The sequence below is a fragment of the Corynebacterium sp. CCUG 71335 genome (genome assembly GCF_024454075.1).
Lineage (GTDB): Bacteria > Actinomycetota > Actinomycetes > Mycobacteriales > Mycobacteriaceae > Corynebacterium > Corynebacterium genitalium.
Genome location: NZ_JAGPYY010000015.1, coordinates 1 through 57,334, shown reverse-complemented (window position 1 = coordinate 57,334; position 57,334 = coordinate 1). Strand labels below are relative to the sequence as shown.

General features: G+C 62.0%; 49 protein-coding genes, 1 tRNA gene and 1 pseudogene. 21 read left to right on the top strand and 30 right to left on the bottom strand.

Features of this window, described 5'->3' with window-relative positions; genetic code table 11:
• Window positions 1-80: 80 nt before the first annotated feature.
• The 3 genes from KBX19_RS10345 to KBX19_RS10335 all read right to left on the bottom strand — a co-directional run bounded on the left by KBX19_RS10345 (window position 81) and on the right by KBX19_RS10335 (window position 2,848).
• Window positions 81-239, bottom strand: a complete 159-nt coding sequence (locus KBX19_RS10345; protein ID WP_255998853.1) for a hypothetical protein — start codon at window positions 237-239, stop codon at window positions 81-83.
• A gap of 589 nt (window positions 240-828) precedes the next feature.
• A complete protein-coding gene (locus KBX19_RS10340; protein WP_255998851.1) occupies window positions 829-2,361 on the bottom strand; it encodes an aldehyde dehydrogenase family protein in 1,533 nt (510 codons plus the stop codon).
• A gap of 58 nt (window positions 2,362-2,419) precedes the next feature.
• Entirely contained in the window at window positions 2,420-2,848 is a 429-nt protein-coding gene (locus KBX19_RS10335) for a hypothetical protein (protein ID WP_255996129.1), read from the bottom strand.
• 178 nt (window positions 2,849-3,026) lie between these two features.
• Between KBX19_RS10335 and KBX19_RS10330 the strand changes: the two genes are divergently transcribed.
• Window positions 3,027-3,944 (top strand): hypothetical protein, encoded by a 918-nt coding sequence (locus tag KBX19_RS10330; protein ID WP_255998849.1) that lies wholly within the window; start codon window positions 3,027-3,029, stop codon window positions 3,942-3,944.
• A gap of 130 nt (window positions 3,945-4,074) precedes the next feature.
• Here KBX19_RS10330 and clpB read toward each other — a convergent pair whose 3' ends face one another.
• On the bottom strand, window positions 4,075-6,717 hold the full coding sequence (clpB, locus tag KBX19_RS10325; protein WP_255998846.1) for an ATP-dependent chaperone ClpB: 2,643 nt from the start codon (window positions 6,715-6,717) through the stop codon (window positions 4,075-4,077).
• A 436-nt stretch (window positions 6,718-7,153) separates the two neighbouring features.
• Here clpB and KBX19_RS10320 point away from each other — a divergent pair, with 436 nt between their 5' ends.
• Entirely contained in the window at window positions 7,154-7,642 is a 489-nt protein-coding gene (locus KBX19_RS10320) for a YafY family protein (protein WP_255998844.1), read from the top strand.
• Here KBX19_RS10320 and KBX19_RS10315 read toward each other — a convergent pair.
• Window positions 7,639-9,027 (bottom strand): annotated as a pseudogene (locus KBX19_RS10315) (sodium/glutamate symporter). The gene KBX19_RS10320 and the pseudogene KBX19_RS10315 sit on opposite strands and share 4 nt — an antisense overlap.
• 73 nt (window positions 9,028-9,100) lie before the next feature.
• On the opposite strand from KBX19_RS10315, the gene KBX19_RS10310 reads away from it, so the two are divergent.
• Window positions 9,101-10,021, top strand: a complete 921-nt coding sequence (locus KBX19_RS10310; RefSeq protein ID WP_255995138.1) for a hypothetical protein — start codon at window positions 9,101-9,103, stop codon at window positions 10,019-10,021.
• Here the strand turns inward: KBX19_RS10310 and KBX19_RS10305 are convergent.
• On the bottom strand, window positions 10,018-10,809 hold the full coding sequence (locus tag KBX19_RS10305; RefSeq protein ID WP_255998843.1) for a carbon-nitrogen hydrolase family protein: 792 nt from the start codon (window positions 10,807-10,809) through the stop codon (window positions 10,018-10,020). The genes KBX19_RS10310 and KBX19_RS10305 overlap by 4 nt on opposite strands.
• A 90-nt stretch (window positions 10,810-10,899) precedes the next feature.
• Between KBX19_RS10305 and KBX19_RS10300 the strand changes: the two genes are divergently transcribed.
• Genes KBX19_RS10300 through KBX19_RS10290 form a run of 3 tightly spaced genes read left to right on the top strand, consistent with a single transcriptional unit; the run spans window position 10,900 to window position 14,117 of the window.
• Complete coding sequence (locus KBX19_RS10300; protein WP_040423475.1) at window positions 10,900-11,130, top strand: hypothetical protein; 231 nt, start codon at window positions 10,900-10,902, stop codon at window positions 11,128-11,130.
• Window positions 11,131-12,318 carry an alpha/beta hydrolase gene (locus tag KBX19_RS10295; protein WP_005288278.1) on the top strand — a complete coding sequence of 396 codons (1,188 nt, stop codon included), beginning with the start codon at window positions 11,131-11,133 and terminating at the stop codon, window positions 12,316-12,318.
• Window positions 12,319-12,365: 47 nt separating this feature from the next.
• Entirely contained in the window at window positions 12,366-14,117 is a 1,752-nt protein-coding gene (locus tag KBX19_RS10290; protein ID WP_005288276.1) for a pyruvate dehydrogenase, read from the top strand.
• A gap of 605 nt (window positions 14,118-14,722) precedes the next feature.
• Here the strand turns inward: KBX19_RS10290 and KBX19_RS10285 are convergent.
• The 4 genes from KBX19_RS10285 to dnaK all read right to left on the bottom strand — a co-directional run bounded on the left by KBX19_RS10285 (window position 14,723) and on the right by dnaK (window position 19,098).
• Window positions 14,723-15,124, bottom strand: a complete 402-nt coding sequence (locus KBX19_RS10285) for a heat shock protein transcriptional repressor HspR (RefSeq protein ID WP_255998860.1) — start codon at window positions 15,122-15,124, stop codon at window positions 14,723-14,725.
• Window positions 15,125-15,148: 24 nt separating this feature from the next.
• Complete coding sequence (gene dnaJ, locus KBX19_RS10280) at window positions 15,149-16,348, bottom strand: molecular chaperone DnaJ (RefSeq protein ID WP_255998833.1); 1,200 nt, start codon at window positions 16,346-16,348, stop codon at window positions 15,149-15,151.
• Window positions 16,349-16,482: 134 nt separating this feature from the next.
• Window positions 16,483-17,223, bottom strand: a complete 741-nt coding sequence (gene grpE / locus KBX19_RS10275; RefSeq protein ID WP_255998831.1) for a nucleotide exchange factor GrpE — start codon at window positions 17,221-17,223, stop codon at window positions 16,483-16,485.
• Window positions 17,224-17,232: 9 nt separating this feature from the next.
• Window positions 17,233-19,098 carry a molecular chaperone DnaK gene (gene dnaK, locus KBX19_RS10270; RefSeq protein WP_005288264.1) on the bottom strand — a complete coding sequence of 622 codons (1,866 nt, stop codon included), beginning with the start codon at window positions 19,096-19,098 and terminating at the stop codon, window positions 17,233-17,235.
• A gap of 294 nt (window positions 19,099-19,392) precedes the next feature.
• On the opposite strand from dnaK, the gene KBX19_RS10265 reads away from it, so the two are divergent.
• From KBX19_RS10265 to KBX19_RS10255, 3 genes are all read left to right on the top strand, one after another.
• Window positions 19,393-20,913, top strand: coding sequence for an AI-2E family transporter (locus KBX19_RS10265; RefSeq protein ID WP_005288260.1), 1,521 nt, complete (start codon window positions 19,393-19,395; stop codon window positions 20,911-20,913).
• Between the two features lie 68 nt (window positions 20,914-20,981).
• Complete coding sequence (locus KBX19_RS10260) at window positions 20,982-21,506, top strand: type 1 glutamine amidotransferase domain-containing protein (RefSeq protein ID WP_255998828.1); 525 nt, start codon at window positions 20,982-20,984, stop codon at window positions 21,504-21,506.
• Entirely contained in the window at window positions 21,503-22,564 is a 1,062-nt protein-coding gene (locus KBX19_RS10255; protein ID WP_255998826.1) for a biotin/lipoate A/B protein ligase family protein, read from the top strand. The genes KBX19_RS10260 and KBX19_RS10255 overlap by 4 nt, the downstream gene beginning before the upstream one ends.
• A 15-nt stretch (window positions 22,565-22,579) precedes the next feature.
• On the opposite strand, the gene KBX19_RS10250 is transcribed toward KBX19_RS10255, so the two are convergent.
• From KBX19_RS10250 to KBX19_RS10240, 3 genes are all read right to left on the bottom strand, one after another.
• Complete coding sequence (locus KBX19_RS10250) at window positions 22,580-23,257, bottom strand: GPP34 family phosphoprotein (RefSeq protein WP_005288251.1); 678 nt, start codon at window positions 23,255-23,257, stop codon at window positions 22,580-22,582.
• Between the two features lie 83 nt (window positions 23,258-23,340).
• Window positions 23,341-23,829, bottom strand: coding sequence for a MarR family winged helix-turn-helix transcriptional regulator (locus tag KBX19_RS10245; protein ID WP_005288248.1), 489 nt, complete (start codon window positions 23,827-23,829; stop codon window positions 23,341-23,343).
• A 21-nt stretch (window positions 23,830-23,850) separates the two neighbouring features.
• A complete protein-coding gene (locus tag KBX19_RS10240) occupies window positions 23,851-24,270 on the bottom strand; it encodes a hypothetical protein (RefSeq protein ID WP_005288245.1) in 420 nt (139 codons plus the stop codon).
• Window positions 24,271-24,444: 174 nt separating this feature from the next.
• On the opposite strand from KBX19_RS10240, the gene ribB reads away from it, so the two are divergent.
• Genes ribB through KBX19_RS10225 form a run of 3 tightly spaced genes read left to right on the top strand, consistent with a single transcriptional unit; the run spans window position 24,445 to window position 28,540 of the window.
• Complete coding sequence (ribB, locus tag KBX19_RS10235; protein ID WP_005288240.1) at window positions 24,445-25,197, top strand: 3,4-dihydroxy-2-butanone-4-phosphate synthase; 753 nt, start codon at window positions 24,445-24,447, stop codon at window positions 25,195-25,197.
• Window positions 25,194-26,435 carry a lysophospholipid acyltransferase family protein gene (locus KBX19_RS10230; protein WP_255998825.1) on the top strand — a complete coding sequence of 414 codons (1,242 nt, stop codon included), beginning with the start codon at window positions 25,194-25,196 and terminating at the stop codon, window positions 26,433-26,435. Before ribB ends, KBX19_RS10230 begins: the two co-directional genes overlap by 4 nt.
• Window positions 26,436-26,437: 2 nt before the next feature.
• On the top strand, window positions 26,438-28,540 hold the full coding sequence (locus KBX19_RS10225; protein WP_255998822.1) for an MMPL family transporter: 2,103 nt from the start codon (window positions 26,438-26,440) through the stop codon (window positions 28,538-28,540).
• 111 nt (window positions 28,541-28,651) lie between these two features.
• On the opposite strand, the gene KBX19_RS10220 is transcribed toward KBX19_RS10225, so the two are convergent.
• From KBX19_RS10220 to KBX19_RS10180, 9 genes are all read right to left on the bottom strand, one after another.
• Complete coding sequence (locus KBX19_RS10220) at window positions 28,652-29,332, bottom strand: GPP34 family phosphoprotein (protein ID WP_255998821.1); 681 nt, start codon at window positions 29,330-29,332, stop codon at window positions 28,652-28,654.
• Between the two features lie 279 nt (window positions 29,333-29,611).
• A complete protein-coding gene (locus KBX19_RS10215; RefSeq protein ID WP_005288227.1) occupies window positions 29,612-30,067 on the bottom strand; it encodes a GPP34 family phosphoprotein in 456 nt (151 codons plus the stop codon).
• Window positions 30,068-30,302: 235 nt separating this feature from the next.
• Window positions 30,303-31,256: a sulfite exporter TauE/SafE family protein gene (locus KBX19_RS10210; RefSeq protein ID WP_255998857.1), complete on the bottom strand. Its 954-nt coding sequence runs from the start codon at window positions 31,254-31,256 to the stop codon at window positions 30,303-30,305.
• 31 nt (window positions 31,257-31,287) lie between these two features.
• Entirely contained in the window at window positions 31,288-32,004 is a 717-nt protein-coding gene (locus KBX19_RS10205) for a sirohydrochlorin chelatase (protein ID WP_255998818.1), read from the bottom strand.
• Window positions 32,005-32,020: 16 nt separating this feature from the next.
• Window positions 32,021-33,340 (bottom strand): sulfate adenylyltransferase subunit 1, encoded by a 1,320-nt coding sequence (locus tag KBX19_RS10200; RefSeq protein WP_255998817.1) that lies wholly within the window; start codon window positions 33,338-33,340, stop codon window positions 32,021-32,023.
• Window positions 33,340-34,242, bottom strand: a complete 903-nt coding sequence (gene cysD, locus KBX19_RS10195) for a sulfate adenylyltransferase subunit CysD (RefSeq protein WP_255998814.1) — start codon at window positions 34,240-34,242, stop codon at window positions 33,340-33,342. The genes KBX19_RS10200 and cysD overlap by 1 nt, the downstream gene beginning before the upstream one ends.
• Entirely contained in the window at window positions 34,235-35,011 is a 777-nt protein-coding gene (locus KBX19_RS10190) for a phosphoadenylyl-sulfate reductase (RefSeq protein ID WP_370687022.1), read from the bottom strand. Before KBX19_RS10190 ends, cysD begins: the two co-directional genes overlap by 8 nt.
• The gene (locus KBX19_RS10185; protein WP_005288214.1) at window positions 35,011-35,268 is read right to left on the bottom strand and encodes a hypothetical protein; all 258 of its coding nucleotides are present in this window, start codon (window positions 35,266-35,268) and stop codon (window positions 35,011-35,013) included. The genes KBX19_RS10190 and KBX19_RS10185 overlap by 1 nt, the downstream gene beginning before the upstream one ends.
• The gene (locus tag KBX19_RS10180; RefSeq protein WP_255998812.1) at window positions 35,265-36,947 is read right to left on the bottom strand and encodes a nitrite/sulfite reductase; all 1,683 of its coding nucleotides are present in this window, start codon (window positions 36,945-36,947) and stop codon (window positions 35,265-35,267) included. The genes KBX19_RS10185 and KBX19_RS10180 overlap by 4 nt, the downstream gene beginning before the upstream one ends.
• A gap of 223 nt (window positions 36,948-37,170) precedes the next feature.
• Here KBX19_RS10180 and KBX19_RS10175 point away from each other — a divergent pair, with 223 nt between their 5' ends.
• Window positions 37,171-37,800 carry a hypothetical protein gene (locus tag KBX19_RS10175; RefSeq protein WP_255998809.1) on the top strand — a complete coding sequence of 210 codons (630 nt, stop codon included), beginning with the start codon at window positions 37,171-37,173 and terminating at the stop codon, window positions 37,798-37,800.
• A 248-nt stretch (window positions 37,801-38,048) separates the two neighbouring features.
• On the opposite strand, the gene KBX19_RS10170 is transcribed toward KBX19_RS10175, so the two are convergent.
• Together KBX19_RS10170 and KBX19_RS10165 are read right to left on the bottom strand one after the other, a co-directional pair.
• On the bottom strand, window positions 38,049-38,447 hold the full coding sequence (locus tag KBX19_RS10170; protein WP_005288206.1) for a type II toxin-antitoxin system VapC family toxin: 399 nt from the start codon (window positions 38,445-38,447) through the stop codon (window positions 38,049-38,051).
• Between the two features lie 6 nt (window positions 38,448-38,453).
• Window positions 38,454-38,720 carry an antitoxin gene (locus KBX19_RS10165; protein ID WP_255998806.1) on the bottom strand — a complete coding sequence of 89 codons (267 nt, stop codon included), beginning with the start codon at window positions 38,718-38,720 and terminating at the stop codon, window positions 38,454-38,456.
• Between the two features lie 110 nt (window positions 38,721-38,830).
• On the opposite strand from KBX19_RS10165, the gene KBX19_RS10160 reads away from it, so the two are divergent.
• The 5 genes from KBX19_RS10160 to KBX19_RS10140 all read left to right on the top strand — a co-directional run bounded on the left by KBX19_RS10160 (window position 38,831) and on the right by KBX19_RS10140 (window position 45,196).
• Window positions 38,831-40,555 carry an ABC transporter ATP-binding protein gene (locus KBX19_RS10160; RefSeq protein ID WP_255998803.1) on the top strand — a complete coding sequence of 575 codons (1,725 nt, stop codon included), beginning with the start codon at window positions 38,831-38,833 and terminating at the stop codon, window positions 40,553-40,555.
• Entirely contained in the window at window positions 40,552-42,366 is a 1,815-nt protein-coding gene (locus KBX19_RS10155) for an ABC transporter ATP-binding protein (protein ID WP_255998801.1), read from the top strand. The genes KBX19_RS10160 and KBX19_RS10155 overlap by 4 nt, the downstream gene beginning before the upstream one ends.
• Before the next feature lie 95 nt (window positions 42,367-42,461).
• Window positions 42,462-43,808 (top strand): Na/Pi symporter, encoded by a 1,347-nt coding sequence (locus tag KBX19_RS10150; protein ID WP_255998799.1) that lies wholly within the window; start codon window positions 42,462-42,464, stop codon window positions 43,806-43,808.
• A 10-nt stretch (window positions 43,809-43,818) separates the two neighbouring features.
• Window positions 43,819-44,196, top strand: coding sequence for a hypothetical protein (locus KBX19_RS10145; RefSeq protein WP_005288192.1), 378 nt, complete (start codon window positions 43,819-43,821; stop codon window positions 44,194-44,196).
• On the top strand, window positions 44,189-45,196 hold the full coding sequence (locus tag KBX19_RS10140; protein WP_255998797.1) for a substrate-binding domain-containing protein: 1,008 nt from the start codon (window positions 44,189-44,191) through the stop codon (window positions 45,194-45,196). The genes KBX19_RS10145 and KBX19_RS10140 overlap by 8 nt, the downstream gene beginning before the upstream one ends.
• Window positions 45,197-45,325: 129 nt before the next feature.
• Here KBX19_RS10140 and KBX19_RS10135 read toward each other — a convergent pair whose 3' ends face one another.
• Both KBX19_RS10135 and KBX19_RS10130 read right to left on the bottom strand, forming a co-directional pair.
• On the bottom strand, window positions 45,326-46,273 hold the full coding sequence (locus tag KBX19_RS10135) for a hypothetical protein (RefSeq protein ID WP_255998794.1): 948 nt from the start codon (window positions 46,271-46,273) through the stop codon (window positions 45,326-45,328).
• Between the two features lie 99 nt (window positions 46,274-46,372).
• Window positions 46,373-47,707 (bottom strand): hypothetical protein, encoded by a 1,335-nt coding sequence (locus KBX19_RS10130; protein WP_255998861.1) that lies wholly within the window; start codon window positions 47,705-47,707, stop codon window positions 46,373-46,375.
• 154 nt (window positions 47,708-47,861) lie between these two features.
• Here KBX19_RS10130 and KBX19_RS10125 point away from each other — a divergent pair, with 154 nt between their 5' ends.
• Together KBX19_RS10125 and KBX19_RS10120 are read left to right on the top strand one after the other, a co-directional pair.
• Window positions 47,862-48,503 (top strand): DUF1707 domain-containing protein, encoded by a 642-nt coding sequence (locus KBX19_RS10125; RefSeq protein ID WP_198002214.1) that lies wholly within the window; start codon window positions 47,862-47,864, stop codon window positions 48,501-48,503.
• A gap of 32 nt (window positions 48,504-48,535) precedes the next feature.
• Window positions 48,536-49,804 (top strand): pyridoxal phosphate-dependent aminotransferase, encoded by a 1,269-nt coding sequence (locus KBX19_RS10120; protein ID WP_255998793.1) that lies wholly within the window; start codon window positions 48,536-48,538, stop codon window positions 49,802-49,804.
• A gap of 60 nt (window positions 49,805-49,864) precedes the next feature.
• On the opposite strand, the gene KBX19_RS10115 is transcribed toward KBX19_RS10120, so the two are convergent.
• The 4 genes from KBX19_RS10115 to dcd all read right to left on the bottom strand — a co-directional run bounded on the left by KBX19_RS10115 (window position 49,865) and on the right by dcd (window position 57,083).
• Complete coding sequence (locus KBX19_RS10115; RefSeq protein ID WP_255998791.1) at window positions 49,865-53,305, bottom strand: hypothetical protein; 3,441 nt, start codon at window positions 53,303-53,305, stop codon at window positions 49,865-49,867.
• 114 nt (window positions 53,306-53,419) lie between these two features.
• The gene (locus tag KBX19_RS10110) at window positions 53,420-54,757 is read right to left on the bottom strand and encodes a UDP-glucose/GDP-mannose dehydrogenase family protein (RefSeq protein ID WP_255998790.1); all 1,338 of its coding nucleotides are present in this window, start codon (window positions 54,755-54,757) and stop codon (window positions 53,420-53,422) included.
• Window positions 54,758-54,846: 89 nt separating this feature from the next.
• Window positions 54,847-55,515 (bottom strand): hypothetical protein, encoded by a 669-nt coding sequence (locus KBX19_RS10105; protein WP_255998788.1) that lies wholly within the window; start codon window positions 55,513-55,515, stop codon window positions 54,847-54,849.
• Between the two features lie 1,004 nt (window positions 55,516-56,519).
• The gene (gene dcd / locus KBX19_RS10100; protein ID WP_255995112.1) at window positions 56,520-57,083 is read right to left on the bottom strand and encodes a dCTP deaminase; all 564 of its coding nucleotides are present in this window, start codon (window positions 57,081-57,083) and stop codon (window positions 56,520-56,522) included.
• Window positions 57,084-57,182: 99 nt separating this feature from the next.
• Between dcd and KBX19_RS10095 the strand changes: the two genes are divergently transcribed.
• A tRNA-Gly gene (locus tag KBX19_RS10095) sits at window positions 57,183-57,256 on the top strand.
• The last annotated feature ends 78 nt before the right edge of the window (window positions 57,257-57,334 follow it).

Here is a 57,334-nt window from a genome sequence, read left to right as displayed (position 1 = left end):
CTCGTCACTGAACTTCCTAGGCATGATCCAATCCTCCTCTAGAAACGATCGGAACTAAACCCAGGACACTTCACGTCGCATCAGAGCTTTACGACGCCGCCGACGCCCTCCGCACCGTCAGCTCCCGCACCCGCAGCCGTGGCGACGACATCACCGACCACAGCTCCGACCTGACTTCCCAAGGCTTCAACGGGACCGCCGCCGACGCGGGGAAGGCACTGCTCCGGGGGTTTGGACACAGCCTTTTCGGCCCGTCTTTGAAGTTGGATGAGGTTGCGGAGATTCTCTGGCAGGCCGCGATGTCTCAAGAAAATATAGAGCGGATGATAGAAACGGCACTCAAGACACCGCTACTTCTGGGGACCGAGTTGTACCTCACCAAGCTTCTAGCCGAGCTCCGGCTGTACTCCCTCATCCTGGATTTCGGATGCTCTGAGTCGATCAATGCAACATGCATGGCCGACTACGAGCCGGATATCGAGAGGTTAGCGCATAACCTGGATAAAACCCCGCAACAAATCCACGATGAGCTCTACGCGAAAGCACCTGACCACGTGAAGCAAATCGTCGACGAGACGGGTGCCATGCTCCTCGAAGGAGGCCCGGGAGGATACACAGTGATGGTCGGTCCGAGTGGTCAGGGCGTGCCGACCAACCCCGCGTCCATCTCAATCCTCTCTCCCGGCGTTGGCTCAGGTGACCCGAACAAGCTGGCAGGACTCGTATCCCAAGCGCAAGACGTGGCCGACCACAACACATTGAGAAACGGCGAAGGCCAAGCAGCGGTGATGTGGCTGGGATACTCCCGGTCAAGCCCGCGCTCCGGGATTAGAACAGCCCGGTGGGCTTCTCGGAGTAGGACACGAGCAGATTCTTCGTCTGCTGGTAGTGGTCGAGCATCATCAGGTGGTTCTCACGGCCAATGCCGGACTGCTTGTAGCCACCGAACGCCGCGTGCGCCGGGTAGGTGTGGTACTGGTTCACCCACACACGGCCTGCCTGAATAGCGCGGCCAGCGCGATAAGCGGTGTTTCCGTCGCGCGACCAGACACCGGCACCGAGACCGTAGATGGTGTCATTTGCGACGCTGATGGCCTGGTCGAAGTCCTTGAAGGTCGCCACCGACAGCACCGGGCCGAAGATTTCCTCCTGGAAGATCTTCATCGAGTTGTCACCCTTGAACACCGTTGGCTCAATGTAGAAGCCGCCGCTTAGACCGCCCATGCTGGTCACATCGGTGTTCACCTTGCCGCCGATCAAGGTTTCCGCGCCCTCCTGCGGCGCCATCTCGAGGTAGCCGGTGATCTTGTCCATTTGCTCCTGGGACGCCTGCGCACCCATTTGGGTCTCGGTGTCCAGTGGGTTACCGGTCTTGATCTGGCGCACGCGCTCGATTCCGAGCTCCAAAAACTCCTCGGCGATGGACTCTTGCACCAACGCACGCGACGGACAGGTACACACTTCACCCTGGTTGAGGGCGAACATTGCAAAGCCCTCGATGGCCTTAGCGCGGAATTCGTCATCATGGGCGAGCACGTCCTCGAAGAAGATCGACGGGGACTTGCCGCCAAGCTCGAGCGTCACCGGGATGATCCTCTCCGCGACCGACTTGTTGATCAGCTTGCCGACGTCCGTCGAACCAGTGAACGCGATCTTTGCGATCCGGTCAGAACCGGTCAGCGCGACACCGGCCTCATCGCCGAAGCCGTTAACAATGTTGACCACGCCGTCTGGAATGAGATCACCGATGATGTTCATCAGGTAAAGAATCGATGCTGGGGTCTGTTCCGCCGGCTTCATCACCACGGCATTGCCCGCCGCCAGCGCTGGGGCGAGCTTCCACACGGCCATGAGGATCGGAAAGTTCCACGGAATGATCTGACCGACAACGCCCAGCGGCTCGTGGAAGTGGTAGGCCACAGAGTCGTCGTCAAGCTGCGAAAGGCGACCCTCCTGCGCGCGGATGGCAGCCCCAAAGTAGCGGAAGTGATCGATGGCCAGCGGAATGTCAGCGGCAAGAGTCTCGCGCACAGCCTTGCCATTTTCCCACGTCTCGGCGACCGCGATTTCCTCGAGGTGCTCCTCCATGCGGTCCGCGATGCGGTTGAGGATCAATGCGCGCTCCGCCGCAGAAGTTTTGCCCCATTCCGGCGCAGCCTTGTGCGCCGCATCAAGCGCTCGGTCAATGTCTGCCTGCGTGCCTCGTGCGACTTGGCAGAACACCTCACCCGTGACCGGAGTGGAGTTGTCGAAGTACTCACCGTCCGCCGGAGCAACCCACTGACCGCCGATGTAGTGGTCATAGCGCTTCTCGAAGTTAACGATCGAGCCCTCAGAACCCGGGTTAGCGTACACAGTCATGGTCTAGTCCTTTCTAAAACGAGCTGAATATTTTGTGCTCCAAAATATACGAAAGAGTTTAACGGTTGAACGCCTCGTCCACCACCGGACGCAGAGCGAAACCAATCAGGCCTGTGATCAGGAACAGCAGGGCAACGCCAGCTGCCAGCAGGCCGCCGACTCCGGCAACGGAGAGGGAGGAGCCTGCGGGGACGGAGCTGGACTCGCTTTCCTTACCGGCGCAGGCGCCCATGGACTTGGTGTAGGTGACGATGGGAGCGGCCACCTCCGGTCCATTTTCAAGAAGCTTCGTCTTGGCAATGTCGACGAATGCGTCAAGACCGCCGCCTCCGATCACTGAACCAGCAACAGCGCCAATCACACCCTTCAGATCCAAGCCGAGCAGCTTTCCGTTTTCCTCTGCCTGAGCCGGCGTCAGTTCGAAGGTGCCCCCTTCCCTCTTATCAGCCTTGATCTGATCCATCTTCGGGGTCTTGGAGGCATTCATGAATGCGATGTAACGGTAATAATCCGACTGCTCAAAGCGGAAAAGACACCAGGCCAACCGCCCGGCCAGCCCAAGACAGCCCGGCAAGCGAACCGGCCCCATGTGGATAACCCGCCGAATTCCACAGCCAAACGGGCCCGTAGGTGCGCCGCCCGGTGCGATAAGTCAGGCTGGGTGCATGAATTCGGGGGATGAACTGATCAATCTGCGGCGTCACAAAGCGGGCAGCCCGGTGTGGGCAGCCATCGAAACCGGCCACATGGTCAAACTGGCGCCGACCCAGGCCGTCCGCAGCGACTACTTCCGTTCGCTGGTGCCGCATGAGAGGGCCCGACTCGTCGCCATCGCCACTGGCCGGGGCGTGCCGAAATCCATCGCAATCGGACGCACCGCCGCGCGCATCCACGGCATGTGGGTGGTTACGCGATCGAAAGAAACCGCCGAACTGACCCGCGGCGCTCACCCCTGCACGACCATGCCAGAGGGTCAACGTTGTCGGCGCATGAAGCTGCGCCCTGAAGAGATCACGCTTATCGACGGCGCCCGCACCCTCACCCCATTCCGCACCGCCGCCGACATTGCCGCTACGTATGGGCTGGTGGAAGGCCTGGTGGCTATGTCTTGGTTGAAGTACAGCGGGTGGGGAATTGGGAGGTTGCGTCGAGAAGCGGAAAGGCTTGGGCCGGTTAAAGGGATCGCGACAATTCGACAGTGCATCGAGTTGAGCAGTCCGCGCGCGCTGTCTCCGTTTGAGCCGTATGCGCAGGGGCTGTTCGTCGAAGCCGGAATTGAAGGCATCCGGATGCACCCGCGGCTGCCTCTTCCCGGTGGGCGGTACATCGAGCCCGACCTGATGATCGGTGACCGCGTGGCCGTGGAAATCGACGGGGATGCGAAGTACGACGGCGTCACCTACGGATCCCTCGACGACATCAGCCGCGGCGAACTGAAACGGCAGAAACTGCTGATCAACACGGGCCTGGAAGTTGTGCGGTTTTCGCCGCGGGAGCTGTTAACGAACCCCGAGTACTGCATCGAGACCTTGCGCGGCGCGATCGAGCGGGCCAGCCGCCGCCCAAGCCAACCCGGCAAATAGCTAGAACCAGACAGCTAGATTGCCCGGTTCTCGGCCCGAAACGGAGCTTTCTAGTCGTCTGGTTCTAGTCAATCGGAATGGTGGGGGGCGCGGTGGGGTCGAGGTGGGGACTGTCGGGCCTGCCGCAGCGCTAGTTGGCGTCTGCGGCGTCGGCGCCGGCGTGCGCGGCTCCGTCGCCAGCACCCTCACCAGCGTCAGCGGCCTCGCCGGCACCGCCAGCACCAGCACCGCGGGTGACGGTCAGCGTGTCCGCGTCCGGGCCGACCTCAACGAGCACGGCGTCACCGTCGCGGATCTCTCCGGCCAGTACCTCGCGGGCCAGCTTGTCGCCGATCTCCTTCTGGATCAGGCGGCGCAATGGGCGGGCGCCGTAGGCGGGGTCGTAGCCGCGGTCGGCGAGCCAGCGCTTGGCGGCGTCGGAGACGTCGAGTGCAAGCCTGCGTTCCGCGAGCCGCGACGCGAGCGAACGCAGCTGGATGTCCACAATGCCGACCAGCTGGTCCTGCGTCAGCGGATCGAACACGACCACGTCGTCGAGGCGGTTGATGAACTCCGGCTTGAACGCCCGCTTCACAGCCTCCATGATCTCGTCCCGCGAACCACCGGCACCCAGGTTGGAGGTGAGGATGATGACGGTGTTGCGGAAGTCGACGGTGCGGCCTTGGCCGTCGGTAAGCCTGCCTTCGTCAAGGACCTGCAGGAGGACGTCGAAGACGTCCGGGTGGGCTTTCTCGACTTCGTCGAAAAGCACGAGCGAGTACGGGCGACGGCGCACGGCTTCGGTGAGCTGGCCGCCGGCGTCGAAGCCGACGTATCCCGGAGGCGCACCGACGAGGCGCGCGACGGAGTGCTTCTCGCCGTATTCGGACATGTCGATGCGGATCATGGCGGATTCGTCGTCGAAGAGGAACTCCGCGAGCGACTTGGCCAGCTCCGTCTTACCCACACCCGTCGGGCCGAGGAAGAGGAAGGAACCGATTGGGCGGTTCGGGTCGGCGATCCCGGCGCGCGAACGGCGCACAGCATCCGACACCGCGTTGACCGCCTCGTGCTGCCCGACGACGCGCCCGCCGAGCACGCTTTCCATGTGCAGCAGCTTCTCGGTCTCGCCTTCCATCATCTTGCCGGCGGGAATGCCCGTCCAGCTGGACACAACGTCCGCGATGACATCCGGCGTGACTTCTTCCGTCAGCATGGTCTTCGCGCTTGCCGACGCCTCCGCCGCCTCCACCTGCGCCTCCAACTCCGGGATGCGACCGTATCGCAGCTCCGACACCTTGGCGAAGTCACCGTCACGTTCAGCGATCTCGGACTGGTTGCGCAGATCTTCCAGCTCTTCCTTGGCGTGCTGGACCTTGTCGATTTCGGACTTCTCGTTCTCCCAGCGGGCCTTCATCTCGCCGAGTTTCTCGCGCTGGTCGGCGAGTTCCTGACGCAGGGCGTCGAGACGCTCGCGCGAAGCTGCGTCGGACTCCTTTTCCAGTGCGATCTCCTCAATCTCGAGACGGCGGACGACGCGCTCAAGCTCATCGATCTCCTGCGGGGAGGAGTCGATCTCCATGCGCAGGCGGGAGCCGGCCTCGTCGACCAGGTCGATAGCCTTGTCCGGAAGGAAGCGGTTGGTGATGTATCGGTCCGACAGCGACGCCGCCGCGACCAGTGCCGAGTCCTGGATGCGGACACCGTGATGCACCTCGTAGCGGTCCTTCAGGCCGCGGAGGATACCGATGGTGTCTTCCACACTCGGCTCGCCGACGTACACCTGCTGGAAGCGGCGCTCCAGGGCGGCGTCTTTTTCGATGTACTTGCGGTACTCGTCAAGGGTGGTCGCACCGACCAGGCGCAGCTCGCCGCGGGCCAGCATCGGCTTGATCATGTTGCCGGCATCCATCGAGCCCTCACCGGTCGCGCCAGCGCCGACGATGGTGTGCAGCTCGTCGATGAAGGTGATGATCTCCCCGTCGGAGGACTTGATCTCATCCAGCACAGCCTTCAGGCGCTCCTCGAACTCGCCGCGGAACTTCGCGCCGGCCACCATCGAGCCCAAGTCCAAGCTGATCAGCGTCTTGCCCTTCAGAGATTCCGGCACGTCGCCCGCGACGATGCGGCGGGCCAGGCCCTCCACGATCGCGGTCTTACCGACGCCCGGCTCACCAATCAGCACCGGATTGTTCTTCGTCCGGCGGCTAAGCACTTGGACCACACGGCGGATCTCGCTATCGCGCCCGATGACCGGGTCGATCTTGCCCTCGCGGGCGCGCGCCGTCAGGTCGGTCGAGTACTTCTCCAGCGCCTGGAATTGTCCCTCCGGGTCCTGCGTGGTCACCTTCTGGTGCCCGCGTACCGACGGAAACGCCCCCTTAATGGTCTCGTACGTCGCACCCCGCTTCTTCAGCAGGTCAGCGGCTTCATCCGAACCGCGTGCAATGCCGGCGAGGAGGACTTCGGTGGAGACGTATTCGTCGCCAAGCTCGCTGGCGAGTTCCTGCGCAGTGTTCAGCGCGTTGAGGCCGTCGCGGTTGAAGTTCGGGTTGGCCATGTTCTGGCCTTCCGCCTTCGGGTAGCCGTCCACGATGGCGGCGGCCTCTTTCACCACGGTCTGCGGGTCAACACCGGTTGCCTTCAGCACCGGCGCGGCGATGCCCTCCTCCTGGGAGAGGATGGCCTGCAGCAAGTGCGCCGGACGAATGTCCGGGTTGCCGTTGGCAGAAGCCGTCTGCAGAGCCTGCTGGAGAGCTTCCTGTGTCTTTGTAGTGGGGTTGAATGAGCTCACGAGGGGCTCCTTTCTGAATGCTTTTGTTCTAAATTCCTAACTCCACGCTAGGTGGTCGCTCACTTCAACGCCCGCAAGGTTGAGTCTGTTCCACTCAAGGCGAAAAAGCTTGACGACGCCCCGCGCCCTCTGGCCCTTTCCGCCTACATGCGGACATGTGCGCTCCTGCCGATGCGGTCACCGATGTCCTAGTTGCGACCGTTTTTCGGGTTCTAGCAGGAGTTTCGTACGGGCGAGAACTAGGGCTTTTATGCCCTGGTTCTAGCAGCACCAAAATCGCTGCTCAAGACATAAAAACACCAACGATGCGGTCAGTCATGCCCACAACCGCTGGCGAGCACATATCCACCAAACTAACCTAACGGCAGATTCATCGCGGCAACCACGGCCGTGGGGCTGTGTGGATCGTGGGAGACAAAAGAGGGGGAAACAGGCCATGACAAACAAGGCCGAAGCGAAGGACGTTGGATCGATCTTTGAAGGTCGCCCCAAGTGCCCACCGTTTCTACGAGGCGCGATGTTGCTCGCGCTTTTGCAAACCAGGCAAACATTCACAGGTAGCGAGCTTGCGGAGCGGATCGGTGTCAACGATCGCACGCTGCGCAGGTACATCGGAGAACTCGGCGCGTTGGGATTCGAGGTCGAGGGCCGCCCCGGATTCTACGGCGGGTACCAGCTCAAGAGCGTCGATGCTATCCCTCCCCTCATCTTCAGCGAGGATGAAATGGAAACGATCCTGGCAGGTCTTGCCTACATCAGGTACCCGGAGGACGAATATGCCGAACGGGCTAATGACCTCGAAGAGCGCATCAGGAAGCTTCTCCCCGAAGCGTTCCTCGAGTCGCTGCGGATGCCCCTCCTCAAAAAGTACGGAGAGGGTTATCAGATGAGGGTGGGGGCGAAAGCGTCGAAAAGCGGGGGTTAGATCGCGTTCTTAATCCGTGTGCTGCCTGAACCGCCGGACCCCGCGCCCGATTGATCGTCGGCGTATTTCTTCGCGGGGGCCCATTTGAGGACGAAGCTCATGACCAGAATGCCCGCGGCGATCGCGGTGGCGACCCACCCGAACGCCCCGGTGAAGGAGGCGATGACTGCGATCGGCGCGAGAATGGTCATGCCGATTTCGAAGGGGCCGAACCCGACGTAGGCCACGCCGTATTCATTCAAGGTGCCGGACCTCAGCTTCGGGTCGACCATCTTGAGCAGGGCGATACCTGTGGCCACGGCGGCAGTTGCCCAGCCCCAGCCGAAGAGGCCGCGCTCGATCCAGTGCTCGCCGAAGTAGAGCGGTGCCATGACCAGCAGGTAGAACAGGCAAAACGCCACACCGAGAACGAAAAGCAGGACAAGCGCCTGCCAGTAGTCCGCCAGCGCTGCGGGCACGATGGAGGCGATACCGAACGCGATCATGTAGTCGGTCGCAGCACCGGAGATCGCGCTGACGGTGTCTTTGTCCAGGTAGTTCGGGCGGCGCACCAAGCGCAGACCAAGGCGGCCAATCAAGCCGATGACGAACGACAGGGCGAACAAGGGAATGGAGACGTTGGGCCATTGGGCCTTGATTGCGTCGTTGAGCACCTAGGCAATGAGCACGGTGAACACGATGAATCCGGCGTGCAACGCGAGCGGCTCGATCGACGACGGGTTGGTCGTGGCTTTACCGATGGATGGGCGCTCATCTTCGTTCTCGATGTAGCCGGAGCGGAGGTCTTCCGGCAGTTCGCCCTGCAGCTCGGTCGTCTTGCCGGCGCGAATGCCCCAGTTGGCCACGATGACACCACCGACGATGGCGACAAGCGTACCCACAGTCGCGGCGGTGAAACCGAGCGAGGATGCGCCTTCCACACCGATGTCCTCCAGCGAGGACCCCACAGCCGCCGCAGTACCAAAGCCGCCGACGAAACCGACCGGCAGCATCATGCCGAACCAGTCTTCAGTGCCGAACATCGGCTTGAACAGGTAGAGGCCGAGCAGCACGAACAGGCCCCACTGGAACATGAACATGGTGGTGGAAAACGCCCACATGTTGCGCGCGCCCTTGGCCACGGACCCGCCGAGGTCCATCGAGTACGCCATCGACGCGAACACGACGGCGATGAGGATAGTGGTGTAGGTGCCGACGTTCTCGGAGAAGTTGATCCACCCGAGCACCTCCGGCCCAAGAACCAGTCCGAGCAAACCGGCTGTGATCGGGGCCGGCAGCAGCAGCTGCTGGAGCATGCGGATTCGCTGGCGCAGGACGTTGCCGACGATAAGAAGGAGGGAAATCCATCCGACGTCAAGCAGCATGTCGTAAGGTGTGAATTCCATGTGCCGGACCTTTCACGAATTGTGCTATCCCGGTTAGCTTAGCGTGCAGCCCGGACATACTAGTGTTTGTTGCATGGCCGAGCTTGATCACATGGCACGGGAAGAGCTGGACGCCCAGCTCACGCAGGTGCCTGAAGCACGCACGCTTATCGACGTTTTATTCACCCCCTCCCCCACACCCTCCGTCGAAGACACTGCCTTGGACCGGCGGCGCCTCGGTGTTACCCCGGAGGATTACGAGGCATTGGCCGACGAGATGGAGCAAGCCCTCTCCCGCGCGCTGGCGCTGGCAGGGCAGCTTCCGGGACGGATGACAGAGGCCGACGAGCGCGAGCTGCTCGACCGCGCCCGCGGCAGGTTGATCGGCATGGCAGCGGTGGCCCGCCGGGCGGATGTGGACGGCATTCCGCCGGCGACGGCCGCGGAGGTCACGGGCGTGTTGCCCCTATTCATCCCGCCGGAGATCAACGGCTCGGGCATGCCGGGCTGCGCTGTCTATCTTGAGGCTCCTGCCCCGGTCGATTACCTTTCCGGCCAGTCGCTACCAGTCCTGCGGCCGAACGCTGGCCCAGCGGTGAGCGGGGCAGCTGATGCTCTTCAGCAGCAGTGGGAGGAACTCGTTCCCGCCGTTCCTCCGAACGATTACGGTCAGCTCGTCTTCTTCCTGCTTCCGAATCTCCGGGACGGCGGCCAAGCTGGCCCGATTCGCGTGCCGGGCATCGGCGAGTACTGGACTTTCGGCGAGCCGCGCGGCGACGCCATAGACCTCACCCTGCCCGCCGGCGCGTTAGGTGTGACCTTCACCGTCGACGGCACGGGCGAGAGGTTGCCGGGGGCGCGTGCGGCGGTGTTTGAGCTGGTGGGGAGGATGGCTGAGGACGTCGAAAAGCAGCAGATGAGTGTCAATCTGCTTGTCGACGCCATCGGTGCCAACGAGCCCGGCATCCGCTCCCTCGCAGAAAAGACGGACTGGCTCAGCCTGACACTGTTTTAAAGGAGCGGCAGCGCTTCCTGCTGCTTGGCGGCCTCGTCGGGGTCGATGTCGACGACGATGACCTCGGGCTCGTATCCGCCCTCCGCAAGGATGCGGCCGTCGGGTGCGACCGCCATCGAGTGCCCCACGCCGGTCGGCCCGGAATTTTTTCCTGCTTCGGCGGAACCACCCGGCCGGGCCTGGTCTGGGGCCATGATGAATACCCCTGCATCCAGTGCACGGGCCCGGGAAAGAATGTTCCACTGCTCGACCTTATTTTCGCCGTCGGCCCAGCTGGTGGGCACGACGATGACCTTGGCGCCTTCGCGGGCGAGCTGCTTGAACTGCTCGGGGTAGCGGATGTCGAAGCAAATGGCCACGCCCACCGTCACGCCCTCATGGGTGAAGGTGTGCAGGTCGGTGCCGGGGCGGACAGTTTTGGACTCTTGGTACTGCGCGGTGTCGAAGGTGTGGATCTTGTCGTACCCCTCATGCAGCCCGTTTCCGGTGATCAGCGCGGTGTTGTAGACGCGGTTGATCTCGCCCTGGCTGTCGGCGGGGCGGAACATGCCGGCGACGATGGTGACGCCGAGCTCGCGAGCAAGCTCGCGCAACCCCGTCGCAAACGGCCCGTCAAGCTCCTCGGCCTGCGTGTCCAGGCGACCGGAGTCGAACGCCTGCGAAGTCGCCTCCGGGCAGACGATGAGTGTCGCACCTTTGTCCGCCGCTTCGCGGATCTTTTCGGACGCCAGCCGGAGGTTGTCCGCCTTGTCGTCGGAAGTGGTGATTTGCACGAGTCCGATACGCATGCGCCCCAGCGTATGTGTAATTCTCGCCGAATTCCACAGGCAAAACGGGGCCTTGTTGCACCTAGTTTGCGGATGGTTTTGGCTAGGGCCATGAGCTACATCGAAACGCCACGTAACCTCCCCTACCTGTCCGAATGGTCCGCACCCACGATGGACGGACTGGCCACTCCCAGCCTCACCGCGACCGCACTCGCCCGCGCGCATGACTCCCTCCAGGCCGCGCTGCGCCGCCGCGACGAGGCCCTCCACGCCCACGACGGCGAACTGCACAGCTTCGTCGCCGACGCCGTCCACGTCGACGACACGGTCTTCGGAGGATAAATGCTGGTCACATCAGAACTCACCGCCGCCGCGTCCAGCTTGCGGTCCGCGCGCACGAGCGCCCTATCGCGTATCGACGACACCTCCCACCACCTCACCTCCCTCTCCTCCACCGGCTTCGCCGGACCGGCCGCCGACGCCGGCCTGGGCCGCCTGGCTGATCTCGGGCGCGCCTTCGATGGGCCCGCCGAGCAGATGAATACTGTGGCCGGGATCTTGGAGGATGCCGCCACAGCGCAGGCCGCCCTCGACCTCGCGAACGAGGCCCTGCGGACAGCGATCGTTCCGCCTCCCGCCATGGCGGCCCACCGCGCCGCCGTCGTTAGCCTCGCCCTGGCCGCCCGGATGCTCGACCAGGCCTGCGCCTCCGCGATCTCCGGGGCGTGTCTCTTAGAGCACGAAGCTGACCTGGACCGTCTGGCTTTCCATCCCGGGGAGTCGCTGAACGATATCAGCGCGCGGAACATGGGCACCGCCCCCGCATCCGTCCGGGAAGCAATCGAGGATGCGGACGGCCTTCTCCTTGAAGCAGGCCCCGGCGGGTACACCGTCATGGTCGGGCCGCGGAGCGATGTTGGCGACGGCGGCGCGGGGGACCTCATTGACCCCAGCTCCGTGACCACCATGGTCTCGGGCGTGTCCTCCGGAACCCCGGAGAAGCTTCCCCGCGCTCTCGAGGAAGCCCAGAACGTGGCCGACGCGACCGGCGGCGCCGTCATCGTCTGGCAGGGGTACGCCCCGCCGCCGGACGTTCCCTCCGGAATTGACCCGTCAGCCGCGCGCGCCGGAGCCGACGACCTGGCCATGTTCCAGATGGCTATCGACGAACGCTTCCCCGACGCCCACAAGATCGTCATCGGCCACAGCTACGGATCAGTCGTGGCCACCCGCGCCGCAATGGACCACGGGCTGTTCGCCGATGACCTGGTCCTCGCCGGTTCGCCCGGAGTCCCGGCGCGCAACGCCAACGAACTGACGCTTGTGGGCGATGATCCGCAGGTCACAGTTGTGGACTCCCCCACCGATCCGATCCGGGCTCTCCGCGGGCCGTTCAGCGCCGTGCACGGCTACAACCCCGCGAGCCCCATCTTTGGTGCCGACCAACTGAACGGGGTGCGCGGTTCCCATACCGATTACTTCACGGACGCGGAGATGCTGGAGGGGCTGGGGCGGATGGCGCGTCGATAAGCGAAAAAGCGTACGGTGGTGGTGCTACAAAATGAAAGGAATTTTTTATGGCTAAAGATTTCGCGCACCAGATCGTGGAAACGCTAGAAAAGAACGGCGTTAAGCGCATTTACGGCATTGTCGGCGACTCGCTCAACCCCGTCTCGGACGCGGTCGCGGAGAGCAACATCGAGTGGATTCACGTCCGCAACGAGGAAGCTGCCGCATTCGCAGCCGGCGCTGAGTCCTCCGTGACCGGCGAGCTCGCTGTATGTGCCGCCTCCTGCGGCCCGGGCAACACTCACCTTATCCAGGGCCTTTATGACTCTCACCGCAACGGCAACAAGGTGCTCGCCATTGCGTCCCACATCCCCAGCCAGGAGATCGGCTCCAAATTCTTCCAGGAAACCCACCCGGAGAAGATCTTCCAGGAGTGCTCCGGCTACTGCGAGATGGCTAACTCCGCCGCCCAGGGCGCGCGCATCCTGCACCACGCGATCCAGTCCACGATGGCGGGCAACGGCGTATCCGTCTTCGTCATGCCCGGCGACATCGCTAGCCAGGACGCAGCCGACGTGCCGCTGCTCGAATCCACCATCGCACGCGGCACCGACAAGCGCGTTTTCCCGGACTCCGGCGAAGCTGCAGCGCTGGTCCAAGCTATTAACGACGCAGACACCGTGACCCTCTTCTGCGGCGTCGGCGTCAAAAACGCCCGCGAAGAAGTCCTCCAGCTCGCCGAGAAGGTCAAGGCTCCCATCGGCCACTCCTTCGGCGGCAAGATGCACATCCAGTACGACAACCCGTTCGACGTAGGCATGAACGGCCTGCTCGGCTACGGCGCGTGCTACGACGCATCCCACGAAGCCGACCTGCTCATCCTGGTGGGCACCGACTTCCCCTACAACGACTGGCTACCCACCGGCAACGTGGCCCAGATCGACATCAAGGCCGAGAACATGGGCCGCCGCACCAAGGTGCAGTACCCCGTTGTCGGCGACGTCAAGAGCGTCATCGAGAACATCCTCCCCCACATCGAGGAGAAGAAGGACCGCACGTTCCTGGACAAGATGCTCAAGGAGCACGCGCGCCTGCTCGAGAACGTGATCGACAACTACGGCCCGAACGACAAGGCCACCCCGATCCACCCCGAGTACGCCGCCAACCTCATCGACGAACTTGCCGACGAAGACGCCCTCTTCACCGTCGACACCGGCATGTGCAACGTCTGGGCCGCCCGCTACATCACCCCGAACGGCAAGAAGGATGAGCTCGCATCCTTCCGCCACGGCACCATGGCCAATGCTGTGCCGCAAGCCATCGGCGCTCAGGCCGCCGACCGTGACCGCCAGGTGATCACCTTCTCCGGTGACGGCGGCGTCTCGATGCTGCTGTCCGAGCTCATCACCGTCAAACAGCACGAGCTGCCGGTCAAGATGATGGTGTTCAACAACTCGTCCCTGGGCATGGTCAAGCTCGAGATGATGGTCGCCGGCCTGAAGGAATTCCAGACCGACCACGACGGCGTCAACTACGCCGACATCGCCTCCGCCGTGGGCATCACCTCCTTCCGCGTAGAAAAGCCGCAGGACCTGGAGAAGACCCTGAAGAAGGCCCTCGCCCACGACGGCCCGGTGCTGGTCGACATCGTCACCGACCCCGACGCCCTGTCCCTGCCGCCCAACTTCGACTGGGCCATGATCAAGGGCTTCACCGAGTCCGCAGTCAAGACCGTTCTCGACGGTGGCATCGGCAACATGGTCGAGCTCGCACGCTCTAACCTCCGCAACATCAAGGGTGCGGCAGCGATCGAGTTCTAGCTTGGTGAGCTAGTTCTCGGAGAGGGTCAGCCTTGTGGCTGGCCCTCTTTTTGGGTTCTGAGGCGGCCCCGCGCGAGTGCCTAGGGTGCGCGTGCGGCGTGCGCCAATTGCGGTGCGCGTGTGGGTTTAGTGCGCCCCTTGGGGTTCACGTGCGGAAAAGTTGACAAACTCGATTTCGATTTACAGACCTCTGGCTCGCCCACCTGCACAAACACAATTTTAGTGAACCCGGCACGTAAACTATTGCGCACGCCGGGCAGCGTGGCCCGGGCTAGGTCCGAGCTAGGTCCAAGTTGGGCACGGGCTAGGCCCGATCGAGCGATCGCACGGGGCCTTGTGCAAAAGATGACAAACTCGAATTCGATTTACCCCCCGAAAAGCTCTCTAACTGCACAGACAGCTCTAGACAGGAATCGGGTTTGTTATCTTTTGCACAACCGCGACCCAAGCGGCCCTCAATCGAACCCAAGACGAACCCGAGACAAGACCGCAAAAGGCCCCCGCATCCCACAATTGCGGGCACAGGGGCCAATGGGGACCGCTGGGACTGCTGAGGGGGCAAAGTCCCCCAGCCGCGGCCCCAGCCCCAGCCACATCCCCGACCGCTATTGCCGTTGCTGGGTCGACGAAGACCTACTCCGGCGGGTATTGCGCGACCAGGCGACCACTGCCGTGGAGCGGGGCACGTGGACGAGTTCGCCGCCGCGGCGTTTGTCGCTCTTCTCCTTGGCCAGGAGCTGTTTGAGCTCGGCGTTCTCGTCCTCGAGCTCGTCGATACGCTCGCTGAGGCTGATGATGGTCTTGATGCCCGCGAGGTTCACGCCCTCTTCCTGGGACAAACGCTGAATGGTCCGTAGCCGGTTGATGTCACGTTCGGAGTAGCGGCGCCCACCGCCGGAGGTGCGCATCGGGGTGACCAGCCCCATCCTGTCGTAGGTGCGCAGGGTTTGGGCGTGCATTCCGGTCAGTTCGGCGGCCACGGAGATGACGTAGTATTCCTCATCCATTGGCACTGTGCGTCACCTCCTTTCCTATACGGCTCCGGCCCAGCCCGCGCGGGGGTTGAAGCCGGAGTCCTTTTCGGCCTGGGCGTAGGCGCGCAGGGCGCTGGAGGCGGTGGCGTCGAGGTTCTTCGGCACGGTGACTTCGACGGTGACCATGAGGTCGCCGGCGTTACCGGATTTCTTGGGCACGCCGCGGCCTTTCACGCGCAGGGTGCGGCCGTTGGGTGTGCCGGCCGGCACTTTGACCTTGACGGGGTTGTCCAGGGTCGGCACGGTGACGGTGCCGCCAAGCGCCAGCTCGGAGAAGCTAACCGGCACGGTGACTGCGAGGTCGTCGCCGTTGCGGGTGAACACTTTGTCGGGGTGGACGGTGACGTAGACGAAGAGGTCGCCGGCCGGGGTACCGTTCGGTCCTGCCTCGCCTTGGCCGGCCAGGCGGACCTTTTGGCCGTCGATCACGCCGGCGGGAATCCGCACGGTGATTGACCTGGTCCGGTGGGTGGTGCCGGTGCCGCCGCATGTCGGGCACGGGTCCTCGACGGCCTGGCCGGTGCCGCCGCAGCGGGTGCACGGCCGGGACATCCCGAACGCGCCCTTCTGCTCGCTGACAAACCCGGTGCCAGAGCAGTCCGGGCACGTGGAGGTTTTGCCGGTCTTCGACCCTGAGCCGTGACAGTCGGTGCACGGCGCTTCACCAGTCAGCTCGACGGGGATGGTGGTGCCTTTGACGGCTTCGCGGAAGTCGAGTTCTATTTGCGTTTCGACGTCGGCCCCCCGCGTCGGCCGAGCACCCCTGCCAGCGCCGCCGCCGCGGTTAAAGAGGCCACCGAAGAGGTCACCAAGACCGCCTTCCGCAGAAAATCCTCCGCCCTGTCCAAACGCTTCGCCGAATCCGAAGTCTGATGTGGTGAAGTCTTGTTCCGCGCTGCGAAACCCACCCGGGAAACCCGAGCCTCCTTTCCCCCCGAAGCGCATGAAGCCTCCGGAGTCCATCATCCTTTTGAATTCGTCGTACTCTTTGCGTTTCGCGTCGTCGCCGATGACGTCGTACGCTTCGGCCACCCGCTTGAACTTGTCTTCGGCCGCCTTGTTGCCGGGGTTGGAGTCCGGGTGGTACTCCCGGGCGAGTTTGCGGTAGGCCTTTTTAATGTCGGCCGCGGAGGCGGACTTGCTCAGCCCCAGGTCGCCGTAATAGTCCTTGTTGGCCCATTCTTGCTGCATAGCCATGTGCACCCCTCCTTTCGTCTCAGAGGTTTACTTTCTAAGTGTAGTTTCGCTCAATAAATTCGTTACTAAATAAAGAAGCGGCCAGGGGGAAGCTTTTCGCTTGTCGACGCTTCCCCTCCGGCCGCATCACCCAACTATTCCGTCGGACCGTCCGTGCCAGGCGAGCCAGCCGGACCAGCCTCATCGGCGGAGCCAGCCGAATCAGGGCCAGCCCCCTCAGCCGGGTCAGCGATGATGACCATCGCGTTGCGGATCAGCTTGTCGCCGATCTTGTAGCCCTTGCGCAGCACCGTCCCGATGACCTTCGTGTCGCCGGTGGACAGGTCCTGCACAGCTTCGTGGATCTCCGGGTCGAAGGCGTCGCCCTCGGCACCGAAACCCTGCACGTTCTGGCTGTCCAGCACGCCGCGGAGGTTGTCGCTGAACGCCTTCAGGGGTCCTTCGGCCAGGTCGCCGTGCTGTTTTGCGAGCTCGAGATCGTCGATAAGCGGAAGCAGCTGCGCGACGACCTTGGCTTTGGCGGTGTCAGCGATTTGTGCGCGCTCGCGGTCGGTGCGGCGGCGGTAGTTGGCGTACTCGGCGCTCACGCGCTGGAGGTCCTCCGTGCGCTCGGCGAGCTGGAGCTCCAAGTCGCTGACGGTGCCGTCGCCGTCGACGTCGCGGTTGACCTCACGGTCAATGCCTTCACCTTCGGCGAATGCCTCGTCGATTTCCTTGTCTACCGCCGGGTCGGCGAGGGGGTCCTCGGAATCCAGGGCCTCAGCCTCAGCCGCTTCTTCAGCCAAGGTTTCGGTCTGGTCCGGGGAGATGTACTCCTCGTCGGTCGCTTCGGGCGCACCCGGGTTGTCGGGCATCTGCTCGTGCGGGTTCGTCATGGTTGCTCCTTAGTTGTTCCGGGAGTCGTCAGCGTTGTCGGTGTTGTCAGCGTCGTCCTCTTCGACAACCTCAGCGTCGACAACGTTGTCGTCAGCCTCCGGCGCAGCGCCTGCCTGGGTAGCACCGGCGTTAGCGTCAGCCTCGTAGATGGCCTTGCCCATCTCCTGGGACTCGGTGGACAGCTTCTCCACGGCTGTCTTGATGGCGTCGATGTCCTCGCCCTTGAGCGCTTCGTCGACCTCATCGGCAGCTGCGGTGACCTTGGTGCGGATGTCCTCGGAGATCTTGTCGGAGTTCTCGTCCAGGAACTTGCGGGTCTGGTAGGCCATGGACTCCGCGTTGTTGCGGGTCTCCTGCTCCTCGCGGCGAGCCTTGTCCTCGTCAGCGTGAGCCTCCGCGTCCTTGATCATCCGGTCGATCTCGTCCTGGGACAGGCCGGAGCCTTCCTGGATCTTGATCGTGTTCTCCTTGCCGGTGCCCTTGTCCTTGGCGGACACGGAGACGATGCCGTTGGCGTCGATGTCGAAGGTGACCTCGATCTGCGGAACACCGCGCGGTGCCGGAGCGATGCCGCCGAGCTCGAAGGAGCCGAGCAGCTTGTTGGCCGACGCCATCTCGCGCTCACCCTGGAAGACCTGAATCTGCACCGACGGCTGGTTGTCTTCAGCGGTGGTGAAGGTCTCGGACTTCTTGTGAGGGATGGTGGTGTTGCGCTCGATCAGCTTGGTCATCACGCCGCCCTTGGTCTCAATGCCGAGGGAGAGCGGGGTGACGTCGAGAAGCAGCACGTCCTTGACGTCGCCGCGCAGGACACCAGCCTGCAGGGCAGCGCCGAGGGCCACGACCTCGTCCGGGTTGACGGACTTGTTCGGCACGTTGCCGGTGAGCTCCTCAACCAGGGCGGACACAGCCGGCATACGGGTGGAACCACCGACGAGGACGACCTGGTCGATGTCGCCGACGGACATGGAAGCGTCCTTGATCACCTGGTTGAACGGCTCCTTGGTGCGGTCAAGCAGGTCAGAGGTGATTTTTTGGAACTCGGTGCGGGTGAGATTCTCATCCAGGAACAGCGGGTTCTTGTCAGCGTCAACCGTGATGTACGGCAGGTTGATGGATGCCTGTTGAGCGGACGACAGCTCAATCTTCGCCTTCTCAGCAGCCTCGCGCAGACGCTGCAGAGCCATCTTGTCCTTGGTCAGGTCGATGCTGTGCTGAGCCTTGAACTTCTCCACGAGCCAATCGACGATGCGCTGATCCCAGTCATCACCACCGAGCTCGTTGTCGCCGGCGGTAGCCAGCACCTCGACGACACCGTCGCCGATCTCCAGCAGGGAGACGTCGAAGGTACCGCCACCCAGGTCGAACACGAGGATGGTCTGCTCGGTGTCAGCCTTCTCCAGGCCGTAAGCGAGAGCAGCCGCGGTCGGCTCGTTGACGATGCGCAGCACGTTCAGGCCTGCGATCTGGCCGGCCTCCTTGGTGGCCTGGCGCTGTGCGTCCTCGAAGTAGGCCGGAACGGTAATGACGGCATCAGTGACCTCGTCACCCAGGTATGCCTCCGCATCACGCTTGAGCTTCATCAGCGTGCGGGCGGAGATTTCCTGCGGGGTGTACTTCTTATCGTCGATGTCAACGTTCCAGTCGTTGTCGCCCATGTGGCGCTTCACCGAGCGGATGGTGCGGTCAACGTTGGTCACGGCCTGGTTCTTTGCGGACTGGCCGACGAGAATCTCGCCGTTCTTCGCAAAAGCGACGACCGACGGAGTGGTGCGCGACCCCTCAGCGTTCGCGATAACGACGGGCTCGCCGCCCTCAAGAACGGAAACGACCGAGTTCGTCGTACCGAGGTCAATACCTACTGCGCGTCCCATTGTGTGATGTCCTCCTGTGTCAAGGTGCGTTTATCAGTGTTTTTCTGTGAGTTGATTGCTCGTCGCTCAACTTCTGCGGGCCACTGTACCACTCGAGCGTGACACCGCTGCGAAGAGTTGAGCTTGACTCACTCAATCTCCACAACCTGCAGCCACACAAAGTTGTTCCCGGTTCGCTCAACTTTCTTCGTTCCCGCTGATCACGCGCGCTTGTCGACGCCACCTCCCCCACACCCGGTGAACGCTGGTGCATCATGACTGTCGCCGAACCGTTACGGAATCCGCCCACATTCGATGTGGACAAAATCGCCCACTCTGGCAGAATGCACAGGCGTGAATAATTCGAACAAGGACGGCACCACCGGCAAGAACACCGGTGGGGATTTCGCCGACACCCTCCTCGACTCGCTTGAGGAGCCGAAGACCCTCCCCACTCCCGCCGACGCGGCACTGGAGATGTCCCACGAGCCGATCGACCGCGGCCAGGTCATCGCCAGCGACGGCAAGTCGGCGGCGGCGTGGGCGCTGCGTTTCATTGTCGTCGTCATTGCGACGGCATTCCTGTTCAAGATCATCGGCTTCGTGTGGGTCGGCGTACTGCCGCTGTTGCTCGCGCTGATCTTCTGCACGGTGTTGTGGCCGCCTGTCCGCTGGCTGCGCAACCACAAGGTGCCCGGCGCGCTGGCCGTCTTCATCGTTCTGCTCGCTTTCTTCGGCGCGATCGGCGGCCTGTTCGCCGCAATGGCCCCGACGATCAAGACGCAGTCGGTGGAGCTCTACCACCAGGCCGAAGAGGGTGTCCAGCGCATCCTGGACTGGGTGGAAACCTCCGCCCCGTTCGACGTGGACACCAGCCAGATTGAGCAGGCCATCAGCCAGGCGGGCGACTTCGTCCGCGGCCAAGCCTCCAACATCGCGTCCGGGGTGGTCACGGGTGTGGGCGCGGTTGCTTCCATCGGTACGACGTTGGCACTGATGCTGGTGCTCACCTTCTTCTTCCTTAAGGACGGTGACCGCTTCCTGCCGTGGCTGCGCAAGTACACCGGCGTGAAGGCTGGCTGGCACCTGACTGAGGTGCTCATGCGCTCCTGGAACACCCTGTCCGGCTTCATCCGCACCCAGGCAATCGTGTCCCTGGTGGACGCTATTTTCATCGGCCTGGGCCTGGTCCTGCTGGGCGTTCCGCTGGCGCCGGTGCTGGCTGTGATCACCTTCTTCGGTGGCTTCATCCCGATCATCGGTGCGTTCACTGCCGGTGCCCTAGCGGTCGTTGTTGCCCTGGTCTCCGGCGGCGTGACTAAGGCGCTTCTCGTGCTTGCGCTGGTCATCCTGGTCCAGCAGCTGGAGGGCAACGTGCTCCAGCCGGTGCTGCAGTCCCAGGCGATGGGCCTGCACGCGGCGATTGTTCTCTTGGCTGTCGCCGTCGGCGGTACGGTCTTCGGCATCATCGGCGCATTCTTGGCTGTCCCGGTGGCTGCTGTCGTGGCCGTCTGGTTCCGCTACTGGGCTGAGATGGTGTCGCTCCGCAGCGGAGAGATCACAGCCGATGACATACAGATAGCCACCCAGCAATCCCAAACGCTGGATTCCCGCGAAGCCTACCTGGCTGTGCGCGACCGCATGCGCTCCCTCGGTCGCCGCAAGGGCCAGACCCAGCTCGACGAGGAAGCGGGCAAGCTCGGCTCCACCAAGGTCCCGCACGATACGATGAAGACCTACGACGAGGAGACGCCGGGCGAATCCCGCGCCCTGTCCAAGGAAGCCGTCTCGTCCGACAAGGGGCGCAAGCGCGACCTCGATAGCGACGACGTTTAAACTGCTTATCCGCGCTTCCCCTGAAAGGCCAGCCCCCGGGCTGGCCTTTTTCTATACCCTGGATTGGCATGAGCACTCTGGAGAACAAGACCATTGCCATCCTTTCCACCAACAACTTTGAAGACTCTGAGCTGACCAGCCCGCGCGATGCCGTGCACGAGGCAGGCGCGACCACCGTAGTCGTGTCCACCGAGTCCGGCTCCATCGAGGGCAAGAACGGCACCGAGGTCTCTGTCGACCTGACTACCTCCGAGGCCAACGCAGCCGATTACGACGCACTGCTGCTGCCGGGTGGCACCTCCAACGCTGACCAGATCCGCACGGACGAGGCTGCTGTGAAGCTCGTCCGCGAGTTCACCCAGGCCGGCAAGCCCGTCGGCGTGATCTGCCACGGCGGCTGGATCCTCACCGACGCAGAAGCTGTCTCCGGTGTGCGCATGACCTCTTACCCTTCCCTCAAGACCGACCTGTCGAACGCTGGGGCGACGTGGGTTGATGAAGAGGTAGTCGTCGATAAGCGCATCGTCTCTTCGCGCACCCCCGATGACCTCCCTGCTTTCAACAAGGCCATCATCGAGGAGTTCGCTAAGTGACCTCCCACCACTTTGAGGTGAAGGTCGCCGGAGGCAAGCTCGTCGTCGCGGACGTCCAAGAAGACGGCACGACGATCACGGATGCGCGCATCTCCGGCGATTTCTTCCTCGAGCCGGAGGAGGCGTACGACGCGATCAACCGCGCGCTCGTCGGCGCATCAGTCACCGAGACCGCCGACGATCTGTGCAAACGCCTTGACACAGAGCTTTCTCGCTTCGATGACCTCGCGCTCCACGGTTTTTCCACGAAGGATGTGGCCATCGTCACTCGGCGCGCGGTCCTCGACGCCAAAGACCTCACCGACTACGAGTGGACGGTCATCCACTCCCCCGTTTTGCCCACCCCAATCAACGTGGCGCTGGACCAGTACCTGCTCGAAGAGGTCGCTGCTGGGCGCAAGGGCCCGATCCTGCGTTTTTGGGAATGGGAGGACAAGGCTGTTGTCTTCGGTTCCTACCAGTCCTTCCAGAACGAGTTGGATCCAGAGGGCATTGAGAAGCACGGCATCGTGCCTGTGCGCCGCATCTCCGGCGGCGGGGCGATGTTCATGGAGGGCGGCAACTGCGTCACCTACTCCATGTACCTGCCCGACGACATCGTGCGCGGCCTGTCCTACGTGGACAGCTACCAGTACCTCGATGCATGGGTCCTGGCCGGGCTGCAGTCGCTCGGCGTGAACGCTTGGTACGTGCCGATCAACGACATCACCTCCGACGGCGGCAAGATCGGCGGTGCTGCGCAAAAGCGCATCCCTGGCGCGATCCTGCACCACACGACGATGTCTTACGACATCAACGCCGACAAGATGATGGATGTCCTGCGCGTGGGCAAGGTGAAACTGTCGTCTAAGGGCGTGCAGTCCGCCGCCAAGCGTGTTGACCCGCTGCGCCGCCAGACAGGTGTCCCGCGCCAGGACGTCATCCAGGCGCTCATGGACACGTTCATAGCGCGCTACCCCGCAGAGGTCGGCGCGCTTAGCGACGATGATTTGGCCGCAGCCCAGCACCTCGTGGACACCAAGTTCAGCACCGAGGAGTGGACGCACCGCGTCCCGTAGCTGGCGCTACTACGGTTAGCTAGATGCCGCCGCTTCTTCCACAGCGGCGGCGCTGGCGACCGATAGCAGCACCGTGTTGATTCCGTCGACATTCTCGAAGGTGCCTGCGTCCAGCACCTGTCGATCGATCTGCTTCACCCGCATACGCAGGTCATTGAATGGAATGCCCTCGATTTCGCCGAGGAACTGGCGGCGCAGCTCGCCGGTGTTCTTCAGCAGAAGAATGACCATTGCTTCCTCCGGGCGCGGCTCCTCCTTGCCCAGGAAAATGTCGCGGTAGCGCTGGCGCATGGCCTTCTCGATGGTCTCATCCTTTTCCGGGAAGCGCTGCCAGTGCAGGCCCAAGAATCCCGCGCGCTCCTCGTCGAGCACACCCTCTTCAATGAGTCGCTGGGCAATGGCTTCCTTCTTGGCGAACTTCCGGGAATTGAGCAGCGAGTACACGCTCGGGTGCCCCTTCTTCTCCACACGGGCCACACCGTGAGCGAGGGCGGGGTGACCTTCGGAGCGGGCAACGGCGCCGTTGACAAGCGAGACGCTCGGGCTCTTACCGGCATGCACATCGACCAGCCCGGTTGCGACCAGATCGCACAGCAACGCGCCGTTCAACGCCACGCGCTGGTGGCTCACCCCCACCTCGACGTGGGCGGATTTGTCCGAGAGCAGCAGGAAGAGGGCTTCGCTGACGAGCATGGTGGAAAGTCCTTCTATGGTCGATATATAACTCGCCCCAGTCTATCCGGCAATCGGTAAACAACAAGCCGCATTCCCTCGCATCACGGGTGATAGAGGTGCGGAAAACGTCGCTGCAGAGCCCCCTTGAGCTCTGGATCCGACACAAGTGCAACAAGTTCCTCGATCACCGATCCCCCGTGAGCCTCTGACACTGCTCGCAGTTCGGCCGCTAACTGGGATTCGAACTCGACTTTCTTCTCTTTGATCTGAGTGAGAAGCTCACGCCCTTTGGGTGAGAGAGCATGAAGCGTCAGACGCTTGTCCTCGGTCGACTGTGCTGAGACAGATATTCCTTTCCTAACAAGCGCGTCGAGCAAACGGCTAGGGCTACCGGATTCACAGACAAGATACTGGCCAACTTCTTTCGTGCTAATTGGGCCATGAACGCCTAGCACTTCCACGACCTCCGCCTGGGAGTGAGTCAAACCCACCTCAGAGAAGAGCCGATTGAGCCGTCGGCTCCCCTGGCGCTGGAGCGCGAGAATGAGATAACGGAATTCCTCAGGATGAGTGAATAGCTCTAACGGCATGTCATTCCTTCCCTCGTGTTGTCAGCTTTCAGTCTCGAGGAAACGCGCCAATCGCGCTAACCGCTTACCGGGCACCAACGCCGCCTCTCGCTGCCCAATCACGGCCGACAGAGTCCCGGCTTGCCTAATCCGATGAGTAACCCGTGTCGTTCCATCCAACTGGGATTCAAGCAGAAAAGACGAATGTTCGCGCAGACCCGGAATATCAATTTCAAAGTCGACAACGTGGCCCGTTGAAGTCTCAGACGCGGCGGCCACGATCGTACCGTTCAATACTTTTTGCACCGTGAGCGCGTGCGAACCGTCGGCACGAGGCGGGCTCACGAAGCTGAAAGCAGGATTCCACGAGGGCAGGCGTTCCAAGTCTGTCACGACCCCAAGAATGGCGCGCTCACCGGCATGAATCGTCACGGCGGCACTATTTTCGGTTTTAAATGACATGTCACCGACATTATCCAAGACACGTGCTTTGGTCAAGTAAATTTATTTCCCCCTGCCTGGTCGACTTCCACTTCAAATAAATTCCCAGTTCAGAGAAGTTGATCTACGTTTTCCCGTCTGGTTACATTCCGTGTTGCAACATGCATGTTGCCACATCTAAGACTGGAAAGGAACATGATGCTCCAAACACACGAAGAACAGGCATCCGTCAACAAGACTGACGAGCGCCTTTTCGCAGAAACCGAACTCAGCCCGATTGAGAAAATCGTTTCCGACGTCGCGGCGGGCAAGATGGTGGTCCTTGTCGACGACGAAGACCGCGAGAACGAAGGCGATCTGATCATGGCCGCTGAAGCTGCTACTCCAGAGGCCATCAACTTCATGATTACGCAGGGCAGAGGATTGCTGTGCGTGCCAATGCCTGCAAACCATGCACAACGGTTGAATCTGCACCCCATGGTGAAAACCAACGAGGACGATTTCGGCACGGCATTCTCTGTCTCTTGCGATGCGACCGGTGACTACGGGGTCACTACAGGTATTTCAGCCTCTGATAGAGCGCGAACGGTCCAGCTCCTGGCTAACGGGGGTAACGAGAATGACTTTCACCGTCCAGGGCACATCTTCCCCCTCATCGCTCGCGAAGGCGGGGTTCTCACCCGAGTCGGCCACACAGAGGCCGGAAGCGATCTGGCCGCAATGGCTGGTTTCTCTCCAGTTGGCGTCATCATCGAAATCATCGGTGATGACGGTGAAATGCTTCGACTCCCTCAACTCGTCCCGTGGTGCAAAGAGCGCGGGATCTCCATCTCGACCATCGAGCGCATGCGCGACTACCGGAACGAACAAGTACGCGCAGGAGTCCGAATTGACCAGAAGCCCGACGGAACTCCCATCGCCGAGACGCTGAAAGGCGACGCACAGTGAAGAACTACAATTCAAGCTTTCTTGGTCAAACTGTCCGCCGAGTTTCTACGCCGCGAATCCACGACTTCGTCCTGAACCACGTCGGCTTCATCGAGGGTTTGGAAAATATTCCACGCACCGGACCGGTCATTTTTGTAGCCAATCACTCCAGTTACATGGACCACTTCGTTACGAAGACCCTGGCAAACTCAGTTCGCGGAGGCGAGGAGTGGTTCCCCACCAAAGCCGAGGCATTCGAATCGTTTCTTTCGCGTGTTTGGCACGAGTCGATGAACTGTTATCCAGTCGACCGTGACGCACCAGGAGAAGAAGTATTTCGTCGCGCACAAGACGTTCTCGAGGACGGCGGCACTCTCGTGCTCTATCCAGAAGGCACACGCAACGTGGGCGAAGGACTCCTGCCCTTCAAATCCGGCGCGTTTCGCATGGCATTAGCGAACAACACACCCGTCGTACCCATCGGAATGACCGGACTTGCAGAGGTTCTACCAAAAGGCGCTTCTGTACCGCGGCGCCGTCTCTTCTCCGTTTCCATCGGCGAGCCGTTGGTCCAGCCAGAGGTGGGTGATGAGCGAGAAAACGCCCGTCAAATGCGCGACCAAGCGTTTGACATCGTCGCTGAGCTAAAGGATCGAAGCAAGAATCCGAATGGAGCCGATCGTGGTGCCGCGGTGAGCCGCATGGTGGAACTGGCGCAAACTATAGTGCGGGAGAACCTCACTCCCCAGGGAACCCTTCCTCCGGCGGTAGTTCGGCGGGTCGAATTGCTGTTGCGCATCGCGCGTAAAACATCCCGCCGCGACCTCAGTCTCCCCGTTCAGCAGACCCGGTTATCCGGTTTCAAGGCCCTCAACTCACACACATCGGCAGGCACTGCAGCACGCGCCGCGATCGTTAACCAGCGGGCTCTTCTACTTTCAGACCTAGACGGATCTGATGATTTTTCTGCTTACCTCGCTGGAAGAAGCGCCTTAACACTGCCACGTTGGCTCGGTGGTGGAGCGAATTTGGCGCGCTCTCAGTTCCAACGGGCGGTGTCCCGCGGAGGAAAGATGACCTCTCAATCGTACGTGGGGCTCGCAGAGTCGTTCCTCAAAATTGGAGACATCGACGCCGCAATAGAGGCTTACCGCCAAGCAGAAGACAGCATCCCCGCCGATGATCCGCGTGGCGATCTCCGCCGAGAAAAGATCGCGTCTGCGGTTGCGTCGGCTAAGTCAGCATCGGAAAGAAACTAAATATGCCCATAAGCTTCGTAAAAAAGTACTCAAAGCTCATTCTCGTAGTGTGGTTGCTCCTTTCCGCGCTCGGGGTAGTTGGAGCACTCCAGCTCAACGGTGCCGTGAAAGCCGGAGGCTTCAACGACGAGAACGGGACGTCCTTTGTCGGCCAAGAGGTGAACGAGCATGCCTTCGGCGATCCCGCGAATCAACTCACTGTCGTCCTGAACTCCGACAGCAGCATCTCTTCAGAAGTGCTAGACAACGTCTCGACGGGTATAGAAACTCTGCCGAACATCGACTCAGTCATCGATGGGCGTGCGCTCGCCTCATTGTCTTCTGATTCAGGGAAAACCCAAATCCTCCAAGTCGGCGTAGCGGCTGATAATACGACGACTCAAAACATGATCCCTGACCTCCGTGACAGAGTCGAGACAGCAGTGGAAGGAGAAGATGTCACGAGCCATGTGACTGGAGCCCCCGCTTTGGACTACGACTTGAACATCCAGTCCCAGCAAGATGCCTTGCGCGCGGAGATCATCGCCTTCCCGCTTCTCATTTTGGTTCTGCTGCTCATCTACAGAGCTGTCGGTCCTACGCTGGTGACACTCCTGGTTGCAGGCGCTTGCCTTATTGGAACGCAAGGCATCGGAACCCTGCTAGCTTCGTTCCTCGATGTTTCCAACATGTACATCACCGCAGCCTCCCTTATCGGTTTGGCCGTTTCGGTGGACTACTGCTTGTTCTTGATCGCTCGATACAAGGAGTTTCTTATCGCGGGACATCCGCCTGATGACGCTCTGCGGCGAGCAACCAACACCGCAGGGCATTCCATCCGCTTTGGCGGCTTGAGCGTCATCGCCGCTCTATGTGCTCTGTTCATCGCTCGGAATATGGTTTTCAGCTCGATTGCCATGGCTGGCATCGTGGTCACGTCCATCGCGCTTTTGGCGTTGGCAACTCTTGTGCCAGCTGCAATTATGCTGCTGGGAGACCGATTCTTCTTCGGCAAACTCCCTGGATACGAGAAAACAATGCGAGCTCCGGAAGATGAGGAGAAACGCACTTCGAGCCTCCCGCTCAAATCGCCCTTGCTTGCAGTCGTGTTGATCGCCGTGCCATTGCTCATCGCCGCTACCCCTCTGGCGAGCATCAAACTCCAGGTTCCCGTAGCAAGCTCGTCCATTCTCCCAGCAGGAATGGACTCACGCGAGGGGATCGAAATCATTGAATCTGAGCTCAACGCCCGCGAGCTGTTTCCCACTATGGTTACGTTCGCCGGGACGGAGGGCCAGTCAGCCCAAGAACTCAATGCAGAAGTCGAGGAATTCCTCGCGGACATTGAAGAGGTTCCACACGTCGATCAGGTATTCGCGTCGGGAACACCTGCAGAGCAGTATTCCCCCTACCCATTGAGCGCCGAGAAAGAGGGACGCGCCTATAAGAGGGTCGTCATTACGTCTACGGACTTACCGGATTCCGACGCCGCCCACGAGATGGTTGCGGATATCAAGAAGGCGGCAGACGAGTACCCCGACACCTTCGTCTCAGGCGCCACAGCGCAGGGCGACGACTTTGATCGACTGGTCCAAAAGTCCATTCCCTGGATCGTGGGTTTCGTCCTCTTGATTTCGCTGCTTCTCCTTGGATGGGCTTTCCGGTCGTGGCGACTAGCCACACTCGCGGTCGTGCTCAACGGTCTCGTTGTCTCCGCAGCGATGGGTTGCCTATCCTTGCTGTGGAAAGCCGTAACTGGTGAAGCGATCAACAGTGTGACGCCGATCGTCGTGTTCGCGATCGTATTTGGCCTGAGTATGGATTACATGGTGTTGATGGCTTCACGAATGAAAGAGCAGTTCGCTTCCGGCTCAACCCATCGCGATGCCATCGCGGAGGGAGTTGCGCACACATCCCGTCTCATCATCTCCGCCGCGATCATCATGATTGGAGTTTTCCTCTCATTCATGGTGGCTGAAATCAGCATCATTCAAGAGCTGGGCCTTGGGCTGGCGATGGCCGTCGCTTTGGACGCACTCATCGTTCGACCCATCCTCCTGCCGGCAACGCTCGCTTTGCTAGGTGAGAAGGTATGGGGCAAAACCCAATCAACGAGCTCTAACTAGACGCTTAGTTCGCGCAGTGCAGTGAGTAAGCGATTGGACGCAGACAAGACTCCTGTGCGGACTTGCTGGCGCTGGACCGAACACTCCCTTGATGTCCGGTCAGCCCCTGCGCTATCTCCTGGCCTGGTTAGCCATCATCACTGTCGTGTTGACCGTGACCGATGTTTCAGCACTGTTCGCTGCCTTGATCACCAGCTCAAGATCCGGGTCCGTCACCAAGGCCGCCACATCTCTGACTGCCTGCTTCACTTCGCCGCGGCCCATTCCGCGTAGCTCTTCCTTGAGGAGGGCGCGGACGGCATCGTAGGCGTCGAGAAGCGCTACGAGCATCGATTCTTGCAATGTCGGGTTTGCTTGGCCGCGGAGAATCTGCTCAAGTCGGCCGCGGAGCTGCAGCTCCACCGACTCATCGCGAGTAGGAAATTGATTTCGGGAGAGGAAACTGAAAACCCCGTCTGTTTCCTCGAGGACACCCTGCGCGACGAGCCCCTGTGCGACATCTTTCCGCTTCGCGAACCAGTCATCCGCGATGATGTCGTAAGTAGACCTGTTGTTTCGCTTCTCAATCATCTCTACGCCGTGTCGCAGCACAGGATGCTCGACCTGCGCCGACGGAACAGCAGCTGTGAGCTTCGGGTCGCGGATTGTTCGGTCAGTGATCGTGACTAGTTTCCAACCAACCAGATCGGCCATGAGTCCGCTGCGGAGGAGCATGTCGTTCCACAGCATTGAGGTTTCGTGTTTACCTTTGTCGTTCGTGGAGAGAAGTAGTATTTGCTCCGAAATCAACATGCCCTCAGTATATGGACACTCGGAGCTGGCCCGCCCGGAAAAATGTCCCCTGCATCATCGCAGTTTGCTGCGTGTTAGCTCCGAACCAGCGGAGCACGGTCGTGTGGTCAAAGCTACTGTCCCCTGGGCTCGGCAGGAATAGATTTTCAGTATCGCCTTTCAGTGAACCGATGCGACGTTTTCCCAGGCGGGATTTCACCGGAGGCGTCAGAAGGCGATAGTAAAAATGTATTGAGCGCGGTGCCTTGCCCGAAAAAACACCAACACACCCAGTCCGACTTAGGGGGTGAACACGGTCATCGTCGCGCCGACCGCAGCCATTTCCACGCACTTCTTCGCAGCTTTGAGCGTCTGAGCGATCTCGGGGGATGTGACGGAGGCGGATGCGTTTTCAATCGCTTGCTTGCGTTCTGTGCGCCTCATCCCGCGCAGCTCCTCTTTGAGGAGCGGGCGGATGGCGTCGTAGATATTGAGGAGCATGATGAGCGTCGCATCCTGCTCCGTCGGCTGCGCCTGACCACGAAGGATCTGCTCCAGGCGGCCGCGGAGCTGCAGTTCCGGCATCCCATCGCGGGTCGGGAACTGGTTCCGGGAGAAAAGACGGAAGCCTCCGCCGGACTCCTCCAGAACCCCCTCGGCGACCAGTCGTTGGGCGACATCCTGGCGCTTGCCAAACCATTCGGACCACAGGACGTCCGTAAGTCGTTTTGCCCGACCGTTTCTCCAGGGCTTCAACGGCAGTACGGAGGACAGGATCCTCCACTTGGGCCGCAGGCACGCTCGGAGCGACGATCGGGTCTCGGAGCTTGCGCTCTGTGATGGTTGCAAGGCCGCGGCTCATCAAGTCCGCAAGCAAACCGCTGCGCAGCAGCATGTCGTTCCACAGGAAAGCCGACTCGTGCTTGCCTTCGTCGTTGGTGGCCAGGAGGAGGACGCTCTCCGAGATCAGCATGCCTCAAATGTAGATATTTTACCGGACGTGCGAGTCTGCCGGAGTTTCCGTCGCCTCGGCCGAACCCGACTCAGCGCCGATTGCTGCTTCCTTCTCGTTAGCGGCACGCCAGTTCGCGCGGTGGCGCCGCCAGCCGCGGATCGACAGTGCCACGCCGACAACCAGGACGACCACCCGCACCACCACCAGCACGGTCGCCCCGACACCAAGGGCCTTGAGCACGACGGGCAGGTTGAGCATGACGATCAAGGTGCCCACGATGCCGCCGAGCAGGATCGGGTTGAGCCTGGTCACCAGCCATGCGGCCAGCGGCGCAGCGATCACGCCGCCGAGCAGCAGCGCACCGACCGCGGAGAGGTGGGTGACCAGGTCGTCCCACATTCCCAGCACGAAGCCGGCGGTCGCGGCCGCGGTGACGAAGAACTCCGCAGTGTTGACGGTACCGACAATGCGGCGCGGCTCGGAGCGGCCAGCCGATAGCAGCGTCGAGGTGGTGACGGGGCCCCAGCCGCCGCCACCGGTGGCGTCGACAAATCCGCCGAACAGACCCAGGAATCCGAGGAAGGGTTTCGAGTGCGGGGTCTCTACCACCTGCCTGCGGATCAGTCCGCGGGAGAATCGGTAGACCAGGTTGATGCCGATCGCCGCGAGAATGAGCGACATGATCGGCTTCGCGGACTCCGTCGACAGGTTGGACAGGACAGTCGCACCGGCGAACGCTCCGATGGAGCCAGGGATGCCGATAGCTGCTACGACGCGCCAGTCGACGTTGCCGAATTTCCAGTGGCTGATGCCGGACACGAGTGTTGTACCCAGCTCAGCTGTGTGCACCACCGCGGAGGCCTGCGCGGGTCCCAGGCCTGCGAGCATGACAAGGATCGTCGTCGATGTGACGCCGAAGCCCATGCCCAGGCCGCCGTCCACAAGTTGGCCGGCTAAGCCGGCGATGGCGATGAGTATGAGCGTGATCATGCGGTTCATGGTGGCTGTCCTTTGGTGAGAATTACGCCGTGGCCGAAGCGGCCAGTGCGTCTGTGTGCGCAAGTGCGCGGCGGTAGCGCGAAGCTACGACGTGTGCGAGGTCCGCACCCAGCGGCGCGGAGACGGAACCAGGCCACATTCGAAACGCCCGGTCCAGGAGCAACCCTTCAGTGACAAAGAGCGGAAGCAAATGCTTATCGACGCTTGCCAGCTCCCCCACGTCCCTCTTCCCATGACCCGTCGCGGGAACGGTCGTGACAGGAATACCGACGAGCTTTTCGACATCTCGGCCCAGCTCCACCGTCTTCGCGGCCGCCTCCGTGTTGGAGGTGCCCACCGGGTAGAGGATGATCTCCCGGACGGCGCGGCCGGATGCCGCGATGTCGCTCACGGCTCGCGCGGCGAGGATGGCGGCGACGTCGCGGCCTTGGCCCAACCCTTCGGCAGGGATGAGGTCGAGTCCGGTCGCGGCCCGGGCTTTCGCGATCGCTTCGGGCACGTCGTGCGTGGCGTGGAAGGCGGTGGTGAACAGGGTCGGTACGACAACGGCGCGGGTGTGGCCAGCGTCGACAAGCTGCTGGGCGGCGGCGGTGAGGTCGGGGGTGTCGAACTCGAGGTGCGCATCCACACCCGTCACGCCCAGCTGAGCTGCGGCGGCAGCGGTCAGCGTGGCCACACCGGGGCGCGCGCCGGGGTGGCGCGATCCGTGCGACAGCGTGATCAGGGCGGGTGCGTTCATGATGACCTCAGCTCTCCTACCGCAGCCGCGTTCCCACGAGACCAGCTGCCAGCGTGTTACCGGACGCCTGATCAATGAGCAGGAAGCTGCCCACGGCACCGCGCGCCGCGTACTCCTCCACCGGCAGCTCCTGCGCCGTCTGGACGGTCACGTGCGCAATGTCGTTCAGGCCGAAGGACTCTGGCGCGGTGTTGTCCGAGTTGGACGAAGCCGTGCCGTCGATGTCGATGACGCGGTCGACGCTGGCAACACGGGCACGGACCAGCGAGGTGCCGTAGCGCAGCTTCACAGCCTGCCCAGCGGCGACATCCTTCTCTGTCAGGCCGACGACGGTGCCGTGGAACTCGCGGACGAGCTCCGGGAATAGCGCGGAGGCCAGCAGGTCGCCGCGGGTGAGGTCAATGTCGTCGGCAAGGCGCAGGGAGACCGCGTCGCCAGCGTCAGCGGACTGCGCGCCGTCGAGGCCATCCGCCGTGTCGATGTGGGTGACCGTCGTGGTGCGGCCGTTCGGCGCGACGACCTCATCGCCGACCTTCACGGAGCCGGAGTTCACGGTGCCGGCGTAGGCACGGTAGTCGGTCTCGTGCTCACGCAGGACGTACTGGATGTTGAACCGGAACGCCAGGTCCAGCGCGCGGCCGGAGTTGACCGGGATGGTCTCCAGCAGCTCGAGCACGGTCGGGCCTTCGTACCAGGATGTCTCGGTGGAGCGCTCGGCGACGTTGGCGCCGAACTTCGCGGAGATCGGCACGGCGTGCGGCTCCTCGATGCCCAGGGCAGTGCAGCGGGACTCGAACTCGCCCTTGATCTCCTCGAAGACGTTCTGCGAGTAGTCCACCAGGTCGATCTTGTTCACGGCCAGGATGACTGTCTTCACACCGAGCAGGCTCGCCACGGTGAGGTGGCGGATGGTTTGCGGTTTGATGCCGTTTCGGGCGTCGACAAGCAAAACGACGACCTGGGACGTGGACATGCCCGTGACGGTGTTGCGCGTGTACTGCTCATGCCCCGGGGTGTCCGCGAGGATGAAGCTGCGCTGGTCGGTGGCGAAGTACCGGTAGGCGACGTCGATGGTGATGCCTTGTTCGCGCTCGGCGCGGAGGCCGTCGACAAGCAAGGAAAGATCGAGGCCCTCGAAGCCGCGGTCGGCGGAGGTGCGTTCGACGCTGGCGAGCTGATCCGCCAGGACCGACTTCGTGTCGTGCAGGAGGCGGCCGACGAAGGTGGATTTGCCGTCGTCAACGGAGCCGGCCGTGCAGAGCCTCAGCGTCGCTCGTTGCGCTAACGCTTCACTCGCCGACGCATTCGGCTCTGCAGAATTTCCAAAAGGACTCATCAGAAGTAGCCCTCCTTCTTGCGGTCTTCCATGGCGGATTCGGACAGGCGGTCGTCGGCGCGCGTGGCGCCGCGCTCGGTCAGGGTGGAAGCGGCGAGCTCGACCAGCACCTCGTCAATGGTTGTCGCGGTCGAATCGACTGCGCCGGTGCAGCTCATGTCACCGACGGTGCGGTAACGCACGCGGCGGGTCTCCACGGTCTCATCCTCGCGCGGGCCGCCCCACTCGCCGGCGGTGAGCCACATGCCGTCGCGGTTGAACACCTCGCGGTCGTGAGCGAAGTAAATGGCCGGCAGCTCAATGTCGCGGGCGCCGATGTACTCCCACACGTCCGCTTCCGTCCAGTTGGAGATGGGGAAGACGCGGATGTTCTCGCCCGGAAGCTTCTCGCCGTTGTAAAGGCTCCACAGCTCAGGGCGCTGACGGCGCGGATCCCAGCCACCGAAGGAGTCACGGACGGAGAAGACGCGCTCCTTGGCGCGGGCGCGCTCCTCGTCGCGGCGGGCGCCGCCGAGAACGGCGTCGTAACCGACCTCAGCGATGGTCTCCACGAGGGGCACGGTTTGCAGCGGGTTGCGGGTGCCGTCGGGACGCTCGACCAGGTCGCCGCGGTCAATCCAATCCTGCACGTGCGCCACGCGCAGGCGGGCACCGGTTTCCTCGACGAGGCGGTCGCGGAATCCGATCACTTCCGGGAAGTTGTGGCCGGTGTCCACGTGCAGCAACTCGATCGGCATTGCGGCGGGCGCAAACGCGCGGCGCGCCAGCTCGAAGACGACACAGGAGTCCTTGCCGCCCGAGAACAGCAGGCCGATCTTGTCGAATTGCCCTGCCACCTCACGCAGGATGTGAATCGACTCGTTCTCCAGATCCCGCAGGTGCGGGGAGAGTTCGTTAGCCATGCAGACCACACTCCGTCTTGCTCGAAAAGGCCCAGCGACCAGCGCGGGGATCTTCGCCCTCAGCGACCGGCAGGGTGCAGGTCGCACAGCCGATGGAGGGGTAGCCCTGCTTGGTCAGCGGGTGGATGATCAAATTCTTGTCCTCTATGTATGCGTCGGTCTCGTCCAGCGACCACGTGATGATCGGGCTGATCTTCAACCGGCCCGTCGCATCCAAACTCAAAGCGGGGGCTTCGGCGCGGGTGGGGCCGTCGTCACGCCGCAGGCCCGTGACCCAGCCGACGTAGGGCGAGAGGTTCACCGCGAGCGGCTCCACCTTGCGCATACGGCAGCACGCGGTCGGGTTGTGGCGGTAGAGTGCCTTGCCGTACACGCGGTCCTGCTCCTCACGGGACAGGATCGCCTTCGCGCGGACGAGGCGCTGCGCCGTATAACGCTCTTCCACCTGGTCCGCGACATCAAGCGTCTCGTCGAAGTGGTACTCCGTATCCAGGAAGAGGAAGTCCGCCTCCGGCAGGTAGTCTTTCGCCAGCTCCGCGAGAACGGTGTTCTCCATGCTCAGCGTCACCACGAGGTTGCCTGGGGCATACTCGTAGGCCCACTCGAGGATCTCTTTCGCAGAGGCGTTGTAGAGTTTGTCGGCCCATTCGTCGACAAGCTTCGCGTTTGCTTCGGCGATCTCTGGGGTCAGCGGCGCAGTTTCTTTGGGGCCCTCGGGGCTCACTTCGGGGTCGCGCACATCACCCGCGGACCTGTTTAGAAAGTCCACTATTTCTCCTTCCTCAACACCGCGTCGTGGCCGTGACGGGCCAGCGATTCCTGCAGTGCTTGCTCCGTTGACTTGGCCTTCTGCGGAGCCACGTCCGGGTCATCTTGCCCGTGGAACAACACCTCGAAGATACGCAGGCACTCGGTGCATTTCCATGCAAAATCCGATTGTTCATCAGGAAATAACCCTTCGCCCGCGCAGTAGGGGCAATACGCGGGGTGGTTGCGGTTCGGGTTCGGCTTGCGGCGGAAGCTCATCGCAGGTCATCCTCGTCGGCGCGCGCGACCCAGTCGCGGAAGAGCTCGCCGTCGTTTCGCTTTTCGACGAAATTACCCGCCACCCTCGTCACATAATCCCCAAGCTCAGTCGAGAGGACCTTGTGGCCGCGGAGCTTCCGGCCGAAGTTGGCTCCTTCGCCGATGGCGCCGCCCAGGTGGACTTGGAAGCCCTCGACCTTGTTGCCGTTGCCGTCGTCGACCATTTGGCCCTTCAGGCCGATGTCCGCGATGTGCGTGCGGGCGCAGGCGTTCGGGCAGCCGTTCAGGGCGATCGTGATAGGAGAGTCGAAGTCCTTGAGGCGTTCCTCGAGTTCGTCGACAAGCTCAATGCCGCGGGCCTTTGTGGTCACGTGGGCGAGCTTGCAGTATTCCAGGCCGGTGCAGGTGAGCATGCCGCGGCGGAATTCGCTGGGGGCGGAGTACAGGCCCATCTCAGTCAGGTCTGCCGCAAGCGCCCGGACCTGCTCCGGGTCGACGTCGAGGAACAGGATTTCCTTGAACGGGGTGAAGCGCAGACGACTCAGGCCGTAAGACTCGGCCAGGTCAGCGATGGCGATGAGCTGCTCGCCGGTGAGGTGGCCCATCGTCGGCTTCACGCCCAGGTAGACATTGCCGTCTTTCTGCTCGTGGATGCCAATGTGGTCGCGGTCGATCAGGTTGGTCGGGGCGTGCGGGCCGTCGGGAAGCTTGTAGCCCAGGTACTCGTCCTCGAGGACCTGGCGGAACTTATCGATGCCCCACTGCGCCACCAAGAACTTGATGCGTGCCCGGGCGCGGAGGCGGCGGTAGCCGTAGTCGCGGAACAGGCGGACCACGCCAGCCCACACCTCCGGCACCTCCTCCAGGGTGACAAAGGCGCCGAGGGACTGGGCGAGCATCGGGTTCGTCGCCAAGCCTCCGCCGACGAAGCACTCGAAGCCCGGACCCAACTCGGGGTGGTTGACCCCGATGAACGCGATGTCGTTGATCTCGTGCACGACATCCTGGCGGGCGTTGCCGGAAATCGCGGTCTTGAACTTGCGCGGCAGGTTCTGGAATTCCTCGCGCAGGACGTACTCGTTCTTGATCTTCTCAATCGCCGGTGTGGCGTCGATAATCTCATCCTTCGCGATGCCCGCCACCGGCGAACCCATGATCACGCGCGGCACATCGCCGCAGGCGTCCCAGGTGTTCAGGCCGACCGACTCGAGCTTGTCCCACATCGCCGGCGCGTCTTCGACGCGCAGCCAGTGGAGCTGAATGTTCTGGCGGTCCGTCAGGTCGGCTGTGGACCGGCAGTAGTCGCGGCTGATCTCGCCGACGGCGCGGGCTTGTTCGGTGGAGCACTGGCCGCCGTCAAAACGCACGCGCACCATGAAGAACTCGTCCTGCAGCTCGAGGTTGTCCTTGCCGGTGTGCTCGCCGCCCAAGTTCTGCTTGCGCTGCGTGTACATGCCCAGCCACTTGAAGCGCGGGTACAGATCTTCTTCCGGGATCGACTTGAAGCCCTGCTTAGAGTAGATGTCGATGACGCGCTGCTTGACCGCCAGCACGGGCTCGACCTGTTTGAGCTCCTCATCGTGGTTGAGGGGCGCCTGGCCGTCGATCTTCCACTGGCCTTCCGGCTTTGGCTTACGCGCCGGGCGGGGCCGTGCTTCTGCGCTTGTGGTGGTGGTCATGCCGCCTCCTTCTGTGTACCGCTCTGTCTATAGCGTTGCGCGGTGCGGTTTGTTGATCAGCACGCTACACAGCCAGCCCGCATAAGGTCACTCCCCTGCAAGGTTTCGGCTCGCTGGTCTGCACGTTCATATGAATGTAAATCTCGCTTGAGCCTTGACTGCGTACTAATCGTTGCTAAGTTTTTAGACCAAGCGGTCTACCTAGCTACAGAAGGAGCCTCACATGACCAACCGCGTTTCCCGCGTCGCCGTCATTGGAGCCGGCCCCACCGGCATCCACGCATCGGACCTCCTCATCTGCATGCCCGGCCGCAGCTACTTCGTCGACCTTTTCGACGCCTCCCCCGCCCCCACATCCCTCATCCGCTTCGGCTCATCGCACCGCAGCGCCCGCTCGCTTATCGACGTCCCCCGCCTCAGACTCTTCGGCAACCTCACCATCGGAACTGACGTGACCGTCGGCGAACTGACCCACTACTACGACACGATTGTCGTGGCGTCTGATTCTGACGCCGGGGCCGGTGACACCGCCGGGTCCGTCGTGGTCATCGGCACATCTCCTGGCGCGGCCGAGGTTTACGACGCGCTCTCCGCGTCCGCCGCCGATGCCGCGATTGCCCTCAGCCGCACCCCCGTCGTCGCTTCACCGCAGGTGGCTGACCAGCCCGGGGCGATCGTCGCCCTTCTCGAGTCCCGCAGCCTCCCCTTCACCACGTGGGAAGGCTGGCACCGGCCGGCTTGGGCGGACGTTTCCGCGGTGTCAGCATCCGGCCCGTCTGCGCCTGGCGTCGTCACGGTGGCTCAGTGGACGACCCTGCTGTCTGCAGCGAATGCAGTTCCAGCGACACCCTAGCCCCGCAAAACCCCAGGGACTCCGCAAAACCGCAGGGACTCCGCAAAACCGCAGGGACTCCGCAATGCGGAGTCCGCTCCATCGAACTCCACCCGACCCCCGGAATACTGCTCGACCTTATAAGCCAAACCGCACGTTTCTGACCTGCATGTTTACCTGAGCAGTATTCCGGAAATGCCCGAGCAGTATTCCAGCTCGGCGTCACCTCACCGGACTGCCGCAAAACCGCAGGGACTCCGCAGTGCGGACTATCGCCAGTTCTCAACCTCAAGCGATGGCACTCGGGAGAATTCATCGTCGTTCGCCGTCACGAGGACCACATCCTCGCGCAATGCCTGAGCCGCGATCCATAAGTCATTGGGGCCGATAACTCGTCCTTGACTTTGCAGGGCCGCTCGAATTTCCGCGTAGATCTCTGCAGTTCGTTCATCCACACCGATCCTCGGCCAGCCCGCCAAGAACGTGTCGATGGATTGTCGCGCTCGAATAGGGTCCATCGACCGTAAAGCACCTGCATACAGTTCTCCGAGAACCACTGTGGAGACGCCTACTTGATCTCGTGTGCAGCTCGAGGCACGGTCCAGCACGTGCGGATAACTGCCCCGTTCAAGATCAATCCAGACGTTCGTGTCGAACAGATACCGCATGGTCTATCAGGACCTGTCGTCGAAGTCAGGTAAGGGTTCGAGTGGAAGGTCTTCGACTTCTTCGAGAAGTCCCCCTTCGATACCTTCTGCGGCTTGGTAGGCGCGCAGCCGGTTGAGCGCGTCACCGATTGTCTCTTCGACGGGACGGAGGAGCAGACCCTCGGGGACGTGCTCGACGGTCACTCGTTCGACGACGAGTCGGTGGGTCACCGGAATGCGGACAGCCTGACTGTTTCCGGATTTGAACACGGTGGTTTCAACGGGCTTCGTCACAACTTCCTCCTTTGGCACTATCAACACCGTCACTACGGATATAACTCCAAGTATATACGGCCGAATGGCGACACTATGCTCCAGAAACGGCACAGGCCTATGATTGCCCCGTGAACCTCCCCCATCTGATCCGCCTCATCGGCGCCGTGTTCAAGAGAGACCGCCGCTTCGCCGCCGCCATCGCGGGCGTGCTGGTACTCCAGCTCGTGTCGGTGCTGGCTACGTTGTGGTTGCCGTCGCTGAATGCGGACATCATCGACAAGGGTCTCGCCCGTGGCGACATACCTTATATATGGCGCACTGGCGGGATCATGCTCATCGCCGCCCTGGTGCAGATTGTCACGGCGGTGGGGGTGATGTGGTTGGCGGCGTGGGCGTCGACAAGCGTGGCGCGTGAGCTGCGCAAGGACGTGTTCGCGCACGTCAACCGCTTTGACGCTGAGGATATGGCGGAGTTTCCGCCGGCGACGCTGATCACGCGCGGGACGAACGACGTCTACCAGATTCAGGTCGCGATGCAGCTCACACTGGGCATGCTCGCGACCGCGCCGATCATGGCGATCGGCGGTGTGGTCATGGCGTTGCGGCAGGACGCTGGCTTGTCATGGCTGGTCGCGGTCGCAGTGGCGATTCTCGCGGTGGTGGTCACGGCAGTCGTTGCGCTGCTGTTGCCGCTGTTCACGCAGATGCAAGAGCGCCTCGATGCCGTCAACGCTGTCCTGCGCGAGCAGATCAGCGGCATTCGTGTGGTGCGCGCGTTCGGCCGCGAAGACTTTGAAACGCAACGCTTCGCCGAGGCCAACGCGGACATCACGCGGGTGAGCCTGAACGTCGGGCGTGTGTTCGTGACCCTGTTTCCTGTGGTCATGCTGATCCTCAACGCCGCGATCGCCGCGTTGATGTGGTTCGGCGGTCAACGCATCGACGCAGGCCTGATGCAGATCGGTTCGTTGACGGCATTCATGCAGTACATGCTGCAGATTCTCATTGCGGTGGTCATGGGCGCGGCGATGATCATTCCGCTGCCCCGCGCGTTCGTGTGCGCACGCCGTGTTGCGGAAGTCTTGGCGCACTCGCCCTCGCTTATCGACGCCCCAACCACCCCGACCACTGACCCCACCGTCACATTCGACCGCGTCACCTACTGCTACCCCGGCGCGGATGCCCCGGTCCTGGAGGGCGTCTCTTTCGAGGCCCGCCCAGGCACGACGACGGCCGTGATCGGGTCGACTGGAGCGGGAAAGACGACGCTGCTGTCCCTGATCCCACGGCTGCGCGCACCCAGCTCCGGCGTGGTGTCGCTTGGCGGCGTGCCCACCACGGAGCTGAGCCGCGAATACCTGACCAGCACCGTGTCGATGGTTCCGCAGAAGCCGTACCTGTTTTCCGGCATGGTGGCGACGAACCTGCGTTTCGGCAACCCGGACGCCACTGATGAGGAACTGTGGGCGGCGTTGCGCGTCGCTCAGGCGGACTTCGTCGAGGACTTGGGCATGCCGATCTCCCAAGGCGGCACGAATGTCTCGGGCGGGCAGCGCCAGCGTCTGTGCATCGCGCGCATGTTCGTAGCAAATCCGAAGGTGCTGCTTTTCGACGACTCTTTCTCCGCCCTTGACCCCATCACCGAATCCAACCTGCAGGCGGCCATGGCCGAATACACGGCCGGTGCGGTGACCATTCTCGTGGCGCAGAAGGTCAGCTCGATTGTCGACGCCGACCAGATCCTGGTCATGGAAGCCGGCCGGATTGTGGACCGCGGTACCCACGAATCCCTGCTGGCCAACTCACCGACGTACCAAGAGATCGTTGCGTCCCAGGAAGGAGTGGACGCATGAGTGCCAAGACAGACTTGACCGACGAAGAGTTCCTGGAGTTGGAGGAAAAGACCGGGGAGGCGGGACGCAGACAAGCAAAAGCGTTCTGGCCCTCTGCCTGGCGGATGCTGAAGCTCATGGGGCCGCTCAAGCTGGCGTTCGGTGCCGGCGTGGTGCTCAATGTGGTCTCGGTGCTGCTCATGGTGGCGGGGCCGGCGGTGCTGGGCATGGCCATCGACGTGATCGCGCGCGGCGACATGGAGCGGCTGAGCGACGTTGTGATGTGGCTGCTGGTCATCTACACCGGCGCATCGTTCGCGGACTGGGCCTCAGGCGCGGTGATCAACCGGGCCGTCATGCGGGCGGTGTATGACCTGCGCGCGTCGATCGAGGCGAAGGTGCATGACCTGCCCCTGAGCTACTTTGACACCCGGCAGCGCGGCGACCTGCTGTCGCGCACGACGAACGACGTGGACAACGTGCAGCAAGCCCTGCAACAGGCGATGGGGCACTTGATTCACTCGGCGATCATGCTCACCGGCATCGTGGTGATGATGTTCTCCATCTCCTGGGAGCTCGCCCTCGTCGCTCTCATCGCTGTGCCGCTGTCAGGACTGGTCATCGCCGTGCTGGGAACGCGCTCGCAAAAGCAGTTCAGTCAGCAATGGCGCTCTACCGGCGCGCTGAACGGTCACGTCGAGGAAGCGTTCACCGGCCACGAGGTCGCGCTCATCTTCGGTCGCACCGACGAGATGGAGAATGAATTCGATCGCCGCAACGCCGAGCTGTTCGGCTCCGCGTTCAAGGCGCAGTTCCTTTCGGGCACGATCTTCCCGACCATGCAGTTCATCACCTACCTGTCGTATGTGGTCATCGCGGTCGTCGGTGCTCTGCGCGTGGCTGGCGGGCACATCACGCTGGGTTCGGCGGTGGCGTTCATCCAGTATTCGCGCCAGCTCAACCAGCCGCTCGGTGAGCTCGGCGGGATGTTGCAAATGCTGCAGTCCGGTGTCGCATCGGCCGAGCGCATCTTCGAGTTCCTCGACGCGCCCGCGCAGAGCACCGACGCCAACGGCATCCTTGCCACACCCGCGCGCGGACTCGTCGAATTCGACGACGTTTCCTTCAGCTACTCCCCCGACACGCCACTTATCGAAGACCTGACCCTGCGCGTCGAACCGGGGCAGACCGCCGCGATCGTCGGCCCCACGGGCGCCGGAAAAACGACACTGGTCAACCTGCTCATGCGGTTCTACGACATCGATAGGGGTGAGATCCGGCTCGATGGCGTCGATACGCGAAGCGTCCCTCGTGCGGCCTTGCGCGGCGAGATCGGCATGGTGCTGCAGGACGCTGTGCTGTTCAAAGGCACCATCATGGAGAACATTCGCTACGGGCATCTTGACGCCACCGACGAGGAGGTCATCGCCGCCGCGCGCGCCACGTACGTCGACCGCTTCGTGCGCACGCTTGCCGACGGCTACGACACGGTCGTCGACCTGGATTCCGGCGCCATCTCTGCCGGTGAGCGACAGTTGATCACTATTGCTCGAGCGTTTCTTGCTCAGCCGTCGGTGCTCATCCTCGATGAAGCAACGTCGTCCGTGGACACCCGCACCGAGGTTCTCGTGCAGGAAGCGATGGGGTCGTTGCGCTCTGGGCGCACCGCGTTCGTTATTGCTCACCGCTTATCGACGATCCGCGACGCCGACACCATCCTGGTCATGGAGGCCGGCCGCATCGTCGAACAGGGCTCCCACGACGAGCTGATGGCGCGCCGCGGGGTGTACTGGCGTATGCAGCAACCAGACGGAGCTGCGGGCGACTTCTAGTTCAACAAGCGTTCATCTTCTGTTACTCGCCTGTCCAGTTCCTTAGATTAGCCTGACGAGCGCCCATATTCGCCCCTAATTAGAAGTGAGCGCTAATGAGTAAAAAGGGACTCCCCCGCGATCCAGCTGGTGAGCACGATCTGCCCGACGAGGCAGACGTGCGCGTCATCGACCGGAACGTGAAAGATTCTGAGCCGGTCGATGTCGACGGCAAGAACACCACGACCACTGATTCCTCCGATATCGATGACGACATCGAAGACAAGGCCGAGGAAAACGACCCGCTCGGTTTCCTCCCGTTTGAAGGCACCGCAAAGCAGGTAGCTAACTGGGTCGCCGTCTTCCTCGGCATCTGGCTGCTCCTCAACGGCGTCGGCATGATCGGTGACGGCTTCAAGATGGTCGCCGGCGACCAGGCTAAAGAGCTGTTCTCCTTCGCTGAGAACCCGTTCGTGGGTCTGGCCATCGGTATCGTCTCCACGGCGATCATCCAGTCTTCCTCTACCACCACTTCCATCGTGGTGGGCATGATCGCCGGTGGTCTGCCGCTGAACATCGCCATCCCGATGCTCTTCGGTGCCAACATGGGTACCTCGGTCACCTCGACCCTGGTCGCCCTGGGTCTGGCCGGTAACAAGAAGCAGTTCAAGAACGGTTTCTCCATGGCGACCGTGCACGACTTCTTCAACCTGATCGCCATCGGCGTCTTCTTCCCGCTGGAGATCCTCACCGGATTCTTAGGCAAGACCGCAACTGCCATCGCACCGTCGTTGGCCGGTGGCGGCGACAGCATCATCTCGAAGGGCTTCGAGGCCTTCGGTGACTTCATTGACATGATCACAGAGCCGCTCGTTGAGCTGGTCAGCAGCCTCGTCGAGCCACTCGGTGACATGTGGGGCGGCATTATTCTCGCCCTGATCGGTGTCGCTCTGATTCTGGTGTCCATCCAGTTCATCGGTAAGGTCCTCAACGCTCTGCTGGTGGGCAAGGCCCAGGACATCCTCTACGCCGCACTGGGTAAGAACGCTTTCATCGGTGCGCTCTCCGGCGCCCTGATCACCGCGCTGGTTCAGTCTTCCTCCACCACCACCGCCCTGACGGTTCCACTGGCTGCGTCCGGCAAGTTCGAAGTGCGCACCCTGTTCCCGTTCGTGGTCGGTGCGAACATCGGTACGACCTTCACCGGCCTCATCGCTGCGTTCTCCGCATCCGGTGCAGAAGCAGAGGCAGCAATGTCCGGTGCGCTGGTGCACATGCTGTTCAACCTCTTCTCCGCGATTCTCATCTTGAGTATCCCGTTCCTGCGCAACATCCCCCCGCGCTGCTCGGACTGGCTCGCTGGCCTGGCCGAGAAGAACAAGCTCTACGTCTTCATCTACATCGGTGGCGTGTTCTTCGCTATCCCGCTGCTAGCCGTCTTCATTTCCAACACTTTGATGTAAGGAGTCTTCAATGACTAACCCGAACGAGACCCCCGACCTGTCCCCGATGGCTCAGGAGCTCATCCAGAACGAGGCTCCGGATGAGGCACTGCAAGCCCTGCTCGAGGAGCTCGAAGAGACCGCAGAAGAGCTGCGCGTCGAGCTCAACGCCCGCGGCCGCAACGCGGACCGTCTAGCCGCTGACCAGGAGGGTGAGGCTGCTGCTGCAACCGGAGAGGGCACCCGCAAGCACAAGAAGATCAACCCGAACGTCACGCCTGAACAGCAGGCTGAGCTCGACGAGAACTTCGCCAAGTACTGGAGCAACTCCCAGGGTTCCTGGAAGAACCTCTTCCGCCTGCTGCGCGAGTTCCGTGCTGAGATGCAGGAGGGCAAGACCAATGGCTAAAGCCCGCAAGTCCATCACCGCAGCCATCCTGGCGGGCATGACCGTCCTCGCAGTCGGCTGCTCCTCTGACAGCGGCTCGAACGGCAGCTCCGGCAACAGCAACTCTGGCGGCGACAACGGCAGCGAGACCAACGCTGCCGCTGGGGGCCCGATCAAGACCACCGGTTCCGCCACCATCGAGCCGATCACCTCCTACATGGCGAACCGCTACGACTTCGATGTCGACGTAGAGGCCATTGGTTCGACCGACGGTTTCGACAAGTTCTGCAACGGCGAAGCTGACATCAACGACGCCTCCACGCCTATCCCGGGTGACGGCGCAGAGGTCGACTTCCAGAAGCAGTGCGCCGACAACGACGTCGAGTACATTGAGCTGCCGATCGGTCTGGACGCCATCACCATCGTCAAACACCGCGACAACGACTTCGCGACCGACCTGACCGTCGAGCAGCTGCACGACATTTGGTCGAAGGAGTCCGAGGTGTCCAAGTGGTCCGACATCGACCCGTCCTGGCCGGACGAGGAGATCAAGCTCTACGGCCGCCCGGAGGGTTCCGGTACCCTCGGCGTGTTCGAGGACCTGGTCCTGGACGGTGACGAGATCCGCGACGACTACGAGTCCACCGACGACATCGATGAGCTGACCCAGTGGGTTGCTGATGACCCGAACGCTTTGTCCTTCATGGGCATCGGTAACTACCTCGCCGCTGAGGAAGACACTCAGCGCATGATCGACAACGTCATGGTCGGGGGCGTTGCACCGACCGCGGAGGAGACGAAGAAGGGCGATTACCCGCTGTCCCGTCCGCTGTTCATCTACGTGAACAAGGAATCCACCGAGCGCGAGGACGTGGACAAGTTCGTCACCACCTACCTCGAGCACGCTGAGGCTGTCATGCCACGCGTGTACTTCTACCAGCTCCCGGAAGAGGACTACGAGAACGCCCAGAAGCGCTACGCTGACCGCAAGACCGGTGCAGACGAGCGCTGGCAAGCATAAACCCGGACTAGCTGGCAAGCAGCCCGGCCCGGCCGCAACTAAGAGGGTTTGACTCCGATTCTGAATCGGGGGTCAGACCCTCTTAGTCATTCTCTTCACAGTCGAAGCAGTTGGGAGCTGCAGTTTCTGTTACCAGCCGGGTGTGCCCGGACCCTGGTACGGCGGCTGCTGGTACGGCGGCTGCTGGTACGGCTGGCCCGGGTAGGGCTGGCTAGGATACGGCTGGCTCGGGTAAGGCGCCGGATACGGGGAATCAGGGTATGCAGACGGGTACGGGTGGGCCGGATAAGCCGGGTAGGAACCAGCCGGGTACATGGGATCGCCGTAGGGCGGCTGCATCCCGCGCGCGACGCCGTACGTGGGGACGTAAGGGTAGTCGGAGCGGATCAGCTGGTAAATGCGGGCAAATGCCAAAGACTCGGCCGGGTAGGTGACAAACAGCGACAGGTTGAGCGTGAACAAGGAAAGCACCGAGTTGATGATGCGCAGCAGAGTGATCGACCCCAGAACCGTCCAGTAGCACCCTTTGAGGTCCTTGAAGACCCGGCCAAAGGCCTCGAATGGGTTCGCTGCCCTATCGATGACGTACACCGGCACCAGAACGACCACCGGGTACACCAGGAACGCGAGCACTACAGCAGCAATGCCGAGGAGAACGGTGAAGGCCGGGTGGACGTCGAAAAGCAGGGCCGCTCCGGCGATAGGCAGACCGACAACGATCACCCCGAAACAGGCGGTCAAGAAGTACGCCACCACCGCCCCGATGATCGGCAAACCAGTGAATGCGTTGGACCAGCGGGCTCCTTCGCCGGCGACATCGCGGAGAGCAACGCGGGTGCGTGCGACCTGCCACCACAACCAGATGAAGCCGAGAACAGCGACGAAAACGAGCGCCTTAATGAGGTCTTCGTTGGTCACGATCTCCTCGTCGGAGAGAACCCCCGTGACCCCACCCATGATCAACGTGGCGATGACAATAGCCGTGAAGATGAGGTTGATCCCGGCGTAGACGAGAAAATTGTCGAATACCCGCTTGAACCCGAACCCGATCGGCTCGGTGACTGTCACCGTGGTCATCTTGGCTCCTTCATACCTGCTGCTAAGAGATGAAAAGCGTGCCGCCCAGCACCATTGTTAGATGCAGGCGGCACGCTGAGGGTTACACCCGGGTGAGCTTTAGTACATGCTCATGTAGCCGCTGGGGGACTCAGGGTGCTGCGGACCGGCCGGCTGGTCGCGGTGTGCGCTGATCCAGCGGTAGATGAAGACGTAGCAGAGGGCCTGGAGCGCTGGAAGAGCGAACATGCCGAACCCGATCGTTACGATTGCGAATGCACTGCAAGCGATGCTGATGAGGAAGAGTGAAACCACGATCAGCAGGAAGTGGGGCTTAGCATCCTCCCATGCCATCTTGAAGGCACCGACAGCGTTGGTGCGGCCGTCGTACACGTAGAACGGCGCCAGGTTGAGAACTGGAGCAGCGGCGATCATTGCTGCGATCATGAGCAGGAAGACGATGATGCCCAGCGCGACGTGTACCTCAGATAAGAAGATCATGAGCAGCGCGAAGACGACATAGATCACAAACACAGCCAATCCGAGAAGGACGTGGACCAAGATGACCTGGCCCCATCGGATGTTCTTGAACAGGTTGCCCCAGCTCGGTTCTTCACCGCGGCTGTCGCGCAATGCAGTGTTGTACAGCACGATGTACATCACGAACATGATGGCTATCATGACCAGGTACCCGGCGATGATCCCGAAGGGATGCTCCTCCGCCAGGTTGTAGTTCGGGCTGCCAGCATTGGGGTCGTTGGTCGCCGCCGCGATCACCGGAACAATGATGAGGAGCAGCGCAACGATCGAGGCGATCATCATTAGCACCGTGAAGCCGATGTATACGTGCCAGTTCTTGCTGAACAGGCGCTTGAACGCGAACGGAATAGACTCGACGATCGGCAGCGAGCCGCCGGTGGGCTGCAGCGGGCGGCCCGACTCGGAAACGTTCGGGTCATTCTCTGGGTGCTGGAAACCCGGCCCCGGAGCGTAGGCCTGACCGTAGGAGTTCTGTCCGTAGCCGTCCTGACCCGGCGTCTGTCCATACGCGCCGTATCCGGATCCAGCCTGGTCGTAGCCGGAGCCGGACTGGCCATAACCGTTCTGGCCAGACTGGCCGTAGGAAGAGTCTCCGTAGCCGGAGTTCGAGGTGGAACCGAACTGGTCGGAGCCGGACTGACCGTAAGCGCTGGAGCCACCCTGGCCATAGGAGCCCTCTCCGTAGGAGCTGGAACCGGACTGCCCATAGCTGCTCTGGCCATAGGAGCTGGAGCCGGACTGGCCGTAGCCGTTCTGGCCGGATTGGCCGTAACCACCCTGCCCGTAGGAGGTGGAACCGGTCGAGTCAGCGGGGTTCTGGTTGTTGGAATTGCTGCTGTTGTTTCCGTAGCCGCCGCCGAAAGGATTGTTGTCCTGACCGCCGAACGGGTTATTTGGATCATTGGGGTTGGTCATAAGGGCTATCATATTGTGTTGGCGAAAATATGCGAGTTCAAGCGAAGCATTGTTCAGCCATTATTCAGATTGCATCAAGGGGGTAGACAGCGCTTAACGTGCCCCGTTGCATGAACACGCCGCCGCGAGATGAACCAGGTTTAAGATGGATGGCGTGAGTAATCAGCCGTACCCTAAGCCCCCGGCCCGCGACCTTCGCCTGTCTGACGCGGAGCGTGCGGACGCGTTGGCCCAGCTGACCTACGCGTACGGCGAGGGCCGCTTGGATCCGGAGGAGTACGACAAGCGGTGCGATGCCGCTACCCAGGCCGCCACCCACCGTGACCTGGAACCGCTGTTCCGGGACCTCCCCACGCAGCAGCAGTCTCAGGAGATAGAGGCATACCAGCAGTACCAGCCGGCGCACGGCCAGGAACTCGACGTCTATACCCGCCACGAGATTGCGACTGCCCGCAAGAGTGGCCAGAACATCCGCCTCGGCATGTTCGGCCTGGGCACGCTGCTGTCGCTCAGCGGCGGCATCGTGCTGGCGGAAACTGTCGCACCGTTATGGGCGATGATGCCAGTCTTCATTGTTCCGACGCTGTTCATCCTCCTCTACATCATGAAGGTCGGCCCGGATAGCTGGTACACCCCAAGTCCGGCACAGCTTGAGCGCAAGCGACTCAGGGATATGAGGACGGCCCGCCGGCTGGAGGAGGAACGTCGTAAAGCTTTGCGTGCAGCGCAGCGCGACCAGCTCACTGGCGACGTGATGGGCTACGCGCAAGACACGATTAACCGCTTCAAGCGGTGAAAACCGCGGCGAATTCTCAATAGAATGGCCCCATGAGCGACGACACCAATGAGAACCCCCAGCGCAAACCTTTGAAGAAACACCGCCATTTTGATCAGGCGGACAAGCTCAAGAACGTGGCCTATGACCTGCGTGGACCGGTCGCGGCGACGGCGGAGGAAATGGAGCGCGACGGCCACAACATCCTCAAGCTGAACACGGGCAACCCCGGCATCTTCGGTTTCGATGCTCCCGATGTAATCATGCGCGACATCATCGCCAACTTGCCGCACTCGCAGGCGTACTCGACGTCGAAGGGCATTATTCCGGCGCGGCGAGCCGTGGTCACGCGCTACGAGGAGATCGACGGTTTCCCAGAATTCGATATTGACGACGTGTACTTGGGCAACGGGGTCAGCGAGCTGATCAACATGGTCACGCAGGCATTGCTTAACGACGGAGACGAGGTCCTCATCCCGTCTCCCGATTACCCGCTGTGGACAGCGGCGACGTCGTTAAGCGGCGGCACTCCCGTGCACTACATCTGCGACGAGGAAGACGACTGGAACCCCTCGCTCGAGGACATTCGCTCCAAGGTGAACGACCGCACCAAGGCGATCGTGGTGATCAACCCGAACAACCCCACGGGTGCTGTGTACTCGCGCGAGATCCTCGAGGGCATCGCGGATATCGCCCGCGAGCACGAGCTCATGGTGCTTGCCGACGAGATCTACGACCGCGTCCTGTACGACGGCGCCAAGCACATTTCCATGGCGGAGGTCGCCCCTGACCTGGTCACCTGCACCTTCAATGGCCTGTCGAAGGCGTACCGGGTGTGCGGTTACCGCGCCGGCTGGATGATGATTACCGGCCCGAAGCGCCGCGCCACCGGATTCGTCGAGGGCCTGGATCTGCTCGCCGGCACGCGCCTGTGCTCCAACGTGCCAGGCCAGCACGCGATCCAGGTCGCGCTCGGCGGCCGGCAGTCCATTTTCAGTCTCACCGGTGAAGGCGGCCGACTCAAGGAACAGCGCGACATCACCATCAAGAAGCTGCGGGAAATCCCCGGCGTCTCTGTCGTCGAACCGAAGGGTGCGCTCTACGCCTTCCCGAAGATCGACACCGAGATGTACCACATCTACGACGACGAACGCTTCATGCTCGACCTGCTCAAGAGCGAAAAGATCCTCATGGTCGGCGGCTCCGGCTTCAACTACCCCAAACCGGACCACTTCCGCGTGGTCACGCTGCCGTGGGCGTCCCAGCTGGAGAACGCCATAGAACGGCTGGGCAACTTCCTCAGCGACTACCACCAGCACTAAGGAGCGTGGGGGCTAGGGGGCACCGATAAGCGACAACGTCTATTGCCCGCCCCCTGACCTTTATTGGCGCGTGAGACTCTTCTTGATCTGCTCCGGGTACAAGGTGATCGTCGGCATACCCAGCAAACCAAGGCCCGCAGCCAGCAGACCGAACGGCAGCAACCACAGTAGAGCATCGCGCGAGTTCCCCGACGGTTTCGGCTCAGTCGGCTTGTTCGGCGTGCCCGTATTGCTCGGCTCTTCCGGCTCCTCCGTTTTCGGGTAGGAAGCCTGGATAGTGAACTTGTGCTCAGAACCGTCTTTACGCTTGTAGGCGAGTTCAGCCCGGGAGATCCTACCGCCGAAGTTCGGATTCGGGAAGAAAGTGATCTCACCCGTAGCGCTGTCAATAATCCAGCGACCCTGGCCCGGAACTTTCATTTCACGCATGTCCGGGGTGATCTCCGGCTGGAGGTCGACACCGCCAACACCGGTGAACTTCAGGGAGCCTGTTTCCATCTCCGGCACGTCCACCTGCACAGAGAACGGGTTGTCCGTCGGTGCAGTGACCTTGATAACGGAATCGCTGATCTCGAGGCTGTTGCCGTCCAAGGTCGTAGTGATCGGAGCCGGCGTCAGCGTGGTAGTGACGGGATCCGGAGTCGCCGTTGCCGGTTCAGGCGTGACCGTGACGGTGGGAGAAACACGCGGCGTCACAGTCACGGTGACCGGGTTCGGGGTCACCGTCACCGGCGGCACTGCCACAGTGACGGGCGTGCCGCTGACCGTCGTGACCACGTCCGGCACCGTCGCGGTGATGGCCTCCGGAGTGGCAGTGACCGCCGTCGGTTCACCCGTGACGTTCACCGTTGTGGTGATCGGGGCAGGCGTCACCGTGACCGGGCTGGGCGAAATGGTCTCCGTCATCGGCGCGGGGAACTGCGTAATCGTTGCCTGCGGCGGGGTCGTCGTGACCGTGACCTGGTACGTCGACTTCGACGTCACGGTCGTGGTGACGGTCTTTTCAACCGTTGTCGGAACACCGCCCACGGTGGTGGGGACCGCAGTAGTCACAGTGGTCGGAACTTCGGTGGTGACCGTCTCCGTCACCGGCGGCAACGTCGTCGTGTTCGTCGCCGTAGTCTGGCCCGTCACCGACACCTGGTAGGTGGTGGATTCCTTCGCGCCGGTCTTCGTCATTGCTTCCACAGTGACGGTACCGGGGGTTCCGCGGTAGTTGTCGGCAGGCTCGAACGTGACCACGCCGGTGGTCGGGACGATAGTGTAGGTGCCCTCGTTCCTCGTCAGAACGTTGTCCGCAGCATCCGCAAGCGAGTACGCGATAGTCCAGTCGCTCGGGAAGGACGGGAACATCTCCCTGCCCGACTTCGACTTCTGCGGCTGGTTTGCATCGCCAGTGCTTGTCGACGGCGACGTCTTCACAGCCTTGTACTCACCCAGCACCGTGCCCGGCTCCGAGCGCACACCCTCAGCGTTGGCCACGGTGTAATCGACCGGGTCCGGGGTGCCGTAGAAACCGTCGACAGGCGTGAACGTGAAAACGCCCTCACGGTCAACGGACCAGGCACCCTGGTTGGGGATAGTCTTCGTTTTGCCGCTGCTGTCCGCGTCAGCACCGTCGATCTGAACGGAGCCCGGGACCATACCCCTGCCGTACTTCGGAGCCGCAGTGAGCTTCTCCCCCACCTCGCCGGTGGCGGACACAGGCCGCAGGATCATGTTCGTCGTCGACACAATCGGCCGGTAGTGACCGTCCGCAGGGCGGGGCTGGCCATTCGCAGTCTTCAGATTCGTGATGCGCACGCCGACAGCCGGAGCAGCGCCCGTGAAGGACGGTTCCGGAGTGAATGTGACCTCACCGGTGTTCTTGTTGATGCTGTACCGGCCGACATTCGCAATCTGCAGCGAAGTATCTTGCGTGACCAGCTCACCATCAGGGGTGACCAGGCCGTACGTGAACTCGCCGTACCACGACCTCGGGTAACCCGGGAACATCTTCTGGGCGGTCAGGCCCCAGTCGCCCTTACCGTTGTCCGTGGACTTCTGAGCTTTGCCCTGCTCCTCGATCGTCGTCGCCAGCGTTCCGTCCTGCACGTCGTACCGCACGGAAAGGGTAGCCCTGCCCGCGGGAACACCGTGCTCGTTCTTCGCGGTGTACTGGATCGGCGTGGGGTTGCCCACGAAACCGAGCTGAGGAGCGAAGGTCACCGAGCCGTTGCGGTTGACCTTCCACGTGCCCTCGCCGTCGACCGTCAGCTCGCGCCCGACGTCTTGACCGGTGGCATTGATCAGGGTCACCGAGGATTTATCGATCGCCGCCTGCCCGCTGGACTGCGCGAAATCAGGATTCAGCGTGACGTCGCGTCCGGCCAGTTCATTCGCTTCCGCGTTGTTCAGGCCGACCGTCGGCTTGACGACGCTCGGCGTGTAAAGGGTGGTGACCTCCCCATACGAAGCATTATTCGGGTTGATTGTGTGCGCCGGCCGAGTCTGCCCGTACGCCATGACGCGGCGGTTCTTCCCGATCGTATTCGTGGTCATGTTGCTGACGACGACGCGAACCGGTGCCGCCGACTTCTGCGTGATGTTCGCATCCTTGACCTCGGCATCCGAGAAGAAGGTCGGGCTCGGCGTGAAGGACACCTCACCAGTGTCCGGATTGATCGAGTACTTACCTTCGCTGGTGTTCAGCTCGGTGGTGATGTGGCCGAGGTAATTGGCGGCAGCGTCAGTCTTGTAGTCAAGAGCGCCGTCGACCTTGCCTGCGACCGCGTCCTGCCTATCTACCTGGAAGGCGTACTTCGGTGTGAACCCGGACCAGCCCATGCCGTCTTTCACACCATTGAAGCCAGCAGATGCCTGGGCAGTCTGCGTGGCACCGAAAGCGCCCGTGGATGTCAGATCCGTCGTGCCTTTGCCCGGCAGGTCAACGGTGGCGTAGTGGTACTCCTTTCTGAGCTTCGATTTAAAGGGATCGATCTGGATCGGCAGCGGCGGGGCGTAACCGATGTACCCCGGAGCGGGAGTCCAGTTGACGGAGAACACTTCATTGAATTCGGAGGTGTATGACCACTCGCCCAGCGGGGTTGCAAGCCTGTTCGAGCCGTTGAACGGCACCGGGCGATCGAGACCGGAGAAGACGTTCTTGTAGTCCGTCTTATCTTGCTTGCTCCAGATGGTCAGCGGCACTGAGCTGCCCCAGTTGCCGTACTTGCCTGTCTTAGCCTTTTCCTTCGAAATTGCGTCGAGGCTTAAAAACATTCCGCTGAACTGATTTTCATTCTTTACCGCACCCCACGGCACGTTTTGCGGAGCTTGGTCGTTGTAGTGCTGGCCGTTTACGTACCGGTTTTCCGCTGAAGCAACAGGAAGCGCGCCCCAATCGGGGACAACTACCTGGACAGTGGACAATCCAATAATGGCGACCGTGGCGGCGCTGACGGCGCGCTTGGTAACGGAAATGCGCAGGCCAGAGGGCTGCACAGAGCTAAGGGAGGTCATTGGGAGGATTCGCCTAACGTTTCTGTACTGATTAACCAACGAAAGACTACCTGCAACACAGAATGTTGTAAACAATCCTGAATAAAAATGCTTCCCCCCTCGAACGGACCTCCGTTAGAGGGTGCGGCCGAGCGCCCAGAGCTGCCAGCCGGCGGCCTGCCAGGCGTCGACGGGGAGGACGTTGCGCCCGTCGATAAGCCGCTTTTCCGCAACGAGCCCACCGGCGTGAGCTGGGTCGAGCTCCTTGAAGTCCTGCCATTCGGTGGCGAGGATGACCAGCTCAGCGTCGGTGAGGGCATCATCAAGCGACGCGGCGTAATCGAGCGTCGGGAAGACCTTGCGCGCGTTGTCCATGGCCTGCGGGTCGTAGACGCGCACGGCGGCACCGGAGAGATTGAGCTGGCCGGCGACGGCAAGGGCCGGCGAGTCGCGGACATCGTCGGAGTTCGGCTTGAACGCCGCGCCGAGGACCGTGATCCGCTTGCCGATCAGTGAGCCGAGAATCTCCCGCGACAGATCGATCACGCGCTCGCGGCGGCGCATATTGATCGCGTCGACCTCGCGCAGGAACGTCAGCGCCTGATCGGCGCCGACCTCCCCGGCGCGAGCCATGAAGGCGCGAATGTCCTTCGGCAGGCAGCCGCCGCCGAAGCCCAGGCCGGCACCGAGGAACTTACGGCCAATGCGGTCGTCGTGGCCAATGGCGTCGGCAAGCTGCGTGACATCCGCGCCGACATTCTCACAGACCTCTGACACGGCGTTGATGAAGCTGATCTTCGTGGCCAGGAACGCGTTCGCTGAGACTTTCACCAGCTCAGCAGTCTGCAGATCCGAGACGATGAACGGGGTGTCGTTGTTCAGCGGCTCCGCGTACACCTCGCGGGCGACAGCTTCTGCCGTCGATGTTCCTTTGTTTTGGGTGTTCACACCCAAAACAATGCGGTCCGGGGTGATCGTGTCCTGCACGGCGTAGCCCTCACGGAGGAACTCCGGGTTCCACGCGATCTCCACGCTGGCGCCCTTGCCCGCCTGCTCGGCGAGCCTGTCCGCGCGCCCCTGGAGTGCCGCCGCCGTGCCGACGGGAACGGTCGACTTGCCCAGGATCACGTGCTCACCCTCAAGGTGCGGCACGAGACTATCGACGACAGCCTCCACATAGGTCGTATCCGCCGCATAGGACCCGCGCTGCTGCGGAGTGCCCACTCCGATGAAGTGGACGTTGGCGAACTGAGCGGCTTCTTCGTAGTCCGTGGTAAAGCTCAGACGCCCATTGGAAATGTTGCGCTCCAGCACCTCCGGAAGCCCCGGCTCGAAGAACGGCACCCTGCCATTCTTCAGAGCGTCGATCTTCGCCTGGTCAACATCAATCCCCAGCACCTCGTGCCCCAGCTCCGCCATGCAGGCGGCGTGAGTTGCTCCGAGGTAACCAGTACCAATAACAGTCATGCGCATGGGGGCCATTATGCCCACTCAGCACGCATGTAAAAGGCTTTCACGGTTAAGCCTTGTCTAATAAGTAATGAACAAAGCGACCCAGAGGCTTAGTTGACGCTTTCGTCCTCGTTCTCGTACGAGCGCGGCTCCTGACGCTGTGCCGGCTCAATGCCGTCGTTCCAGGATGCGTTCTCGTTGTAGCCCTCCGCCTTATCGACGGTACGGACAGCCGGGTTCGTACCGTCCTCGTTCACCGTGTCCGGGTGGGTGAAGTCCTTCTCTTCGCCGTTGTCGCGGGTCTCGCTGTTGTTGTCGCGGCGGCGCTCCTGGCACTGCTGGCACGCGCAGTCGCCGTGGTCCGGAACACCACCCTCATTGCGGTGCGCGCCCTCATTGCGGTGCGCGCCCTGCTCACCGGCGTGGCCATGGCAGTGGCACTCACCGGGAGGGCAGTCGCAGGTCTTGTGGTGGTCGCAAGTGCAGCCTTCACCGTGGTTACCGCAGGTGCAGCCCTGGCCATCCGCGTGAACGTCCTTCACGCCCAGGTCAACCGGCTCGGACTTGACCACGCGGCCGTCGTCAAGCGTGCGCTCGTCGCGCAGGTGCGTGTCCACGCTGCCGTCGCGCCGCACACCGTGCTCCTCAGTGGAGGTGTCACGTGCAGAGTCGTGCAGGTCCTCGTTGCGGCGATCAGTGTCGGCGTAGCTACGGTCCGGTGCGTTATCTGCGTTGTCAATGTCACCGGTGCGGTTCTCGGAATCGAATGGGCTGGTCATGATGTCACTCCTAAATGTTGGTTCATCCGGTTTCCCCTAGCGAAAATGTTTTTCGTTGGTGAAAACCTCTTGAAAACCACGGTAGTGACAGATTGACCTCCGCGCTGTGACGGAGGCCCGCTGTGACCAAATTGTGAGGTTATGCGAACCCCTAGGCGCCAAACATCAAACAAGCGGCCCCAGAAGAGACCGCTTGTTTGAAATCCTATACGGGTGATTCCCGCGCTGTACTGTGGATTATAACGGTTGATCGGGCGGCACTGCAAGGGGGGGGACGTTGAAGAAACGCATAGCGGATGACGTAATAAGCCGGATCCCGGCACCCAGGTTCGCAACCTATTTGGCAGAGACCGACTCTGGGCAAGGACCAAACCCCTACACAGCCTTGGATCTCTACCTATGGAACATCGAAGCGGCGGCTGCAGTTACCAGCACGACATCGATTGTGGAAGTAGCCCTACGCGACTGCATCGACCAGCAGCTGAGGATATGGAACCAGGAAAAAATCGGCACCAAGGATTGGATTACAAAGCCAGCGGTTCCGTTATCGCACATCGTCAGGAGCACTCCACCACGCTCATGGCGCCCTACTACCAAGCGGCCCCTGTATAAATACTGGTGGGAAACCAAAGCACGTGAAAGGTGCACTAAAGATAACCCCAACCACGATGACCTAGTCGCGGCTCTATCATTCGGCACCTGGTTACAGCTCATCCCGAAACCGCCCTCCTTAAACGGCCAGCGTTCGGGCCCTCGCGTCGACCTTTGGGAGGACGCTCTCAGCCAAGGCTTCAAAGCGTCGGCTTACCAGGCCTACACATGGGCTGAAACCTTGAGGCAAGCACGAAACCGGGCCTCGCACCTTGAACCGCTCCTCAATCTGCAGCAGCTGCGTCACTGGCACCGAGTTTCAAGCCGGCTTCTCAATAGCCTTTGGCCCGAGGCACACGTGCTAGTTAGCGGCCCAGCCCGTATACCTCGGGTAATCCAGCGCTATCCCTTGGTTACCGGAAGTTGAGGTACGCCTTCGACGGCGTCGGCCCCCGCTGGCCTTGGTACTTCGACCCGAGCTTCGACGAACCGTAAGGGGTTTCGGCTGCGGACGACATCTTGAACAGCGCGAGCTGCCCCACCTTCATGCCCGGCCACAATGTGATCGGCAGGTTGGCCACATTCGACAGTTCCAAGGTGATGTGGCCGGAAAAGCCCGGATCAATGAAGCCTGCGGTGGAGTGGGTGAGCAGGCCCAGCCGGCCCAGGGAGCTTTTGCCTTCGAGGCGGCCGGCGAGGTCGTCGGGAAGCGAGAAGGTTTCCAGCGTCGCCGCGAGCACGAACTCGCCCGGGTGCAGCACGAACGGCTCGCCCTCTTCCACCTCGACCATGGTGGTCAGATCCGGCATCTCCTGTTTCGGGTCGATGTGCGTGTACTTCGAGTTGTTGAACACGCGGAACAGGTTGTCCATGCGCACGTCGATACTGCTGGGCTGGATGTTCGCCTCATCGAAGGGGTCGATACCCAGGCGGCCGTCGCTGATGGCTGTCGTGATGTCGCGGTCTGAAAGAAGCACGGCTTCATTCTAGATGCGGGCGTTTTTCGTGGGGCACGGTGGCGGTGCTACGATTGAGCCTGCTTCACATCAGGCACCATTTAGCCTGGTAGAAAGCATGCCGGCGTAGTTTAGTGGTAGAACATCAGCTTCCCAAGCTGAGAGTGCGAGTTCGATTCTCGTCGCCGGCTCCACTGTCATCAGTCGCGACATTGTTGACAGATGAGTCGCGACATGGTGGACAAACCGGCGTCTTGGTGTTTATTTTTTCC

Excerpts from the sequence above, each read along its gene's own strand:
- KBX19_RS10115 (WP_255998791.1), bottom strand. The coding sequence starts at position 53,305 with ATGACCTCCCTTAGCTCTGTGCAGCCCTCTGGCCTGCGCATTTCCGTT.
- KBX19_RS10170 (WP_005288206.1), bottom strand. The coding sequence starts at position 38,447 with ATGCGGTATCTGTTCGACACGAACGTCTGGATTGATCTTGAACGGGGC.
- KBX19_RS10145 (WP_005288192.1), top strand. The coding sequence starts at position 43,819 with ATGACTAACCCGAACGAGACCCCCGACCTGTCCCCGATGGCTCAGGAG.
- KBX19_RS10340 (WP_255998851.1), bottom strand. The coding sequence starts at position 2,361 with ATGACTGTGTACGCTAACCCGGGTTCTGAGGGCTCGATCGTTAACTTC.
- KBX19_RS10130 (WP_255998861.1), bottom strand. The coding sequence starts at position 47,707 with ATGACCAACCCCAATGATCCAAATAACCCGTTCGGCGGTCAGGACAAC.
- KBX19_RS10210 (WP_255998857.1), bottom strand. The coding sequence starts at position 31,256 with ATGATCACGCTCATACTCATCGCCATCGCCGGCTTAGCCGGCCAACTT.
- KBX19_RS10140 (WP_255998797.1), top strand. The coding sequence starts at position 44,189 with ATGGCTAAAGCCCGCAAGTCCATCACCGCAGCCATCCTGGCGGGCATG.
- KBX19_RS10310 (WP_255995138.1), top strand. The coding sequence starts at position 9,101 with ATGGCCGAGCTTGATCACATGGCACGGGAAGAGCTGGACGCCCAGCTC.
- grpE (WP_255998831.1), bottom strand. The coding sequence starts at position 17,223 with ATGACGAACCCGCACGAGCAGATGCCCGACAACCCGGGTGCGCCCGAA.
- KBX19_RS10110 (WP_255998790.1), bottom strand. The coding sequence starts at position 54,757 with ATGCGCATGACTGTTATTGGTACTGGTTACCTCGGAGCAACTCACGCC.
- KBX19_RS10290 (WP_005288276.1), top strand. The coding sequence starts at position 12,366 with ATGGCTAAAGATTTCGCGCACCAGATCGTGGAAACGCTAGAAAAGAAC.
- KBX19_RS10175 (WP_255998809.1), top strand. The coding sequence starts at position 37,171 with ATGACCAACCGCGTTTCCCGCGTCGCCGTCATTGGAGCCGGCCCCACC.
- KBX19_RS10205 (WP_255998818.1), bottom strand. The coding sequence starts at position 32,004 with ATGAACGCACCCGCCCTGATCACGCTGTCGCACGGATCGCGCCACCCC.
- dnaK (WP_005288264.1), bottom strand. The coding sequence starts at position 19,098 with ATGGGACGCGCAGTAGGTATTGACCTCGGTACGACGAACTCGGTCGTT.
- KBX19_RS10220 (WP_255998821.1), bottom strand. The coding sequence starts at position 29,332 with ATGTTGATTTCGGAGCAAATACTACTTCTCTCCACGAACGACAAAGGT.
- KBX19_RS10120 (WP_255998793.1), top strand. The coding sequence starts at position 48,536 with ATGAGCGACGACACCAATGAGAACCCCCAGCGCAAACCTTTGAAGAAA.
- KBX19_RS10240 (WP_005288245.1), bottom strand. The coding sequence starts at position 24,270 with ATGTCATTTAAAACCGAAAATAGTGCCGCCGTGACGATTCATGCCGGT.
- dnaJ (WP_255998833.1), bottom strand. The coding sequence starts at position 16,348 with ATGGCTATGCAGCAAGAATGGGCCAACAAGGACTATTACGGCGACCTG.
- cysD (WP_255998814.1), bottom strand. The coding sequence starts at position 34,242 with ATGGCTAACGAACTCTCCCCGCACCTGCGGGATCTGGAGAACGAGTCG.
- KBX19_RS10265 (WP_005288260.1), top strand. The coding sequence starts at position 19,393 with ATGTGGACAAAATCGCCCACTCTGGCAGAATGCACAGGCGTGAATAAT.
- KBX19_RS10295 (WP_005288278.1), top strand. The coding sequence starts at position 11,131 with ATGCTGGTCACATCAGAACTCACCGCCGCCGCGTCCAGCTTGCGGTCC.
- KBX19_RS10150 (WP_255998799.1), top strand. The coding sequence starts at position 42,462 with ATGAGTAAAAAGGGACTCCCCCGCGATCCAGCTGGTGAGCACGATCTG.
- KBX19_RS10320 (WP_255998844.1), top strand. The coding sequence starts at position 7,154 with ATGACAAACAAGGCCGAAGCGAAGGACGTTGGATCGATCTTTGAAGGT.
- KBX19_RS10225 (WP_255998822.1), top strand. The coding sequence starts at position 26,438 with ATGCCCATAAGCTTCGTAAAAAAGTACTCAAAGCTCATTCTCGTAGTG.
- KBX19_RS10285 (WP_255998860.1), bottom strand. The coding sequence starts at position 15,124 with ATGGATGAGGAATACTACGTCATCTCCGTGGCCGCCGAACTGACCGGA.
- KBX19_RS10260 (WP_255998828.1), top strand. The coding sequence starts at position 20,982 with ATGAGCACTCTGGAGAACAAGACCATTGCCATCCTTTCCACCAACAAC.
- KBX19_RS10245 (WP_005288248.1), bottom strand. The coding sequence starts at position 23,829 with ATGCCGTTAGAGCTATTCACTCATCCTGAGGAATTCCGTTATCTCATT.
- KBX19_RS10305 (WP_255998843.1), bottom strand. The coding sequence starts at position 10,809 with ATGCGTATCGGACTCGTGCAAATCACCACTTCCGACGACAAGGCGGAC.
- KBX19_RS10105 (WP_255998788.1), bottom strand. The coding sequence starts at position 55,515 with ATGACCAGCCCATTCGATTCCGAGAACCGCACCGGTGACATTGACAAC.
- KBX19_RS10250 (WP_005288251.1), bottom strand. The coding sequence starts at position 23,257 with ATGCTCGTCAGCGAAGCCCTCTTCCTGCTGCTCTCGGACAAATCCGCC.
- KBX19_RS10155 (WP_255998801.1), top strand. The coding sequence starts at position 40,552 with ATGAGTGCCAAGACAGACTTGACCGACGAAGAGTTCCTGGAGTTGGAG.
- KBX19_RS10180 (WP_255998812.1), bottom strand. The coding sequence starts at position 36,947 with ATGACCACCACCACAAGCGCAGAAGCACGGCCCCGCCCGGCGCGTAAG.
- KBX19_RS10330 (WP_255998849.1), top strand. The coding sequence starts at position 3,027 with ATGAATTCGGGGGATGAACTGATCAATCTGCGGCGTCACAAAGCGGGC.
- ribB (WP_005288240.1), top strand. The coding sequence starts at position 24,445 with ATGATGCTCCAAACACACGAAGAACAGGCATCCGTCAACAAGACTGAC.
- KBX19_RS10300 (WP_040423475.1), top strand. The coding sequence starts at position 10,900 with ATGAGCTACATCGAAACGCCACGTAACCTCCCCTACCTGTCCGAATGG.
- KBX19_RS10135 (WP_255998794.1), bottom strand. The coding sequence starts at position 46,273 with ATGACCACGGTGACAGTCACCGAGCCGATCGGGTTCGGGTTCAAGCGG.
- KBX19_RS10335 (WP_255996129.1), bottom strand. The coding sequence starts at position 2,848 with ATGAATGCCTCCAAGACCCCGAAGATGGATCAGATCAAGGCTGATAAG.
- KBX19_RS10185 (WP_005288214.1), bottom strand. The coding sequence starts at position 35,268 with ATGAGCTTCCGCCGCAAGCCGAACCCGAACCGCAACCACCCCGCGTAT.
- KBX19_RS10200 (WP_255998817.1), bottom strand. The coding sequence starts at position 33,340 with ATGAGTCCTTTTGGAAATTCTGCAGAGCCGAATGCGTCGGCGAGTGAA.